General features: G+C 40.0%; 49 protein-coding genes (1 of these 49 running past the window's edge). 34 read left to right on the top strand and 15 right to left on the bottom strand.

Annotated elements, in window-relative coordinates:
- From nusA to BKL49_RS03945, 8 genes are all read left to right on the top strand, one after another.
- Positions 1 to 892, top strand: partial view of a transcription termination factor NusA gene (nusA, locus tag BKL49_RS03980; protein WP_077423331.1) — the 3' portion only. It extends 596 nt beyond the left edge of the window; 892 of the gene's 1,488 nt are visible here — the last part of the coding sequence; its start codon lies off the left edge, out of view; the stop codon is at positions 890 to 892.
- A 12-nt stretch (positions 893 to 904) separates the two neighbouring features.
- Complete coding sequence (gene infB / locus BKL49_RS03975; protein WP_077423330.1) at positions 905 to 3,415, top strand: translation initiation factor IF-2; 2,511 nt, start codon at positions 905 to 907, stop codon at positions 3,413 to 3,415.
- Between the two features lie 260 nt (positions 3,416 to 3,675).
- Complete coding sequence (locus BKL49_RS03970) at positions 3,676 to 5,157, top strand: nicotinate phosphoribosyltransferase (RefSeq protein WP_077423329.1); 1,482 nt, start codon at positions 3,676 to 3,678, stop codon at positions 5,155 to 5,157.
- Between the two features lie 286 nt (positions 5,158 to 5,443).
- Entirely contained in the window at positions 5,444 to 5,830 is a 387-nt protein-coding gene (gene rbfA, locus BKL49_RS03965) for a 30S ribosome-binding factor RbfA (RefSeq protein WP_077423328.1), read from the top strand.
- Complete coding sequence (gene truB, locus BKL49_RS03960) at positions 5,830 to 6,750, top strand: tRNA pseudouridine(55) synthase TruB (protein ID WP_143530802.1); 921 nt, start codon at positions 5,830 to 5,832, stop codon at positions 6,748 to 6,750. The genes rbfA and truB overlap by 1 nt, the downstream gene beginning before the upstream one ends.
- Positions 6,751 to 6,838: 88 nt before the next feature.
- Positions 6,839 to 7,963, top strand: coding sequence for a bifunctional chorismate mutase/prephenate dehydrogenase (gene tyrA / locus BKL49_RS03955; protein ID WP_077423327.1), 1,125 nt, complete (start codon positions 6,839 to 6,841; stop codon positions 7,961 to 7,963).
- A 439-nt stretch (positions 7,964 to 8,402) separates the two neighbouring features.
- Positions 8,403 to 8,879, top strand: a complete 477-nt coding sequence (locus BKL49_RS03950; RefSeq protein WP_244151948.1) for a S24 family peptidase — start codon at positions 8,403 to 8,405, stop codon at positions 8,877 to 8,879.
- Positions 8,880 to 9,141: 262 nt separating this feature from the next.
- On the top strand, positions 9,142 to 9,525 hold the full coding sequence (locus BKL49_RS03945; RefSeq protein WP_425271867.1) for a transposase: 384 nt from the start codon (positions 9,142 to 9,144) through the stop codon (positions 9,523 to 9,525).
- A 354-nt stretch (positions 9,526 to 9,879) separates the two neighbouring features.
- Here BKL49_RS03945 and can read toward each other — a convergent pair whose 3' ends face one another.
- Both can and asnS read right to left on the bottom strand, forming a co-directional pair.
- Positions 9,880 to 10,566: a carbonate dehydratase gene (can, locus tag BKL49_RS03940; RefSeq protein WP_077423325.1), complete on the bottom strand. Its 687-nt coding sequence runs from the start codon at positions 10,564 to 10,566 to the stop codon at positions 9,880 to 9,882.
- A 101-nt stretch (positions 10,567 to 10,667) separates the two neighbouring features.
- The gene (gene asnS, locus BKL49_RS03935; protein ID WP_077423324.1) at positions 10,668 to 12,071 is read right to left on the bottom strand and encodes an asparagine--tRNA ligase; all 1,404 of its coding nucleotides are present in this window, start codon (positions 12,069 to 12,071) and stop codon (positions 10,668 to 10,670) included.
- A 135-nt stretch (positions 12,072 to 12,206) separates the two neighbouring features.
- Here asnS and sohB point away from each other — a divergent pair, with 135 nt between their 5' ends.
- The 6 genes from sohB (at position 12,207) to BKL49_RS03905 (ending at position 19,184) form a co-directional block, all read left to right on the top strand.
- Positions 12,207 to 13,265: a protease SohB gene (sohB, locus tag BKL49_RS03930; protein WP_077423323.1), complete on the top strand. Its 1,059-nt coding sequence runs from the start codon at positions 12,207 to 12,209 to the stop codon at positions 13,263 to 13,265.
- A gap of 208 nt (positions 13,266 to 13,473) precedes the next feature.
- Positions 13,474 to 14,331, top strand: coding sequence for an OmpA family protein (locus tag BKL49_RS03925; RefSeq protein WP_077423322.1), 858 nt, complete (start codon positions 13,474 to 13,476; stop codon positions 14,329 to 14,331).
- A gap of 498 nt (positions 14,332 to 14,829) precedes the next feature.
- On the top strand, positions 14,830 to 15,819 hold the full coding sequence (gene pheS / locus BKL49_RS03920) for a phenylalanine--tRNA ligase subunit alpha (RefSeq protein WP_077423321.1): 990 nt from the start codon (positions 14,830 to 14,832) through the stop codon (positions 15,817 to 15,819).
- A 42-nt stretch (positions 15,820 to 15,861) separates the two neighbouring features.
- The gene (gene pheT / locus BKL49_RS03915; RefSeq protein ID WP_077423320.1) at positions 15,862 to 18,249 is read left to right on the top strand and encodes a phenylalanine--tRNA ligase subunit beta; all 2,388 of its coding nucleotides are present in this window, start codon (positions 15,862 to 15,864) and stop codon (positions 18,247 to 18,249) included.
- 4 nt (positions 18,250 to 18,253) lie between these two features.
- Entirely contained in the window at positions 18,254 to 18,553 is a 300-nt protein-coding gene (locus BKL49_RS03910; RefSeq protein ID WP_077423319.1) for an integration host factor subunit alpha, read from the top strand.
- A 139-nt stretch (positions 18,554 to 18,692) separates the two neighbouring features.
- A complete protein-coding gene (locus tag BKL49_RS03905) occupies positions 18,693 to 19,184 on the top strand; it encodes a C40 family peptidase (RefSeq protein ID WP_077423318.1) in 492 nt (163 codons plus the stop codon).
- 99 nt (positions 19,185 to 19,283) lie between these two features.
- Here BKL49_RS03905 and metF read toward each other — a convergent pair whose 3' ends face one another.
- Positions 19,284 to 20,168: a methylenetetrahydrofolate reductase gene (metF, locus tag BKL49_RS03900; protein ID WP_077423317.1), complete on the bottom strand. Its 885-nt coding sequence runs from the start codon at positions 20,166 to 20,168 to the stop codon at positions 19,284 to 19,286.
- 296 nt (positions 20,169 to 20,464) lie between these two features.
- Between metF and rplM the strand changes: the two genes are divergently transcribed.
- From rplM to BKL49_RS03880, 4 genes are all read left to right on the top strand, one after another.
- Positions 20,465 to 20,893, top strand: a complete 429-nt coding sequence (rplM, locus tag BKL49_RS03895; protein WP_005628896.1) for a 50S ribosomal protein L13 — start codon at positions 20,465 to 20,467, stop codon at positions 20,891 to 20,893.
- Positions 20,894 to 20,909: 16 nt separating this feature from the next.
- The gene (rpsI, locus tag BKL49_RS03890) at positions 20,910 to 21,302 is read left to right on the top strand and encodes a 30S ribosomal protein S9 (RefSeq protein WP_005631594.1); all 393 of its coding nucleotides are present in this window, start codon (positions 20,910 to 20,912) and stop codon (positions 21,300 to 21,302) included.
- A gap of 188 nt (positions 21,303 to 21,490) precedes the next feature.
- Complete coding sequence (gene sspA / locus BKL49_RS03885) at positions 21,491 to 22,129, top strand: stringent starvation protein SspA (protein ID WP_077423316.1); 639 nt, start codon at positions 21,491 to 21,493, stop codon at positions 22,127 to 22,129.
- Positions 22,129 to 22,578 carry a ClpXP protease specificity-enhancing factor gene (locus BKL49_RS03880; RefSeq protein WP_077423315.1) on the top strand — a complete coding sequence of 150 codons (450 nt, stop codon included), beginning with the start codon at positions 22,129 to 22,131 and terminating at the stop codon, positions 22,576 to 22,578. Before sspA ends, BKL49_RS03880 begins: the two co-directional genes overlap by 1 nt.
- A 96-nt stretch (positions 22,579 to 22,674) precedes the next feature.
- On the opposite strand, the gene iolG is transcribed toward BKL49_RS03880, so the two are convergent.
- The 3 genes from iolG to iolD are packed head-to-tail and all read right to left on the bottom strand — an operon-like array spanning position 22,675 to position 26,567.
- Entirely contained in the window at positions 22,675 to 23,697 is a 1,023-nt protein-coding gene (gene iolG, locus BKL49_RS03875; protein ID WP_077423314.1) for an inositol 2-dehydrogenase, read from the bottom strand.
- A gap of 1 nt (position 23,698) precedes the next feature.
- Positions 23,699 to 24,595 (bottom strand): myo-inosose-2 dehydratase, encoded by an 897-nt coding sequence (iolE, locus tag BKL49_RS03870; protein WP_077423313.1) that lies wholly within the window; start codon positions 24,593 to 24,595, stop codon positions 23,699 to 23,701.
- Positions 24,596 to 24,626: 31 nt separating this feature from the next.
- The gene (gene iolD, locus BKL49_RS03865; RefSeq protein WP_077423312.1) at positions 24,627 to 26,567 is read right to left on the bottom strand and encodes a 3D-(3,5/4)-trihydroxycyclohexane-1,2-dione acylhydrolase (decyclizing); all 1,941 of its coding nucleotides are present in this window, start codon (positions 26,565 to 26,567) and stop codon (positions 24,627 to 24,629) included.
- A gap of 267 nt (positions 26,568 to 26,834) precedes the next feature.
- On the opposite strand from iolD, the gene BKL49_RS03860 reads away from it, so the two are divergent.
- Together BKL49_RS03860 and BKL49_RS03855 are read left to right on the top strand one after the other, a co-directional pair.
- A complete protein-coding gene (locus BKL49_RS03860; protein ID WP_077423311.1) occupies positions 26,835 to 28,241 on the top strand; it encodes a sugar porter family MFS transporter in 1,407 nt (468 codons plus the stop codon).
- 28 nt (positions 28,242 to 28,269) lie between these two features.
- A complete protein-coding gene (locus BKL49_RS03855; protein WP_077423310.1) occupies positions 28,270 to 30,180 on the top strand; it encodes a bifunctional 5-dehydro-2-deoxygluconokinase/5-dehydro-2-deoxyphosphogluconate aldolase in 1,911 nt (636 codons plus the stop codon).
- 453 nt (positions 30,181 to 30,633) lie between these two features.
- Here the strand turns inward: BKL49_RS03855 and BKL49_RS03850 are convergent, their stop codons facing one another.
- The gene (locus BKL49_RS03850; protein WP_077423309.1) at positions 30,634 to 32,142 is read right to left on the bottom strand and encodes a CoA-acylating methylmalonate-semialdehyde dehydrogenase; all 1,509 of its coding nucleotides are present in this window, start codon (positions 32,140 to 32,142) and stop codon (positions 30,634 to 30,636) included.
- A gap of 208 nt (positions 32,143 to 32,350) precedes the next feature.
- Here BKL49_RS03850 and iolB point away from each other — a divergent pair, with 208 nt between their 5' ends.
- Together iolB and BKL49_RS03840 are read left to right on the top strand one after the other, a co-directional pair.
- Positions 32,351 to 33,178: a 5-deoxy-glucuronate isomerase gene (iolB, locus tag BKL49_RS03845; RefSeq protein ID WP_077423308.1), complete on the top strand. Its 828-nt coding sequence runs from the start codon at positions 32,351 to 32,353 to the stop codon at positions 33,176 to 33,178.
- A 105-nt stretch (positions 33,179 to 33,283) separates the two neighbouring features.
- Positions 33,284 to 34,117: a MurR/RpiR family transcriptional regulator gene (locus tag BKL49_RS03840; RefSeq protein ID WP_077423307.1), complete on the top strand. Its 834-nt coding sequence runs from the start codon at positions 33,284 to 33,286 to the stop codon at positions 34,115 to 34,117.
- 91 nt (positions 34,118 to 34,208) lie between these two features.
- On the opposite strand, the gene BKL49_RS03835 is transcribed toward BKL49_RS03840, so the two are convergent.
- Positions 34,209 to 35,654 carry a catalase gene (locus BKL49_RS03835; protein ID WP_077423306.1) on the bottom strand — a complete coding sequence of 482 codons (1,446 nt, stop codon included), beginning with the start codon at positions 35,652 to 35,654 and terminating at the stop codon, positions 34,209 to 34,211.
- Positions 35,655 to 35,946: 292 nt separating this feature from the next.
- Between BKL49_RS03835 and pstS the strand changes: the two genes are divergently transcribed.
- The 6 genes from pstS to phoR all read left to right on the top strand — a co-directional run bounded on the left by pstS (position 35,947) and on the right by phoR (position 41,673).
- Entirely contained in the window at positions 35,947 to 36,972 is a 1,026-nt protein-coding gene (gene pstS / locus BKL49_RS03830; RefSeq protein ID WP_208607797.1) for a phosphate ABC transporter substrate-binding protein PstS, read from the top strand.
- A gap of 53 nt (positions 36,973 to 37,025) precedes the next feature.
- Entirely contained in the window at positions 37,026 to 37,973 is a 948-nt protein-coding gene (gene pstC / locus BKL49_RS03825; RefSeq protein ID WP_077423304.1) for a phosphate ABC transporter permease subunit PstC, read from the top strand.
- A 2-nt stretch (positions 37,974 to 37,975) separates the two neighbouring features.
- Positions 37,976 to 38,815, top strand: a complete 840-nt coding sequence (pstA, locus tag BKL49_RS03820; RefSeq protein WP_077423303.1) for a phosphate ABC transporter permease PstA — start codon at positions 37,976 to 37,978, stop codon at positions 38,813 to 38,815.
- Positions 38,816 to 38,820: 5 nt separating this feature from the next.
- Positions 38,821 to 39,591: a phosphate ABC transporter ATP-binding protein PstB gene (pstB, locus tag BKL49_RS03815; protein ID WP_208607796.1), complete on the top strand. Its 771-nt coding sequence runs from the start codon at positions 38,821 to 38,823 to the stop codon at positions 39,589 to 39,591.
- 82 nt (positions 39,592 to 39,673) lie between these two features.
- The gene (gene phoB, locus BKL49_RS03810) at positions 39,674 to 40,366 is read left to right on the top strand and encodes a phosphate regulon transcriptional regulator PhoB (protein ID WP_077423301.1); all 693 of its coding nucleotides are present in this window, start codon (positions 39,674 to 39,676) and stop codon (positions 40,364 to 40,366) included.
- Positions 40,367 to 40,368: 2 nt separating this feature from the next.
- On the top strand, positions 40,369 to 41,673 hold the full coding sequence (gene phoR, locus BKL49_RS03805; RefSeq protein ID WP_077423300.1) for a phosphate regulon sensor histidine kinase PhoR: 1,305 nt from the start codon (positions 40,369 to 40,371) through the stop codon (positions 41,671 to 41,673).
- A gap of 38 nt (positions 41,674 to 41,711) precedes the next feature.
- Here phoR and phoU read toward each other — a convergent pair whose 3' ends face one another.
- The 6 genes from phoU to ttcA all read right to left on the bottom strand — a co-directional run bounded on the left by phoU (position 41,712) and on the right by ttcA (position 46,859).
- Positions 41,712 to 42,413 (bottom strand): phosphate signaling complex protein PhoU, encoded by a 702-nt coding sequence (gene phoU / locus BKL49_RS03800; RefSeq protein WP_077423299.1) that lies wholly within the window; start codon positions 42,411 to 42,413, stop codon positions 41,712 to 41,714.
- Between the two features lie 190 nt (positions 42,414 to 42,603).
- The gene (locus BKL49_RS03795) at positions 42,604 to 43,632 is read right to left on the bottom strand and encodes an ABC transporter substrate-binding protein (protein WP_077423298.1); all 1,029 of its coding nucleotides are present in this window, start codon (positions 43,630 to 43,632) and stop codon (positions 42,604 to 42,606) included.
- A complete protein-coding gene (locus tag BKL49_RS03790) occupies positions 43,614 to 44,429 on the bottom strand; it encodes an ABC transporter ATP-binding protein (RefSeq protein ID WP_077423297.1) in 816 nt (271 codons plus the stop codon). Before BKL49_RS03790 ends, BKL49_RS03795 begins: the two co-directional genes overlap by 19 nt.
- Positions 44,430 to 44,440: 11 nt before the next feature.
- Entirely contained in the window at positions 44,441 to 45,418 is a 978-nt protein-coding gene (locus tag BKL49_RS03785) for a FecCD family ABC transporter permease (RefSeq protein ID WP_077423296.1), read from the bottom strand.
- 180 nt (positions 45,419 to 45,598) lie between these two features.
- Complete coding sequence (locus BKL49_RS03780) at positions 45,599 to 45,928, bottom strand: TusE/DsrC/DsvC family sulfur relay protein (protein ID WP_077423295.1); 330 nt, start codon at positions 45,926 to 45,928, stop codon at positions 45,599 to 45,601.
- A 1-nt stretch (position 45,929) separates the two neighbouring features.
- The gene (gene ttcA / locus BKL49_RS03775) at positions 45,930 to 46,859 is read right to left on the bottom strand and encodes a tRNA 2-thiocytidine(32) synthetase TtcA (protein WP_167367114.1); all 930 of its coding nucleotides are present in this window, start codon (positions 46,857 to 46,859) and stop codon (positions 45,930 to 45,932) included.
- A gap of 148 nt (positions 46,860 to 47,007) precedes the next feature.
- On the opposite strand from ttcA, the gene mukF reads away from it, so the two are divergent.
- The 3 genes from mukF to mukB all read left to right on the top strand — a co-directional run bounded on the left by mukF (position 47,008) and on the right by mukB (position 53,665).
- Positions 47,008 to 48,342, top strand: coding sequence for a chromosome partition protein MukF (gene mukF, locus BKL49_RS03770; RefSeq protein ID WP_077423293.1), 1,335 nt, complete (start codon positions 47,008 to 47,010; stop codon positions 48,340 to 48,342).
- A gap of 80 nt (positions 48,343 to 48,422) precedes the next feature.
- Entirely contained in the window at positions 48,423 to 49,154 is a 732-nt protein-coding gene (gene mukE / locus BKL49_RS03765; RefSeq protein ID WP_167367111.1) for a chromosome partition protein MukE, read from the top strand.
- Entirely contained in the window at positions 49,154 to 53,665 is a 4,512-nt protein-coding gene (gene mukB, locus BKL49_RS03760) for a chromosome partition protein MukB (protein WP_077423292.1), read from the top strand. Before mukE ends, mukB begins: the two co-directional genes overlap by 1 nt.
- 61 nt (positions 53,666 to 53,726) lie before the next feature.
- Here the strand turns inward: mukB and BKL49_RS03755 are convergent, their stop codons facing one another.
- Entirely contained in the window at positions 53,727 to 54,179 is a 453-nt protein-coding gene (locus tag BKL49_RS03755) for a DUF302 domain-containing protein (protein ID WP_244151946.1), read from the bottom strand.
- A gap of 133 nt (positions 54,180 to 54,312) precedes the next feature.
- Here BKL49_RS03755 and BKL49_RS03750 point away from each other — a divergent pair, with 133 nt between their 5' ends.
- The 3 genes from BKL49_RS03750 (at position 54,313) to BKL49_RS03740 (ending at position 57,471) form a co-directional block, all read left to right on the top strand.
- Positions 54,313 to 55,188, top strand: a complete 876-nt coding sequence (locus BKL49_RS03750) for a hypothetical protein (RefSeq protein WP_077423495.1) — start codon at positions 54,313 to 54,315, stop codon at positions 55,186 to 55,188.
- An 11-nt stretch (positions 55,189 to 55,199) separates the two neighbouring features.
- Positions 55,200 to 56,624, top strand: coding sequence for an exodeoxyribonuclease I (sbcB, locus tag BKL49_RS03745; protein WP_077423290.1), 1,425 nt, complete (start codon positions 55,200 to 55,202; stop codon positions 56,622 to 56,624).
- A 556-nt stretch (positions 56,625 to 57,180) separates the two neighbouring features.
- A complete protein-coding gene (locus BKL49_RS03740; protein ID WP_077423289.1) occupies positions 57,181 to 57,471 on the top strand; it encodes a hypothetical protein in 291 nt (96 codons plus the stop codon).
- Positions 57,472 to 57,671 lie beyond the last annotated feature (200 nt).

The following is a 57,671-nucleotide window of genomic DNA, read 5'->3' as shown; positions in this document are numbered from 1 at the left end:
TGCAAAACCTGAAATGCTGATTGAATTATTCCGCATTGAAGTGCCGGAAATCGGTGAAGAAATGATTGAAATTCGTGGTGCAGCACGTGATCCGGGTTCACGTGCGAAAATTGCCGTGAAATCTAACGATAAACGTATCGATCCGGTGGGTGCTTGCGTGGGAATGCGTGGTGCGCGTGTTCAAGCCATTACCAATGAACTTGGCGGTGAACGTGTGGATATCGTACTTTGGGATGATAATCCGGCACAATTTGTGATTAATGCAATGGCACCGGCAGATGTGAGTTCTATCATCGTAGATGAAGATAATCATTCAATGGATATTGCGGTTGAAGCAGCGAATTTGGCTCAAGCGATTGGTCGTAACGGTCAAAATGTTCGTTTGGCAACCCAATTAACCGGTTGGTCATTGAATGTGATGACAACGGAAGAGCTTAACGCGAAACATCAAGAAGAAGACAACAAAGTCTTGAATTTATTTATCAATGCATTGGAAATTGATGAAGAATTTGCCCAAATTTTAGTGGAAGAAGGCTTTACCGGCTTGGAAGAAATTGCTTATGTGCCGGTGAGCGAATTAACGGCAATTGACGGATTAGAAGACGAAGATTTAGTCGAAGAACTTCAAACCCGTGCGAAAAATGCGATCACCGCTGCTGCAGTAGCAGAAGAAGAAGCCTTGAAAAAAGCGAATATTGAAGATCGTTTATTGAATTTGGAAGGAATGAATCGCCACGTTGCATTCAAATTGGCGGAAAAACAAATTACCACCCTTGAAGAGCTTGCAGAACAAGGTGTTGATGATTTAGCAGATATTGAAGAATTAACGGCAGAACAAGCCGCCGATTTAATTATGGCTGCACGTAATATCTGTTGGTTCAGTGAAGAATAAGGAGAATTAATAATGACTGATGAAGTAAAAAAAGCGGATGCGGAAGCACCGAAAAAATTAAGTATTCAACGCCGAACAAAAACAACAGTTAATGCCACCACAACGGCAGGTAAAAGCAAAACCGTTCAAGTGGAAGTGCGTAAAAAACGTACGGTAAAAACCGATGCGGCACAAAAAGCAGAAGAAGCGGCAAAATTAAAAGCCCAACAAGAAGCCGAAGCAAAATTAGCCGCAGAAAAGAAAGCGGCTGAAGAAAAGGCACGTGCAGAGGCGGCAAAAGTCGCTGCTGAAAAAGCGGCAGCAGAAAAAGCCAAAGCCGAAGCCAAACCTGCACAAAGTGCGGTCGATTCTAAGCCTAAAACGGTTGATCCTGAAAAAGAAAAACGCAAAGCGGAAGAAGCAGAACTTCGCCGTAAAGCGGATGAATTAGCCCGTCAAAAAGCGGAAGAACAAGCCCGTAAGGCGGCAGAAGAAGCAAAACGCTATGCCGAAGCCGATAACGTAAGCAATGAATCTTCCGAAGATTACACGGATTATAATTTAAGCTCAAAATATGCCCTTGAAGCGGAAGATGAAGAAAATCGCCGTAACGAAAATCGTGGTCGCGGTAAAAATAAAGTCGCCAAAGCGAAAAAAGGACGTGATGATGAAAACAGCAAAAACGGCAGAAATGAACGTGAATCTAACCGTAAGAAATTAAACAAAGGCAAAAACGGTAAGAAAGGCGGCGCATTACAACAAGCCTTTACCAAACCGGTTCAAGCGGTGAAAGCAGATGTTGTTATCGGAGAAACCATTACCGTTGCAGAGCTTGCCAATAAAATGGCGATCAAAGCCACAGAAATCATCAAAATGATGATGAAAATGGGTGAAATGGTAACAATTAACCAAGTGATCGACCAAGAAACCGCACAATTAGTGGCGGAAGAATTCGGTCATAAAGTGATCCTTCGTAACGAAAACGAGCTTGAAGAAGCCGTATTAGGCGATCGTGATGTGAATGCGGAAAAAGTAACTCGCGCACCGGTGGTAACCATTATGGGACACGTTGACCACGGTAAAACATCTTTACTTGATTACATTCGTAAAGCGAAAGTGGCAGCCGGCGAGGCGGGGGGGATTACCCAACACATTGGTGCATACCACGTAGAAATGGATGACGGCAAAATGATCACTTTCCTCGATACCCCAGGACACGCCGCCTTTACTTCTATGCGTGCGCGTGGTGCGAAGGCAACGGATATTGTGGTGCTTGTGGTTGCGGCGGATGACGGTGTGATGCCACAAACCATTGAAGCGATTCAACACGCCAAAGCGGCGGGTGCGCCTTTAGTGGTGGCGGTGAACAAAATTGATAAGCCTGAAGCCAATCCTGATCGTGTAGAACAAGAATTACTGCAATATGAAGTGATTTCAGAAAAATTTGGTGGTGATGTACAATTCGTTCCGGTTTCAGCGAAAAAAGGGCTGGGGATTGACGAATTATTAGATGCCATCCTACTTCAATCGGAAGTGCTTGAATTAACGGCTGTGAAAGACGGTATGGCAAGCGGAGTGGTGATTGAATCCTACCTCGATAAAGGCCGTGGCCCGGTTGCCACTGTTTTGGTTCAATCCGGTACTTTGCACAAAGGTGATATTGTTCTTTGTGGTTTTGAATACGGTCGCGTTCGTGCAATGCGTGATGAAAACGGCAAAGAAATTGAAGAAGCCGGCCCTTCCATTCCGGTGGAGGTGTTAGGGCTTTCCGGTGTGCCTGCTGCGGGTGATGAAGCAACCGTGGTTCGTGATGAGAAAAAAGCTCGTGAAGTGGCGTTATATCGTCAAGGTAAATTCCGTGAAGTGAAACTCGCCCGCCAGCAAAAAGCGAAACTTGAGAATATGTTTAGCAATATGGCGGAAGGCGATGTGGCAGAATTGAACGTGATTGTGAAAGCAGACGTTCAAGGCTCGGTGGAAGCGATTGTTCAAGCATTAAATGAACTTTCAACCGATGAAGTTAAAGTGAAAGTGGTGGGTTCAGGTGTAGGTGGAATCACCGAAACCGATGCGACCTTAGCGGCAGCGTCCAACGCTATCATTGTGGGCTTTAACGTTCGTGCCGATGCGTCTGCACGCCGTGTGATTGAGGCGGAAAATATTGATTTACGTTACTACTCAATCATCTATGAATTGCTGAATGAAATCAAAGCGGCAATGAGCGGTATGCTTGAGCCTGAATTCAAACAAGAAATCATTGGCTTGGCTGAAGTGCGTGATGTGTTCCGTCATCCAAAATTCGGTGCGATTGCAGGTTGTATGGTGACGGAAGGGATTGTTAAACGTAACAACCCAATCCGTGTATTACGTGACAACGTGGTTATTTTTGAAGGCGAACTTGAATCTTTACGCCGTTTCAAAGATGACGTTTCCGAAGTACGTAGCAATATGGAATGTGGTATTGGCGTGAAAAACTACAACGATGTAAAAGTCGGCGATCAGATTGAGGTATTTGAAGTAGTAGAGGTTAAACGTTCAATTTAATTATTAAGTCGTAATCTGTTGAAATGTTAGAAGTTGCGGTGAGATTCTCCGGCTATTTTAGAAAATGCGGAGAAATCTGACCGCACTTTATTTAGATCACTAAAATAACATTTATTACAAGACAAATATTCTGATAAATGTTGAACGCGGTTATATCCTGTGATAAGAGATAACCGATTTAATATTAATTTTAAACATTGTCCGGCTTGCATTTGGTATTAACAACAAATCTAACTTAGACCTTAATAAGGTAATAAATTATGGATAACTTATTAAATAATTATAGTCGTACCAGCGCTATACCATCATTATTATGTGATTTTTATAAAACCTCTCATCGAATAATGTATCCTAAAGGTTCACAAATTCTTTATAGTACATTTACGCCTCGTAGCAATAAACAGGCACCTTATTTAACAAGAGTTGTATCCTTTGGTTTCCAAGCATTTATTACTAAATATTTAATTCATTATTTTAACGACAACTTTTTTTCTCGGAATAAGGATGAAATTGTTTCTGAATATTCAGCCTTCATCAAAAAAACTTTGCAGCTAGATGATGCAGGTGAACATATTAAGCAGTTACACGAGCTTGGTTATTTACCCCTCCGAATTAAAGCTATTCCTGAAGGAAAAACCGTTGCAATTAAAGTTCCCATGATGACTATTGAGAATACCCATCCCGATTTCTTTTGGCTGACAAATTATTTAGAAACACTCATTAATGTATCCCTTTGGCAGTCAATGACTTCGGCTTCTATAGCTTTTGCTTATCGGACTGTATTGGTTAAGTTTGCGAAGGAAACCTGTGATAACCAAGATCATGTTCCATTTCAATCTCACGATTTTTCAATGCGTGGTATGAGTTCTTTGGAATCGGCGGAAACTTCCGGAGCCGGTCATTTAACTTCTTTTTTAGGTACGGATACGATTCCTGCGATCTCTTTCATTGAAGCCTATTACGGTTCAAACGGTTTAATTGGTACCTCAATACCGGCTTCAGAACACTCAGTGATGAGCTCACATGGTGTTAATGAATTACCGACATTTCGTTATTTAATGGCAAAATTTCCGAATAATATGTTGTCAATTGTATCGGATACAACAGATTTTTGGCATAACGTTACGATTAACTTACCTTTATTAAAGTCGGAAATTATGGCAAGAGCGGAAAATGCCCGCTTAGTTATTCGTCCCGATAGCGGTGATTTTTTTGCGATTATTTGTGGCGATCCTACGGCAGATACCGATCATGAACGTAAAGGTCTGATTGAGTGTTTATGGGATATTTTTGGCGGCACGGTTAATCAAAAAGGTTATAAAATTCTCGATCCCCATATCGGTGCTATTTATGGTGATGGTGTGACTTATGAAAAAATGGCTAAGATTTTAGAGGGGCTGAAAGCGAAGGGCTTTGCTTCCAGTAATATTGTATTTGGTGTCGGCGCGCAAACCTACCAGCGTAATACACGTGATACTTTGGGGTTTGCCATTAAAGCAACATCTATCACGATTAACGGTAAAGAAAAAGCGATTTTTAAAAACCCGAAAACCGACAATGGCTTAAAGAAATCTCAAAAAGGCCGTGTTAAAGTCCTTTCTTATGATACATATCTTGACGGTTTAACCTCAGAAGATGATTTCAGTGACGATTTATTAGAAATACTATTTGAAGACGGCAAACTATTACGCCGAACTGATTTTGATCAAATTAGACAAAATTTACTTGCCGCTTCCGGTTAGAAAGATTATCTCTATAGGATCACGAAAATAATTTTATTGCAGCTTAAAGATAAAAGAGCGGTCGGATTTTATCATGTTTTATAAGCTGAGCGCTTTTTAATCCTAGCTGTAAAAATAGCATTGTCTCACCACTGCAAAAATACTTAGCTCAATACAAGCTATCGCCGTTTATTGAGATAAACAATCTCAAAAATTCCGCCAAAACCAACCGCTCTTTTCGCTATTAGGGGATAAACTTTGCTATAATCCCTCGTTTTAAAAAGCATTTTGAAAATAGGAAAAGAAAATGGCTCGAGAATTTAAACGTAGCGACCGTGTCGCACAGGAAATTCAAAAAGAAATTGCGGTGATTTTGCAACGTGAAGTGAAAGATCCCCGCATTGGAATGGTGACAGTATCCGATGTTGAAGTGTCCCGAGATTTGGCTTATGCCAAAATTTTCGTCACCTTCCTTTTTGATCACGATGAAACGGCGATTGCACAAGGAATGAAAGGATTGGAAAAAGCCGCCCCTTATATTCGCACCTTGCTTGGCAAAGCGATGCGCTTACGCATTGTGCCGGAAATTCGCTTTATTTACGATCAATCCTTGGTTGAGGGAATGAGAATGTCAAATTTGGTGACAAATGTAGTGCGCGAAGATGAACGTAAGCATGTTGAGGAGAGCGAATAATGTCAAGACCGCGTAAACGTGGGCGTGATATTGACGGCGTGTTTTTGTTGGACAAACCGCAAGGTATGTCTTCCAACGATATTATGCAAAAAGTAAAGCGAATATTCCAAGCCAATAAGGCAGGGCATACCGGCGCTCTCGATCCGCTCGCCACGGGAATGTTGCCAATTTGTTTAGGGGAAGCCACAAAGTTTTCCCAATTTTTGTTGGAGGCGGATAAACGTTATTTGGTGACGGCAAAATTAGGCGAACGAACCGATACATCCGATGCGGAAGGACAGATAGTGGAAACCCGTGAGGTAAATGTGGAAATTTCACAAATTTTGACCGCACTTGAGCAATTTCGTGGTGATATTTTGCAGGTTCCCACAATGTTTTCCGCGTTAAAACACAAGGGGAAGCCCCTTTATAAATATGCCAGACAAGGTATTACGGTAGAACGTGAAGCCCGCCCCATCACTCTCTTTGAATTGACATTTATTGAATACCACGCCCCTTATTTGACGTTGGAAGTGCATTGTTCAAAAGGCACTTATATCCGCACCTTGGTGGACGATTTGGGGGAAGTTTTGGGCTGTGGCGCGCACGTTACAATGCTACGCCGAACCGCCGTTTCTGATTATCCTAGCGAAAAAATGATGACGTGGGACGAACTGCAAATTCTTGCCGAACAGCAAGATTTGGCACAACTTGATCATTATTTATTACCTGTGGATACGGCAGTCAGCAAATTACCGGCACTATATCTTAATGCTGAGCAGAGTAGAGCCGTTGGCTTTGGGCAGCGGGTAAAATTTAGCAATGAACAACAATTAGCCGGTCAAGTGCGGTTGTTTTCCGACAAGAATTTATTTTTGGGTGTTGCGTTGATTGACGGTCACCTTATTCGCCCTCAACGTTTAATCACACAATCGGCATAAATTCATTTGCCTTTCCATTAAAATTCCAGTAATCTCGCCTGTAATTTATTCATTACAATAAATGTAAACAAAAAGTTACAGGTGGATTATGGAAGCTCTTAAAGATTTACGTACCGATATTGATTCGCTTGATCGCGAACTCATCCAACTTTTCGCCAAACGTCTCGAACTGGTTTCTCAAGTAGGAAAAGTCAAACACCAACACGGTTTGCCGATTTATGCCCCTGAGCGTGAAGTGGCAATGCTACAAGCCCGCCGATTAGAAGCTGAAAAGGCAGGGATTTCTCCCGATCTTATTGAAGATGTGTTGCGCCGCTTTATGCGTGAATCTTATGCCAACGAAAATCAATTTGGTTTTAAAACGGTAAATCCGGCAATTAACAAAATTGTGATTGTGGGGGGGAACGGTAAATTAGGCGGCTTATTTGCCCGTTATTTACGTGCCTCCGGTTATCCTATTTCCGTGTTAGATCGTGATGATTGGGTAGTCGCCGATCGGATTCTTGCCAATGCCAATGTGGTGATTGTTTCTGTTCCTATTGCAAATACATTAGAAACCATTGAACGTTTACAACCTTATTTAACGGAAAATATGCTACTTGCTGATTTAACCTCCGTAAAACGTGAACCGCTTGCCAAAATGTTAGCGGTGCATAAAGGCGCGGTGTTGGGATTACACCCAATGTTTGGCCCAGATATTGGCAGTATGGCAAAACAGGTTGTGGTACGTTGTGACGGGCGTTTTCCCGAACGTTATGAATGGTTGGTGGAACAAATTCAAATTTGGGGAGCGAAAATCTATGAAACCGATGCCGCCGAACACGATCACAATATGACTTATGTGCAAGCATTACGCCATTTTTCCACATTTGCCAACGGTTTACATCTTTCCAAACAGCCAATTAACCTTGCCAATTTGTTGGCATTATCCTCGCCAATTTATCGTTTGGAACTGGCAATGATTGGGCGTTTATTCGCACAAGATGCGGAGCTTTATGCGGATATTATTTTTGATAAATCGGAAAATTTAGACGTCATTGAAAGCCTAAAACAAACCTATGATGAGGCATTGAAGCTCTTTGAAAATGGTGATCGTCAAGGATTTATTGACACATTCCATCAAGTGCGGGAATGGTTTGGTGAGTATTCCGAACAATTCTTAAAAGAAAGCCGTCAATTATTACAACAGGCACACGATTTGAAGCAGGGATAGACGAAAAGCGCGGCTAAATTTAACCGTAATGCAGATCAGTTAATCCTCTTGACTATCGAAACCAACCTATTGAAATATAAAAGTTTATACAAATCAAATGTAAATATTTAATTTTTTGAAAATATTTTAACTTTAACGTTTATGTTTTAAGAAAAATAAACGCTTGTATTTAATATTTACATAGGGTTAGAAACTTGATGAAAGGTAAAAGATGAGCAAGCCTAACATTTACGATAGTGAGTTCTCTGAGAGAATGATGAAAATTGCTGAATTAAAGTTTAATGATAATTTAAGTTTGTTTGCCAGAGCGGTAGGTGTTGTTCAGCCGTCATTAGCTTAATGGGTAAAAGGAGACGCAGATCCAACTAGAACAAATTTAATTAAAATAGCAGAAGCAGGCGGGGTAAGCCTTGACTGGTTAGCCCTTGGCGTTGGTGATATGGAAGGAAAGGTAACACCAACAACGCACCAAAATTCAAACTTTATCGCTAGCAATGATGAAACCTTTGTTGAAATTGAAGACTGCCGGGAAGTGCGCTTATCAGCGGGTACAGGTGCGTTCAATAGCGATTATGAAGAAATCAACACAACCAAAATAGAGCGAGCATGGTTACAGTCACGCCGCTTAAAAGCCAAAGACTGCGCTATATTCTTAGTAAGTGGTGAAAGCATGTACCCAACATTAAAAGACGGCGAAGAAATCATTGTAGACCGCTCAAAACGCGAATTAATCGAAGGGAAAATACTCGTATTAAATCACAACGGAGCAATGTTAGTGAAAAAAGTGCAGTTCACTTATAACGGCGTAGAGCTTATCAGCGACAATCCATCATATCGCCCATTAAAACTGGATGCTGAAGAAGCCAATAGCCTAATCATCATTGGACAAGTGGTGCGTGGCTATCGTAATTTTTAGCTATTACAGTGATTTAAAACTAATAAAAAAGGCTGGATAACCCAGCCTGCCATTCACAATTTAAAGCCCCTTAAAACACATTTTAAAAACTGTTTAAAAATCTCCGCCAAAACTGCACACAAGCTCTCAAAACAACTTTTCACCGTTCTTCACACTATATAACCTTCAACAAACTCAGCTCCTTCCTTGATGATGAATTACTCTCTTAAGCAGGACATATCGCAGACAAAGGCTTTATCCTCAAGTAAAAGTAGTTTGTCATATGGATTTAATGAACCATCAGCTCATTAACTCTATCGAACGAGTGAAATGCGGCTTGCAAAGGATTCTCGACAGTGTGCAAGAAAACAGTTTAACCTTATTTGATAAAGGCTTTTATTTCCTTGATTTGCTTTATCAATGGCAAACATCCTCAACACAAAGCCATTGGCTTATTCCCTTACGAAAAGGGGTAAAATGCGATGTCTTACGTGAATTAGGACTAGAAAAAACAGAAAAGGGTAAGCATTTTCAATATATTACTTCTCTTCTTAATAATACAACTTATCCGGCGAACGAAGTTGTTTCAGTTTATCGACATCGCCAGGAAATTGAATTGGGTTACCGAGAAGTTAAGCAATACCTATTGGACAAGCTTATGCATTAAGAAGTAAAAGCCGGGGGAGGGTCGAGTAAAAGATTTCCGGCGTATAATCTCATCCGAAAGGCAATGACTGAGGCGGCAAAGTGCAAAGGAATCCTCCCCCCCAAATAGTCTCAGCTTTACCGAGTGTAGTGCTTCTGTTATCGCTTACTTCATCGGCGTATCATTATTAAGCCCGGGAAATTCACCTAAGGCGTACCAATCACTTTTAGATGAGTTGGGGCATTGTGAACTTTCTAATAAGAAAAAGTGAAACTATCTGGGAGTCGTGAGAGAAAAAACGCTTAAATATCATATAAAAAGAGCCGGTCAATGGGTTAACTGACTGGCATTACGGTCAAATTTAACCGCACTTTTTTAATCATTGCTGTGTTCTTTCTTCAAAATATCTTCTTCATCCAGCGTTAATAGTCGGGCAATGGCATTGCGATAAGAAATTTCTAAGGTTTCTCGGCTGGTTGCCATAACACCTTGATCTACAAGAAAACCATCATTGACATCATACACCCAGCCGTGCAGCGAGAGTTTTTGTCCGCGCGCCCAAGCGGTTTTTACAATGGAAGATCGCCCAAGGTTGTAAACCTGTTCGGCAACGTTGATTTTTGTGAGCATATCAGCCCGTTTTTCCGGTGTGAGCTTGCCAAGTAAATGGCCGTGTTTAAACCAAATATCCCGAATATGAAGCAGCCAGTTATTGATTAATCCTAAGTCTTGATCTGCCATCGCCGCTTTTATTCCACCGCAGTTTGTATGGCCACAAATAATAATATGCTCAATATTGAGTACATCAACGGCATATTGTACCACCGACAGGCAGTTAAGATCGGTATGAATCACTTGGTTTGCCACATTACGGTGAACGAATAATTCACCGGGTTCTAAGTTTGTCAGCTTTTCTGCCGGCACACGGCTATCAGAACAGCCAATCCAAAGATAGTGAGGCGTTTGGTGATCGGCAAGTTCTTTGAAATAGGTTGAATTTTCCTCTTTCATTCGTTGCGCCCAGCTTAAATTATTTGCAAAAAGTTGCTCAATTTTTTTCATATTACTTTCCTTAAAATCTGCAAAAAATTTGACCGCACTTTAATGTGCGGTCACAAAATATTGCCTTTCTAACAGGTGATAAATAATAGGTTATTTATCCATTAGAAGTTTGCGTTTCTTGGTGCGCGTGGGAACGGGATAACATCACGAATATTTTGCACACCGGTTACATAAACGATTAAACGTTCAAAACCCAGACCAAAACCGGAATGTGGCACTGTGCCGTATTTGCGAAGATCGCGATACCACCAGTAATCTTCCGGATTTAAGCCCATTTCTTCCATTCGTTTATCTAATACTTCTAAGCGTTCTTCACGTTGTGAACCGCCGATAATTTCACCAATTCCCGGTGCTAAAACATCCATTGCGGCAACGGTTTTACCATCATCATTTAAACGCATATAGAAGGCTTTGATGTCTTTCGGGTAGTTTTTCACTACCACCGGTGATTTGAAGTATTCTTCCGTTAAATAGCGTTCGTGTTCGGAAGAAAGATCAATGCCCCAAGAAACCGGGAATTCAAATTTTTTGCCGGATTTTAATAACACTTCAATGGCATCGGTGTAATCAATTTGAGCAAAGTCAGAATTCACAAAGTTTTCCAAACGGGTAATAACCTCTTTATCAACGTGTTTTTCAAAGAATTTTAAGTCATCTTTGCGTTCTGTTAAAACCGCACGGAAAACATATTTCAGCATATCTTCTGCAAGTTTTGCATTGTCTGCTAATGTTGCAAAGGCGACTTCTGGTTCAACCATCCAGAATTCAGCCAAGTGGCGGGTTGTATTTGAGTTTTCGGCACGGAAAGTCGGCCCGAAGGTATAAATTTTGCTCAATGCACAAGCATAGGTTTCACCATTTAACTGACCGGATACGGTTAAGAAAGATTCTTTACCAAAAAAATCTTGGCTAAAATCGACCGCACCTTTGTCGTCACGCGGAAGATTTTCAAGATCTAAGGTAGATACACGAAACATTTCGCCCGCACCTTCGGTATCCGAGGCGGTGATAAGCGGTGTTGCAACCCAATAAAAACCTTGTTCGTGAAAGAAACGATGAATAGCTTGTGCCAAACAATGGCGAACGCGGGCAACCGCGCCGATAATATTCGTACGAGGGCGCAAGTGGGCGACTTCACGGAGATATTCGATAGAATGACGTTTGGCTGCCATTGGGTAAGTATCCGGATCTTCTACAAACCCTGTCACTTCTACTTTTTCTGCTTGTAATTCAACGGCTTGACCTTCTGCCGGTGATTCAACAACTTTACCGGTGACGATAACAGAGCAACCTGTTGTGAGACGTAAGACTTCACTTTCATAGTTTGCAATATCATTATTAATAATGGCTTGAATAGGATCAAAGCAAGAACCGTCATACACGCTCAAAAATGATAAACCGGCTTTTGAGTCACGACGGGTACGAACCCACCCCCGTACCGTAACAGTTTCGCCAATGGCAACTTTTCCTTGCAATACATCAACAATAGATGCAATTTTAGACATATAAACCTCTGAATAAAAATAGGCATAAAAAACGTGGCTAGTTTACCTTAAATCGTGAAATTTTCCATAAGAAAGTTAGGACTTCTTGTCGGAGTTGGGTAGAATGTGTCGTCCATTAGCAAAGGAGAACATTTTATGTGGTCGGATATTTTAACCGGATACGGTATTTTCATTTTAGAAATTTTAACTTTATTTGTTGTGATTGGCGCTATTGTCGCTTTTATTCTTTCTGCACGCCAAAATAAAAATGGTGTAGCGGGCGAACTGGTGATTACGGATTTATCCGAACATTTTGAAGAAACGGTAAAACATTTACGTGATTTTCATCTTTCTGATGAAGAACTAAAACAGCAAGCAAAAGCTGAAAAGAAAGTGGAAAAACAAAAAGCCAAAACATTGAAAGCGAAACGAAAGAAAGGCGGGATAATGGAGGAAACAAAGCCTTGTCTTTATGTTTTAGATTTTAAAGGTGATATTTCGGCTTCACAAACGACCGCACTTCGAGAAGAAATTTCAGCAATTATTAATGTGGCTCAACCACAGGATGAAGTTTTATTGCGTTTGGAAAGTCCCGGCGGTGTGGTACATGGTTACGGATTGGCGGCTTCACAATTAATGCGCCTAAAACAAAAAGGCATTAAACTTGTCGTGGCGGTAGATAAAGTCGCGGCAAGCGGTGGTTATATGATGGCGTGTGTGGCGGATAAAATCATTGCCGCCCCTTTTGCGATTATTGGATCTATTGGGGTAGTGGCTCAAGTTCCTAACATTCACCGTTTATTGAAAAAAAATGATGTTGATGTAGAAGTTATGACTGCCGGTGAATTTAAGCGTACAGTGACCATACTGGGTGAAAATACCGAAAAAGGGAAGCAAAAATTCCAACAAGAACTTGATGAAACACATCAATTATTCAAGCAATTTGTCACTCAAAATCGACCGCACTTGGATGTTGATAAAATCGCAACGGGAGAGCATTGGTTTGGCACGCAAGCCCTAGATTTACAACTGGTTGATGGGATTTCAACCAGTGATGATCTTTTACTTGAAGCGATGAAGAGCAAATCGGTTATTGGTGTGACGTATAAAGTGAAGAAACCACTGCTGCAAAAATTAGGTCATCATGCGGAAGAAAGTATGGCTGGGCTGATTCAACGTTATATGAATAAAAATCCGCAAGATTTTATTCGTTAAAATGGCTTAAATTTACATTGCTTTACAAAAAATCACTGCAAATTTAAGGCATTAGATGAGTTTCATATTTACAAAATTTGCTTTTGCGATTAGTATAAGCGGCCCGAAGCTTTTATAGTTTTCCGGCTAAGAATTTGTAAAGTTTAGTTGTGTTCTTTCTTCATTTTAGGAATGACACTTTTCACAATTAAGAGTAAAAGGTAACAATATGAAATTATCCCGTATTTTATTATCCGCGGTGGCGGTTGCAACCGTTGCAGCCTGTGGTAACTTAAGTAAAGTTACTGACGAAGGTATGCCTGAATATAAGAATGTTGACGGCGTTGAAGTTCCACAACTTGTATGGCCAAAAATTGACAGTGCCGCTTTCAACCACGATGGTAGCCAATTTGGTTCTTGGCCAAACTGGGATAATGTACGTATGATTGAACGCGGTATGAATAAAGATCAATTATATAATTTGATCGGTCGTCCGCATTTCGCCGAAGGTTTATATGGTGTTGAAGAATGGGATTACGCATTCAACTACCGTGAAAACGGCGTACACAAAATTTGTCAATATAAAATTTTATTTGATAAAAATCACAATGCACAAAGTTTCTTCTGGTATCCAAACGGATGTAACGGTAACGCGGCATTTACTTTAAGCGGTGATTTCTTATTTGACTTCGACAAAGATGTATTAACACCACGCGGTAAAGAAGTGGTTGATAATGTTGCAGCGCAATTAAAATCATCCGGTGCTAAAGATGTTAAAGTAGCAGGTTATACCGACCGTTTAGGTTCCGATGCTTATAATATGAACCTTTCTCAACGTCGTGCAAACCGTGTTAAAGCACGCTTGATTGAAGATGGTGTTGCAGCTCAAATCACTGCAGTGGGTTACGGTAAATATCCACAAGTTAAAGCTTGTGAGGGTTACCGTCACGCAAGCCAAGAAGAAAAAGATTGTTTACGTCCTAACCGTCGTGTCGAAATCACTTCTTCAGGATCTGTCTTGAAATTACAAGATGGTGGTCAGATTAATGGTGGTACCCAAGGACCTGCACCACTTTATCAAAGATAATTTTTGATTGAAGAAAATAGCATAACGATTTGTTATGCTATTTTTTTGTTTTTTAACTGGGAATAGCTGCCTTATTCTTTAGTAAGCATTATCATAGGGAGCCAATAGATTGAATTTTATTGATTTTAATGAGTTGATAACAATAAACTTCTTTTTCTAGTAACGAAACTTACAGATAGCCTGAACCTTCCAAAAAATATAGTCTTTTATAGGGTTAACACCTTTCTATATAAGGCGTTAACCCTATTTTGATCAATCATTTTGTTTACCATACTAAATTAGTCCCAAGATTTTTGGTTATAAAAAACATATCAATAAAGTGCGGTCATTTTTACAAAAATTTTGGGACGGATAATATGCTCTTTTTGATTATTTTGTTGATAATTCATCTGTGATTTCTTCTACGATGAAATACAAATTAAAACGTGATTTTTTAGTGCGTTGGTATTATCATTAGGCTCATTTTGAGCTACGTAATAGAAATAATCAGAGGATACTATGCAACATCTGAAAGATCTTGTTGAAAAAGCAAAATCGGCGATTGAATCAATCGAAAATAAGAGTTTGGCGACACTGGATGAAATTCGTGTCGAATATTTTGGTAAAAAGGGGCATTTTACCCAATTAATGCAAGAACTTCGCAATGTTGCGGCAGAAGAACGTCCTGCAATGGGGGCGAAAATTAATGAAGCCAAACAGGCTGCGCTTGAATTTTTAAATGCTAAAAAGGCTGAGTGGGAAAAAGCTGAGCTGAATGCAAAATTAGAACAAGAGCGCGTGGATGTGACTTTACCGGGTAAAAAAACAGAAAAAGGCGGTTTGCATCCGGTTACTATGACGATTAATCGTGTTACGCAGTTTTTTTCGGAACTTGGTTTTTCTGTTGAAAATGGGCCTGAAATTGAAAGTGATTATTACAATTTTGATGCATTAAATATTCCAAAACATCACCCGGCTCGGGCAGATCACGATACCTTCTGGTTTAATCCTGAATTGTTACTTCGTACCCAAACTTCAGGGGTACAAATTCGCACAATGGAAAAAATGCAACCGCCAATTCGCATTATGGCACCGGGACGGGTTTATCGTAACGACTACGATCAAACACATACACCGATGTTTCACCAAATTGAGCTGCTTTATGTCGATAAAAAAGCCAATTTTACCGAGTTAAAAGGTTTGCTTCACGATTTCTTACGTGCTTTTTTTGAAGAAGATTTACAGGTACGTTTCCGTCCGTCTTATTTTCCATTCACCGAACCTTCCGCAGAAGTGGATGTAATGGGGAAAAATGGTAAATGGCTTGAAGTGTTAGGCTGTGGTATGGTTCACCCTAATGTATTGCGTAATGTGGGAATCGATCCAAATGAATATTCCGGTTTTGCGGTGGGAATGGGGGTTGAACGCTTGACAATGTTACGCTACAACGTCACAGATTTGCGTTCATTTTTTGAAAACGATCTCCGTTTCTTAAAACAATTCAAGTAATAACTTTCGGCTATTTCTAACAAATTTAAAGGATAAAGAATAATGAAATTTAGTGAACAATGGGTAAGAGAATGGGTTAATCCAACAATTTCCACGGCACAGTTATGTGATCAAATTACGATGCTTGGTTTAGAAGTCGATGGCGTGGAAGATGTTGCCGGTGATTTTACCGGCGTTGTTGTAGGGGAAGTGATTGAATGTGCGCAACATCCGGATGCGGATAAATTGCGTGTAACAAAAGTGAATGTTGGTGGCGATAAATTATTGGATATCGTCTGCGGTGCGCCGAATTGCCGCCAAGGTTTAAAAGTAGCTTGTGCCATTGAAGGTGCGGTATTACCGGGCAATTTTAAAATTAAAAAAACAAAACTTCGTGGTCAGCCTTCTGAAGGAATGCTTTGTTCTTTTTCTGAATTAGGGATTGATGTTGAAGCCGATGGGATCATTGAATTGCCGGCTGATGCGCCACTTGGTATGAATTTGCGTGATTATTTGGGGTTAAATGATCAGGCTATCGAAATTAGTTTGACGCCAAATAGAGCAGACTGTTTAAGTATTGCCGGTATTGCCCGTGAAATTGCTGTGGTCAATAAACTTTCGGTAAATCAACCGCACTTTAAAGCCGTACCGGCAACTATTTCCGATAAAGTGGAAATTGAACTAAATGCACCGGATGCTTGTCCACGTTATTTGTTACGCGTAATTAAAAATGTGAATGTAAAAGCCGCATCACCTATTTGGATGCAGGAAAAATTACGCCGTTGTGGGATTCGTTCAATTGATCCGATTGTTGATATTACAAACTATATTTTGCTTGAATTAGGGCAACCTATGCACGCTTTTGATATGGCAAAAGTGGCACAACCCATTCAAGTGCGTTTGGCAAAAGCGGGTGAAGAACTTGTTTTATTAGATGGCTCAACGGCAAAATTACAAGAAAATACTTTGCTAATTGCCGATCAAAATGGCCCACTGGCAATGGCAGGCATTTTTGGCGGACAGGCAAGCGGTGTAACAGGTGAAACAAAAGATGTCATTTTAGAATCGGCATTTTTTGCACCATTAGCGATTGCCGGTCGAGCAAGACAATATGGCTTGCACACTGATGCCTCACATCGTTTTGAGCGTGGTGTTGATTTTGAATTGGCACGTAATGCGATGGAACGTGCTACGGCATTATTACTTGAAATTTGTGGTGGTGAAGCCGGTGAAATTAACGAAGTTGTCAGTGAAGAATTTTTACCAAAAGTAAAACACATTCAACTTCGCCGCGAAAAATTAGATGCGTTACTTGGTCATCATATTGAAACAGAAACCGTCACAGATATTTTTAATCGTCTTGGTTTTGAGGTGAAATATGAAAATGATGTTTGGACGGTCACCTCAACAAGTTGGCGTTTTGATATTGAAATCGAAGAAGATTTAATTGAAGAAGTTGCACGTATTTATGGTTATAACAGCATTCCAAATAATGCACCGTTAGCCCACTTGCGTATGAGAGATCACAAAGAATCGGATTTAGATTTAGCACGCATTAAGACCGCACTTGTGGATGCGGATTATCAAGAAGCCATTACTTATAGTTTCGTTGATCCAAAAGTGCAAGGTTTATTACATCCTAATCAAGATGCCTTAGTGTTACCAAATCCGATTTCAGTGGAAATGTCGGCTATGCGGGTATCGTTGTTAAGCGGATTGCTTGGTGCGGTGTTGTATAACCAAAATCGTCAGCAAAATCGCGTTCGTCTATTTGAAACCGGCTTGCGTTTTATTCCGGATACCAAAGCAGAATTTGGCGTACGTCAAGAGTTTGTATTGAGTGCCGTAATAAGTGGAACGGTTAAAAATGAAAGTTGGAACGCTAAAACAGAATCTGTTGACTTTTTCGATTTAAAAGGTGATTTAGAAAGTTTGCTTTCTTTAACCGGTGTAGGCAGCCAAGTGCGTTTTGTGGCAAAAACCTTTGACGCGTTACATCCGGGACAATCTGCTGCCATTGAATTAAATGGTAAAGAAATTGGTTTTATTGGTACGCTTCATCCATTAATTTCTCAAAAACTGGGGTTAAATGGAAAAGTTGTGGTATTTGAAATTCTGTGGGAAGCGATTGCAAATCGTAATGTCATTCAAGCGAAAGAAATTTCAAAATTCCCGGCTAACCGCCGTGATTTAGCCTTAGTGGTTGCCGATGAAATTCCTGCAGGTGATATTCTTGAAGCTTGTAAAAAAGCAGGTGGAACAAAAATTACTCAAGTAAATTTATTTGATGTATATAAAGGCATTGGTGTACCTAGTGGTGCGAAAAGCCTTGCTATCAGCCTAACCATTCAGGACAATGAAAAAACTTTGGAAGATAAGGAAATCAATGAAGTCATTTCAGCTGTTTTAGATGAAGTTAAGCAGCGTTTTAATGCTGAATTAAGAGATTAAACTTATGACAACACTAACCAAAAGTGATATTACCGAATTTTTAATTGAAAAATATCGGTTACAAAAATCAGAAGCCAAAAATTTGGTGGATAATTTTTTTGAAGAAATCCGCTTATCCCTTGAGTCAGGCAGTGACGTAAAATTATCCGGATTTGGTAATTTTGAGTTACGCGATAAATCATCCCGACCGGGACGTAATCCTAAAACGGGGGAAAGCGTACCTGTTTCTGCCCGTCGGGTTGTTGTATTTAAACCGGGACAGAAACTGCGTGCACGTGTTGAAAAAGTCAAACCAAATCAATAATCAGAAATAAAATGCGGGATTATGTAGGAAATACGCAAAATAAAAGCACTATTTTTATTTTATTCCTGCATATATCATCAATAGAATGAAAAAAGTGCGGTTATTTTGACCGCACTTTTATCCTTTTTAGGGCTATAAAATGAGGCGAATGAAAGCATTATTAGTTATTTCAAGCATAATGATGTTATTTGCTTGTTCTTCGGGAAAAATAAACCAAGAAGACTATGCAATTAATTATAAAGGACAAATTAATGATCCGATTATGGCAATCACGTTGTTAAGCGAGCAACAATACGAATGGGCCGGAACACCTTATGTATTAGGTGGGAAATCCCGTCAAGGCGTGGATTGTTCGGGGTTTGTTCAGAAAACTTTTTTTGACCGATTTAATATTGATTTACCTAGAACCACAAAGGATCAAGCAAAATATGGAAAATTAGTTCATAAAGAAGATATTCAAACCGGAGATTTAATTTTCTTTAAAACAGGGCGAGGGCCGAATGGTTATCACGTGGGAATTTATGTGAAAGATGATAAATTTCTTCACGCGTCCACAAAAGGTGGGGTGATTTATTCTTCAATGAATTCCCCCTTTTGGCGTAAAACCTTCTGGCAGGTAAGACGAATTTAGAAATCAAATCATTTCAATGGATTAATAATGGACGCTAAGCGTGATCAGCGTAGCGTCCTTAATTTTTAGCAATTATTCATTATGCAGTTCGCACATAACTTAGATTTTAGGGCGAACACCTAACATATGGCAAATAGCATAAGTGAGTTCACTACGGTTAAGCGTGTAAAAATGGAAATCCGTTACGCCCTCGCTAGATAAAATTTTCACCATATCCATAGCGACACTGGCTGCGACAAGGTTTCGTGTTGCAGGATCGTCATCCAACCCTTCATAGGCTTTTCCCAGCCAAGCAGGAATTTTCACATTAGTGAATGAGGCCATTTTTTGTAATTGTTTGAAATTGGTTACCGGTAGAATACCCGGCACAATTTCAGCTTCAATGCCAATAGAAGCACAGCGATCACGGAAACGTAGATAGCTATCAATATCAAAGAAAAATTGTGTAATGACGTGATTCGCACCCGCATCAATTTTTCTTTTCAAATTAATTAAGTCTGCTTGGGCGGATTTTGCTTCAGGGTGAACCTCCGGATAGGCAGCAACGGAAATATCAAAATCAGCCACAGAACGGAGTAGTTCAACAAGATCAGCGGCATAAAAAGGTTTTTTTTCATAACCTTTAGGTTCATCACCTCGTAATGCAACAATATGACGAATACCGTTATTCCAGTAATCTTGCGCAATTTGTTTTAATTCTTCCGGCGAGGCATCAATGCCCGTTAGATGTGGGGCTGCGACCAATCCGGTTTCTTGTTTAATGGCTTTTACAATGCTGTGGGTGCGATCGCGTTCACCGGAATTTGCGCCATAGGTGACAGAAACAAATTTCGGTTCTAATACTTTTAGGCGATGGATGGAGTCCCAAAGCATATTTTCCATTTTTTCATTTTTAGGCGGGAAAAATTCAAAAGAGACATTAATTTTTTTGTTAAAGTCGGCAATGTTTTGATTTAAATTATTAATTTCTTTTGCGTAGCTCATTGTTTGTTTCCTATATAGCGTGATTTGTCGCTCTAAAATAAAGTAACTTTATGGGCGAGTCAATTTGAATAAATTCATTGAAATCATTAATTCGACTAATACACACTTTATCAACTTTTTTGCATAAAAAGTTAGCATTTGTTAGAAAAATATGTATAATGCACCGACCCTGTAAATGCACGAATTCCCATCGTGCATTATTTTATCGAGATCGCACTCGAAGGGGTGAGGATTAAGATTAATGGTTGCGTTCATCAAGAACGCTGGGTATCAAACTAATTTTTGGTAATTAATTAATGAAAACTTTTGTAGCAAAACCGGAAACGGTTAAACGCGACTGGTACGTAGTAGATGCGACAGGTAAAACTTTAGGTCGTTTAGCGACTGAATTAGCACGTCGCCTTCGTGGTAAACACAAGGCTGAGTACACTCCACACGTAGATACAGGTGATTACATCATCGTTATCAATGCGGATAAAGTGGCGGTAACCGGTCGTAAAGAAACAGATAAACTTTATTACTGGCACACCGGCTATGTAGGTGGCATTAAACAAGCGACTTTCAAAGAGATGATCGCACGCCGTCCTGAAGCTGTGATTGAAATTGCGGTTAAAGGTATGTTGCCAAAAGGTCCATTAGGCCGTGCAATGTTCCGTAAATTAAAAGTATATGCAGGTGCTGAACATCAACACGCTGCACAACAACCACAAGTTTTAGATATTTAATCACGAGGTTTAGGATATGGCAGAGAATCAAAACTACGGCACAGGTCGCCGCAAAAGCTCTTCAGCTCGTGTATTTATCAAACCGGGCAGTGGTAAAATCACGATCAACCAACGTGAATTAGACGTTTACTTCGGTCGCGAAACTGCGCGTATGGTAGTGCGTCAACCTTTAGAATTGGTTGAATTGACTGATAAATTAGACCTATACATCACTGTTAAAGGTGGTGGTATTTCAGGTCAAGCGGGTGCAATCCGTCACGGTATCACCCGTGCATTGATGGAATACGATGAAACCTTACGTCCAGCACTTCGTGCTGCAGGCTTCGTTACACGTGATGCACGTCGCGTTGAACGTAAAAAAGTGGGTTTACACAAAGCACGTCGTCGTCCACAATATTCAAAACGTTAATTTTATTTTCGTTTCAAAAAAAGCAGAGAGAAATCTCTGCTTTTTTTGTGCCTTATCAACAGTAAAACTGTTCATAACCTACTGAATATAAAGCAAAAATAAGATTTCTTTGGCTTTTTAAAAGTTCTTTGTGGTAAAATAGTGAGCTTTTAAAATCTATCATCTAATTTGAATCTTCGGAGGAATCAATGTCTAACGCATCAAGTAAACGTTCTATCATGACACTTTTTTCAAATAAGGATGACATCTACTGCCACCAAGTGAAAATTGTTCTCGCGGAAAAGGGCGTAGCTTATGAAAATGAAGAAGTTGATCCGCACGCTTTATCGGAAGATTTAATGGAATTAAATCCTTACGGTACTCTCCCAACTTTAGTTGATCGTGATTTAGTTTTATTTAATTCACGCATTATTATGGAATATCTTGATGAGCGTTTTCCACACCCACCACTTATGCCTGTTTACCCAATTGCACGAGGTAAAACCCGCCTTTTAATGTTAAGAATCGAACAAGATTGGTATCCAACTTTATCAAAAGCAGAGAAAGGAAACCAAGCAGAGAGAGCAGCTGCCTTAAAACAATTAAAAGAAGAATTATTGGCTATTGCGCCTATTTTTCAACAAACACCTTATTTTATGAATGAAGAATTTAGCTTAGTCGATTGCTATATTGCCCCATTATTGTGGAAATTAAAACAATTTGGTGTAGAGTTTACCGGTGCAGGCAGTAAAGCATTAAAAGGTTATATGGATCGTGTGTTTAGCCGTGATTCATTCTTACAATCAGTGGGAGAGGCTGCCCCTAAAAATTTAATGGATGATAAATAATGGACTATAAATCTTCGCCAAAACGCCCTTATTTATTAAGAGCTTATCACGATTGGTTGATTGACAATGATTTCACGCCTTATCTTGTGGTGGATGCGACTTATTGGGGCGTGAATGTACCGACCGAATATGTAAGAGACGGGCAAATTGTTTTAAATCTTTCAGCAAATGCTACCGGCAACTTGCAATTAACCAATGATTTTATTCAATTTAACGCCCGTTTTAATGGTATATCTCGTGAAATTTATATCCCAATGGGGGCAGCACTTGCCATTTATGCCCGTGAAAATGGTGATGGTGTAATGTTTGAACCGGAAGGGATTTATGATGAATTAAATCGAGAACCCAATACGGATCAACCCAATGATTTCACTGAAGTGGTAGATAAACCAAAGACTCCGAAAAAGAAACCTTCCACATCGGCATCACATTTAAGAATTGTTGATTAGTTTATCCGTCTAAAAGTGCGGTTGATTTTAACAATGTTTTTTAGATTAATTTGAAAAATAAAATATCCCGTAAAAGTAAATTTTACGGGATATTTATTAGATTGAAAGGCTACCAATTTCACTTAACTTAACCGCTCGCCCTTCTTCTAGCGAGCGTTTTGCTGCTATTGCAATTAACACGGGTTGTAAGCCGTCATTACCATTAACCAGAGTTGGTGTGTCATTGACGATTGCATCAATAAAACATTGCATTTCATCGGCGAAAGATTGCATATAGCGTTCCAAGAAGAAGTATTTTGGTTTTTCTGCGATGACGCCACCTTCACAGGAATAAATCGCCGTCGAATCTGTATCATTGCGAGTTTGTACCGCACCTTTAGAACCAAACACTTCCGCACGTTGGTCGTAACCATAAACCGCTTTGCGGCTGTTATCAATCACGCCCAATGCCCCGTTTGCCAATTTTAACGTGATGACGGCGGTATCAATATCGCCAGCTTGACCAATCTCAGGATTCACCAACACGCCACCGCAGGCATACACTTCGGTAACTTCACTGCCAGAAAGATAGCGAATCATATCAAAATCGTGAATAGTCATATCAAAGAACATTCCGCCCGATACTTTAACATACTCAATCGGTGGGGCATCGGGATCTCTGGACGTTACCCGAATAATATGGGGTTCGCCGATATCGCCAGCTAACACCCGTGCTTTTATCGCTTTAAAGTTATGATCAAAACGGCGATTAAAGCCCACTTGAAATTTCACGCCAGCTTTTTCTACTTCGGCTAATACTTCCTTGATCCGACCAATATCCGAATCAATCGGCTTTTCGCAGAAAATATGTTTGCCCGCTCGTGCTGCTTCAATGGAAATCGGGGCGTGGGTATGGGTTGAGGAACACACCAACACCGCATCAATTTCAGGATCTTGCAAAATCTGTCGGTAGTCTGCATAAACTTGAGCAATCCCTTTTGACGCAGCCCAAGTTGTGAGTTCATCAGTAACATTCACATCAGAAATGGCTTTGATTTCTGCCCCTTTAACATATTTGGTGAGGCTTTCGGCGTGTACTCGCCCAATTCGGCCAGCACCAATAATTCCAATTTTAAGCATATTAGACTCCTGCGGTTTGTTTAATATATTGACGGCCTTTTAAGGCATATTCAAACGGATTGGCAATGGCGGGATCTTGCTCCGCTTCCACCACCATCCAGCCTTTATAATCATATTTTTCCAACAGATCAAAAATCGGCTTAAAGTCGATCACGCCATCCCCTGGAACGGTAAAAGTGCCTTTTTTCACTCCCTGTAAAAAGCTGAGATCATTCGCTTTCACTTCGGCAACAATGTTATCTCTCACATCTTTAAGATGAACGTGAATAATGCGATGAATATATTTTTCCAGCACGGCTAACATTGCTTGTTGAGAACCTTCGGAATAATAGAGATGACCAGAGTCAAACAATAAATACACATCATCATTCACCACTTCCATATAGCGATCTATTTCCGCTGGGGTTTGAATCCCTGTTCCCATATGGTGATGCAGGCAAACTTTCATTCCTTTTTCGGCGGCAAGTTTGGCGAGTTCGTTATAGCCTTCAGCGAGAAGTGTCCAGTCTTCATCATTAAAAACAGGCTTTTGTTTAAAGACCGATTTGGTTGTGCCTTGAATGCTGCGGCTCTGTTCCGAACAACCGATCACTTTTGCCCCCATTTCGGCGAGAAAATCCCGATGTTTAATAAATTCATCAATGGTTTGCTGCTTTTTGCCGTCCACAAAGAAGGTGCTAAACCACGCATTACAAATTTGGATATGACGCAGGGCTAAGTGTTTTTTGAGTAACGCAATATCTCGGGGATATTTATTTCCCACTTCGCAACCCACATAGCCTGCCAGTGCCATTTCACTAATGCACTGTTCAAAGCTGTTTTCGCTGCCTAATTCTGGCAAATCATCATTTGTCCAACCAATTGGGGCGATCCCCAATTTGATATTTTCCGCTTTCATTATTTTCTCCTTATTGTGGTGAAATTTTGCCTTAGTAACGTCTGGCTTTGTTACGTTGCTGCACGGTATTTTGATAAGCCTGTTGGATCGCTTGCCGATCAGAAACTTCGGCAACCCCAACGTGCCACCAACAGCCATAACCGTGTGCCATTGTTTTAGGCAGCACTTTAATCTCGATCAATGTAGAAATTTTGGCGCTGCGAACCGCTTGTAAAGCGCGGTGTAATTCTTCTTCGGTGCGAACTTTATAGGTTTCACAACCATAAGCAGCAGCATTCATTGCAAAATCTATCGGAATAAGTTCGCCGTCAAGCTGTTGGGTTTGCGGATTGCGGAAGCGAAACTCCGTGCCAAAACTATCCATTCCGTGCCCGATTTGCAGATTATTGATGCAGCCATTCGCCATATTGTCAAAAAGAATGACGTTGATTTTCTTATTTTCCTGAATAGACGTAACCAATTCCGAATGCGACATCATATAAGAGCCGTCCCCTAACAAGGCGTAAACTTCCCGTTGTGGTTCGGCAATTTTAACCCCCAATGCGGCATTGACTTCATAGCCCATACAGGAATAGCCGTATTCCAAATGATAGGTATTTTCCCCTTTGGTTTGCCAAGTGCGTTGTAAATCGCCTGGTAAACTGCCAGCCGCCGCCACGATAATATCCTGTTCGCCTAAATGTTCGTTGAGAATTGCCAGCGCACGACTTTGGGTTAAACAAGATTGGGTCAATGCCATAAATTCAGCGAAGACTTTTTGGTGATTGAGGTTGTCGTTAATTTCAGGAATAAAATGTTCGCCTTGATAGGTTATCTGCTGCAAGCGGTTTAATTCTTGTGAAAATTTGTATTTGGCGGCGGCAATTTGTTCGCCCCATTGTGCCTGATAATTTTGCTGTTGCAAAAGTGCGGTCAATTTTTCTAGGGTTTCTTTCGCATCGGCGACAACTTGTACACCGTCCAGTTTATAAGCATCAAAACGAGCAATATTGATATTGAGGAAAGCAACATCGGGATGTTGAAAAATCCATTTTGAGGAAGTCGTAAAATCGGTATAACGGGTGCCAATCCCAATAATCAAATCGGCTTCTTTGGCTAATATGTTAGCAGATAAACTGCCCGTTTCGCCAATTCCGCCCACATTAAAATGATGTGCAGAAATCACCGCACTTTTGCCCGCTTGCGTTTCACCAAAAGGGATGTGGAAGGTTTCTGCAAAGCGTTTGAGTTGTTCTGCAGCTTGTGAATACCGCACACCGCCCCCACAAATAATCAGCGGTTTTTTCTTTGAACAAATCAGTTGCAAGGCGGCTTGTAGCATTGCCTCTGTGGGTGGTGTTCGCTCAATACGATGAATGCGTTTTTGTAAAAAATAGTCTGGAAAATCATAGGCTTCTGCCTGCACATCTTGCGGTAAACAAAGGGTAACAGCCCCTGTTTCCGCAGGGTCAGTTAATACTCGCATTGCATTGATACAAGCGGTCATTAGTTGCTCTGGACGTTGAATCCGATCCCAATATTTGCTGACTGCCCGAAAAGCGTCATTGGTACTTACGCTGAGATCATAAGGTTGTTCAATCTGTTGCAAAACGGGATCAGGTTGGCGAGTGGCGAACACATCCCCTGGTAAAAGAAGTAACGGAATGCGATTAGCCGTAGCCGTGGCAGCGGCAGTAATCATATTTGCCGCCCCAGGCCCCACGGACGAGGTACAAGCATAAATTTGTTTACGTTGCTTTTGTTTGGCAAAACCGATGGCGGCGTGTGCCATACCTTGTTCGTTACGCCCTTGGCGTAAAACTAATTCACCTTGATATTGCGACAGAGCTTGCCCTAACCCCAACACATTGCCGTGTCCAAAAATGGCAAAGATTCCTTCTACAAATTTCGTGGTTTTACCGTCAAACTCAATATATTGGTTATCCAAAAACTTGACTAATGCTTGAGCAACGGTTAGCCGTATGGTTTTCATCGCGCCTCTCTCCTTATTTATTTTTGATAGAAACAGTACCGCAATATATTTTCATAATCAAATATTTTGAAATGAAAATTTCAGTTTTGAGATAAAGATCACATTTTACGCAATTAAATTTCTCCATTTCTCTACGATTTACACAGAATTTTTTACCCAACATCCTAAAAAACGTGATCAGCCTCTCAAAAATAAAATTCCATATTTGATTTATTTGAAATTTTTGTTTTAATAAAGCCAATTATTCAGACGTTTTAAGGAGGCTATATGAATAAGGGACGAAAACACAATTTAGGTTATATCATCCGAATCTGTGCCGTGGCTTCACTAGGTGGATTATTATTTGGCTATGATACCTCTGTGATTTCAGGGGCAATTGATGCGTTGAAAAGTTATTTTCAACTATCGCCAGCGGAAACAGGCTGGGCAGTGTCCAATGTGGTCATTGGCTGTGTGATAGGCTCAATTTTTTCGGGCGAAATCGCTCGCCGAATCGGGCGTAAAAAAACCTTAATTATTGCCGCCGTTTTATTTACCATCAGTGCCGTTGGCTCTGCGTTGGCGGATTCCTTTTTCTGGTTTATCGTCTATCGTATGATCGGTGGCTTAGCTGTCGGCATTGCCGCGGCGATTTCACCAATGTATATTGCAGAAGTTGCCCCAAAAGATTATCGGGGAACAGCATCAGCAATGAACAATTTTGCCTTAGTCTTCGGGCAAATCCTGATCTTTTATGTGAACTATAAAATCGCACAGGGAATGACGGAAGCGTGGTTGGCGGATGTGGGCTGGCGTTATATGTTAGGCTCTGAAGTGATTCCTTGCGTTCTTTTCTGTTTGGTGGTGGGCTTTATTCCTGAATCACCACGCTGGGATGTAATGCGTAACCGTGATGATCTCGCTCTTGTTACACTCTCTAAAATTTCCAATCCGCAACACGCTAAAAATTTACTGGCGGAAATTAAAGCCTCAATGACGGTAAACGGTCAATTACAACAACAAAAAATTGATTTTAAACGGCCAGGGGCATTGTTTATTATCTTTGTCGCCTGTGCATTAGCCACGTTCCAACAATTAAGCGGTGTGAATGTGATGATGTATTACGCCCCAACCGTGCTAAAAACCATTACTGGCGATATGGAATCGGCAATGTTCCAAACTATTTGGATCGGCATCGCGCAATTAGCAGGCATCGGTATTGGTGCGATTTTGTTTGATAAATTAGGACGCTTGCCCCTAATGAAAACGGGGGCGGTTGGTGCCGCACTTGGGCTGTTGATTACCGCCTATGCAATGTACACACAAAATCCTGGCTACTTGGCACTGTTTGGAATGATCTTCTTTATGATTTTCTATGCCTTTTCTTGGGGCGTGGGAATGTGGGTGTTAATCGGCGAGATTTTCCCTAATCATATGCGAGCGCAAGGGCTATCCATTGCGGTTTCTTTTAACTGGATTTTTAACTTTGTAGTGTCGCAAAGTTTCCCAATGATGAATGAAAATCCGTATCTGCTGGAAAAATTCCACGGTGCGTTTCCAATGTGGCTATTTGCCGCCTGCTGTATCGTCGGCTTTTTCTTCCTGATTCGTTATGTGCCAGAAACCAAAGGGGTTTCCTTGGAAAAAATGGAAAGTTTATTGTTAGCCAAACGCGATAACCTCATCCAAAAATGAGTGAAAATATTTAAATAGGGGATAAAAGATGAACAAAACACTGGATTTAATTTGCTTAGGGCGAGTTGCCGTTGATTTATATGCACAGCAAATCGGCGCCCGATTGGAAGATGTCTCTTCCTTTGCCAAATACCTAGGCGGCTCTTCGGGCAATGTCGCTTACGGGACGGCAGTACAAGGAATAAAATCCTCAATGCTGGCTCGGGTGGGCGATGAACATATGGGGCGTTTTTTAAGGGAAGAATTACAACGCGTTGGCGTAGATACCAGCCATTTAATTACCGATAAGACACGTTTAACCGCATTGGTCATACTGGGAATTAAAGACCAAGACACCTTCCCTCTGATTTTCTACCGAGATAATTGTGCCGATATGGCGATCACCGAAAAGGATTTTGACGAAGATTATATCGCTTCAGCAAAGGCATTAGCGATTACTGGCACGCATTTATCCCACCCCAACACACGACAAGCGGTGCTTACTGCTTTAAATTATGCAGGCCGCAACAATACTAAACGTTTATTGGATATTGACTATCGTCCTGTGTTATGGGGATTAACCACACTAGGTGATGGTGAAACTCGTTTTATTGATTCGCAAGCGGTAACGCAATCCTTACAAGAGGTGCTACATCATTTTGATGTAATTGTCGGCACGGAGGAAGAATTTCATATTGCTGGTGGCTCAACCGATACCCTAACCGCCTTAAAAAATGTACGCCGTTGCAGCCAAGCCACCTTGGTTTGCAAACGAGGGGCACAAGGCTGCTCGGTATTTGAAGGTAACATTCCTGATGACTTAGATGGCGGCTTAAATGTTTACGGTGTACGGGTGGAAGTGTTGAACGTACTAGGGGCAGGCGATGCCTTTATGTCGGGGTTATTACGGGGATATATCAACGGCGAAGGCTGGGAACAAGCCTGCCGTTACGCCAATGCGTGCGGTGCATTGGTGGTTTCTCGCCACGGTTGCGCACCTGCAATGCCAACCAAGGCAGAACTGGACGACTACCTCGCCCGTCAAAATGAGGTGCCAAGACCCGATCTAGACGAGGGGTTGAACCATTTACATCGGGTAACGACAAGAAAAGTGCGGTGGGAAAATCTCTGTATTTTCGCCTTTGATCACCGCAAACAACTTGTGGACATTGCCGAAAAATGTAGGGCGGACATCCAGCGTATTCCTAAACTCAAACAACTCTTGTTACAAGCAGCGGAGCAAACGGCACAAGCGGAAGGCATTCATCACGGGCAAGCAGGCATTTTAGCCGACACAACCTTTGGGCAGGCGGCACTCAATGAAATCACTGGCAAAGGCTGGTGGATTGGGCGACCGATTGAATTACCCTCATCTCGTCCACTACGTTTGGAACACGGTGATTTAGGCAGCCAACTCACCACTTGGCCACAGGAACACATCGTGAAATGCTTGGTATTCTATCACCCCTTGGATAAAATCTCGCTTAAAGCAGAGCAGGAAGAATCATTAAAACAGATTTATCAAACCTGTTGCCGCAGCGGACACGAATTACTGTTGGAAGTGATATTACCAGCAGATTTACCGCAAGATGAACGCTATTATGCCGAAATTATCGCCCATTTCTACCAACTCGGCTTAAAACCTGACTGGTGGAAACTGCCTGGGCTTTCACGTTCCTCTTGGCAACAAATTAGCGACATTATTCAACGCAATGACAACCATTGTCGAGGCATCTTGGTTTTAGGCTTAGACGCCCCAGAGGATTATTTTAAATCTGTCTTTAACCAAGCTGCTGGTATGCCATTGGTAAAAGGCTTTGCGGTCGGACGCACCATTTTTGCCGAACCCTCTGCGGCGTGGTTAGCCAATAAAATCACCGATCACGATCTCATCAAGGAAGTCTCAGAACGTTATCGGCATTTAATTCGGTTGTGGCAAAATAGGCAGTTAGCAGAATAAAAAGTGCGGTTTAAATAGAATTGATCTGTCTCTTACAAGTTGGCTGCAAAGCTAGCTAGGTTAAGGGACAGATTTTTTGTGGCTGAAAAATTCTATGAACTCCATATCTGAGAAATTATTCACATTAACCCACCCTATTTGAAGAACAAAAATGTTACTTAAATTACATAATGAAAACGCGCTTAACCCCATAAATAGGCTACCAGATTATAATTGTGTTGATCTTTTCCCGAACATTTCCCATTTGACCAAAGCACTACGAAGATCAAAATCTTGCATCAACCTCTAACAAAACCAACTAAATACTCATTATTAAGAATAAAAAAACCGCACTTTGTAGAGAAAGTGCAGTTGATTTTAATGAAATTTTTTATTAAAAACATCCTAAGAAGGAATTTTATATAAAATTAACCTCAGCAACGATGAAATGTCATTATTCTGCTGATGCCTTCATTATAACGTCGGCATACTAAAAGCGGCATTTTCTAAAGTGAATTTATTCGGCCAACGTGTTGTAACGGTTTTCATCTTGGTGTAGAAACGTACGCCATCTGTGCCGTACACATTTAATGCACCGTATGCGGAATGTTTCCAGCCGCCAAAGCAATGGAACGCCATTGGAACAGGAATTGGAACATTAACGCCGACCATACCCGCTTGTACATGATAAGCAAATTCGCGTGCAGCACCGCCATCAGCGGTAAAAATTGCTGTGCCATTACCAAAAGGATGTTCGTTAATTAATTTCATCGCATGTTCAAAGTTATTCGCCCGAACAATTCCTAAAACGGGACCAAAAATTTCTTCTTTATAAATAATCATATCAGGCGTAACGTGATCAAATAAAGTGCCGCCGATAAAATAGCCCTTTTCATATCCAATCGGTTTTTTACCACGCCCATCAACGACTAACGTCGCCCCTTCTTCAACCCCTTTATCAATATAATGGGTAACATTATTTAAATGTTGTTGAGTAATTAATGGCCCAAAATCCATTTCTTTTTCACCTTCAGGGGTTATTCCTGGGCCAAAGCGTAAATTTTCAACTTTAGGTTTAAGGGCGGCAACCAATTTGTCTGCGGTTTCATCATCAATCGTTACAATTAATGGTAAAGCCATACAACGTTCGCCAGCCGCACCAAATGCTGCCCCTAATATTGCATTGACTGTGCTATCTATATCGGCATCAGGCATCACCAATCCGTGATTTTTTGCAGCACCCAAGGCTTGAACTCGTTTTCCGTGTTCCGAACCGATTTTATGTACACTGGCGGCTGCGGTGGTTGAACCGACAAAACTGACGGCTTGCACTCTTGGATCTCGTAATAACATTTCATTATCTTGGCGATCGCCGTGAACCACATTAAATACACCGTCGGGTAACCCTGCTTCTTTTAGTAATTCAGCTAAACGAATGGATAAAGAAGGATCGGCTTTTGCGGGTTTTAAAATAAAGGTATTACCACAAGCTAAAGCAATTGGGAACATCCACATTGGTACCATCGCAGGAAAGTTAAAAGGGGTAATACCGATCGTTACCCCTAAAGGTTGCATACTTGAATGAATATCGATCCCTTTGCCCGCTTGCTCTGAAAATTCGCCTTTTAATAAATGAGGAATACCACAAGCAAATTCCACTACCTCTAATCCGCGTGTGAGTTCGCCACAAGAATCAGAATAGACTTTTCCATGTTCTTCGGTAATCAAGCGAGCTAGCTTATCCCAATCACGTTGCAACAGTTCTTTAAACTTAAATAAAATTCTTGCTCGTCTTAGTGGAGAAGTCGCTGCCCAAGCAGGAAAAGCCTTATAGGCAGCTTCTGTAGCCGCATTCACTTCTTCTGCCGTACTCATTCGGACTTGGCGAATTTGTTCACCCGTTGCTGGGTTAAAAATCGGCCAAATATTCTCGCCTTTACTCTCCACTTGCTTACCATTGATGAAATTATGTACTGTTTCCATTCTTTGCTCCTTAATTTTATGGCTTAGTGAAATAACTGCATTACCACAGCACAAAATAAAATATTTATTTCAAAAAATCAAGATTAACGCCACCCTATTTGAAATAAATATTTCATTTTGTGAACTAGATCTAATTTTTGAAAAAATTTCCTAGACCAATTTATTTAAAAGCGTATGATTTTAAATATTCAGCAATTAAGGAGGGAATATGAGTTATCTATTGTCAAAATCAAGAAAAAACACGCCCTTAGAAAATGGCGAAGTACAGAAAATCACGCCAGAAAGTGCTAAATGGGAATATGTAGGTTTTGAAATATATCATCTAAAACAACAACAGAATTTAGTTTTCAATACTGAAAATACCGAAGTTTGCTTAGTTATGGTAACAGGCAAAGCCAGTGTAACTGTTGGACAACAACGGTTTCACCAAATCGGTAATAGAATGACGCCGTTCGCTAAAATTCCGCCCTATGCCGTTTATGTTCCACACAATCAAGAGATTCATCTTATTGCGGACACTGATGCAGAAATCGCAGTATGTCGGGCTCCAAGCCAAGGTAATTTACCAGTACGTTTAATTACCCCTGAACAAATAAGTGTTGAGAAAAGAGGATATGGCAATAATCAACGTTTAGTCCATAATATCTTACCAGAAACAGAAGCAGCTGATGCATTATTGGTGGTTGAAGTGTTTACAGATGAAGGTTGTACCAGTTCTTTTCCGAGTCATAAGCACGATCAAAAAAATTCCACTCAAGAAACTTATTTGGAAGAAACCTATTATCATCGTTTTGATCCACCGCAAGGGTTTGCATTCCAACGGGTTTATACCGATGATCGCTCCCTAGACGAATGTATGGCGGTTTATGATGGTGATGTTGTTCAAGTTCCGAAGGGATATCATCCCGTTGCAACGGTTGCAGGATATAACAATTACTATCTCAATGTGATGGCAGGGCCAGTAAGACAATGGCGTTTCAGTTGGGAAAAAGATCATAGCTGGATAAATACCGCTGAATATGCCAAAAAAATTTGAAAAATAAGAACTGGACGGTGATTTAGCTAGAAAATCGCCGTTCTTTTTATTATAGTTACCCCAAATGACGGTTTTCCTTTTATTCAATCGGTTGCAAAGACAAATATGGAAGAAAATGCTCGGTTAAAAGACCTGCAAAATAAAATTAGATTGCGTTATGACGACTTAAGTAAACGCTTAAAACAAGTCGCTCAATATATTTTAGATAACAGCGATAGTATTGTTTTTGATACAGTAGCCGTTATTTCAGAAAAGGCGAATGTACCGCCTTCAACCCTTATTCGCTTTGCGGCGGAGTTTGGTTTTTCTGGTTTTAATGAAATGAAACAGGTTTTTCGCGAAAGTCTTATGGAAAAAACCACCAATTATACGGAGCGATTACAACTTTCCCATAAACTGAATAAACAACACAATAACTCCGTTGAGAATATTTTATCTATTTTTTCCCAAGCCAATAGTCATGCGCTTCAGCAGCTCGCAACAACGACGAATGCTCAACAGCTTCAATCAGCAGCAAAAATTTTAAATCAGGCTAATAATATTTTTGTTATTGGATTAAAACGCTCTTTTAGTGTTGCTTGTTATCTCAACTATGCATTACAACATTTAGATTGTCGTTCCTTTGTCATTGACGGGTTAGGTGGAATGTTTGATGAACAGCTTAATCAAATTAAAGAAGGCGACGTGATGGTAGTGATCAGTTTTTCCCCTTATGCCGATGAAACCTTGAATATTGCCAATATCGCTGCGCAGAAAGGAATAAAGCAAATTGCGATTACGGATAGTCAAATCAGCCCTTTACTGTCCTTTAGCGATATTTCGTTTATCATTAAAGAAGCACAAGTGCTGGGATTTCGTTCTCAATGCTCAACAATGGCGTTAGTGCAAACCTTGGCGATTAGCGTAGGATTAGAAAAAGAGTTAACCCAAATAGAATAAAAGTGAAATCAAATTTATATAAATTTAGCATAATTATGTTTTATCAATAAAAAAATGCCAAGATTTTGATTTCTTGGCATTTTAATTTTTATTATTTCGCTAATTTATTTCGAATTGCATTTGCTAATTCCATACTCACTTTTTCAAAGTGGGCTAATTGTTTTTCAACCACTTCTGGTGCGGTAACTTCAGAAAGGCTCGCCGCAAAGTTGCCTGCTAAACGATCTTTTTCTTCGCAAGTGAAAATATTGTACAACGCAGCCGGTTGAGAATAGTAGTCTTCATCGTATTCACGGAAATCAAAATGCGCCGCTTCACGTTCAATTTGTAATGGTACTTGATCGTGGGTTGGTACATAGGTTTCAAAACGATTAGGAGCATAGTTCGGATTGTTACCACCATTATTATCGATACGCATTGCACCATCACGATGTGTGGTGTGGTATGGACATTTTGGTGCATTTACCGGAATTTGGTGATGATTTACGCCTAAACGATAACGTTGTGCATCTTGGTATGAGAATAATCGACCTTGCAACATACGATCCGGCGAGAAACCGATTCCCGGTACGATATTGCTTGGTGCAAATGCCGCTTGTTCGACTTCAGCAAAGTAGTTTTGCGGATTGCGGTTTAATTCCAACACACCAACTTCAATCACAGGGTAGTCTGAATGTGGCCATACTTTTGTTAAATCAAAGCTGTAATTGTGTTTGTGTGCATCGGCTTCCGGCATAATTTGTACTTGCACCGTCCAACGTGGGAATTCACCACGTTCAATCGCTTCATATAAATCTTGTTGGCTGGATTCACGGTTCACACCAATCACTTTTGCCGCTTCTTCATTGGTATAGAATTTGTGACCTTGCTGAGTTTTAAAATGGAATTTCACCCAGAAACGCTCATTCGCTTCATTCACAAAGCTATAAGTGTGGCTACCATAACCATTCATATTACGTAAACTTTTTGGAATACCGCGATCAGAGAATAATGTCATAATTTGGTGCATTGATTCAGGGTGGCGAGACCAGAAATCCCACGCTGCAGTGGCATCACGTAAGTTGGTTTGTGGATTGCGTTTTTGGGTGTGAATAAAGTCAGGGAATTTTAATGGATCACGAATAAAGAATACCGGCGTATTGTTACCCACTAAATCCCAGTTACCTTGTGAGGTATAGAATTTCAATGAGAAACCGCGTACGTCACGCTCGGCATCTGCCGCACCACGTTCACCGGCAACGGTTGAGAAACGTACTAAAACTTCTGTTTGAGTACCCGGTTTGAATACGGCTGCTTTCGTGTATTTTGTAATATCGTTCGTTACAGTAAATGTACCGTAAGCTGCAGAACCTTTGGCGTGAACAACACGCTCAGGAATACGCTCACGGGCAAAGTGGGCGAGTTTTTCTTGAAACCATACATCTTGTAACATTAAAGGCCCACGTGGACCGGCTGACATTGTGTTGTCATTATCCACAACCGGCGCACCGGCTGCGTTCGTTAAGGTTTTATGATCAAAAGGACATTTTGCTGTCATAGTTGCTTCTCCAATTAGTTGAGGGGGAATAAATTTAAGGCGGATTATAGAGGTGGCCTAAAATTTCATCAAACTATTGATTTAATAAAATTAGACTATTGATATTTAATTATTGATAGGTGTTTTTTTGATAAGGAAACAAAAGAAAAATCAACCGCACTTAATGACTAGGGAAAGGGCAAAGTGCGGTTGATTTTTACAAAGTTTTTTAAATTGTGTCATATTTCTGAAATATTTTTTTGTTACCTTAATGCCTGTGATAATTCACTCATCTAAAACAGGAGACTATAGTATGAAAAAAATACGTCATATTGCACTTACCATATTGTCCGCTTTTGCGGTGAATCAAGCGGCTCAAGCTGAGACAACTGTTACAGGTGCAGGAGCATCTTTTCCTCAACCAATTTATGTTCAATGGGCAATGAACTATAAGACTGAAACCGGAAATCAAGTAAACTATCAATCGATAGGTTCTTCCGGCGGTGTTAAACAAATTATTTCTAGAACCGTTGATTTTGGTGCCTCCGACTCGCCAATGAAAGAAGATGATTTAATCAAGAATAATTTGATTCAATTTCCAACTGTTATTGGGGGAGTGGTTCCGGTTGTGAATATTGAAGGTATTAAACCAGGACAATTGAAATTAACCGGTGAAGTATTGGCTGATATTTATTTAGGTAAAATTACATATTGGAACGATGCAAAAATTCGTGTTTTAAATCCAGACTTAAATTTACCTGATGCTCGTATTACAACCGTATTTCGTGCCGATGGTTCGGGTACCAGTTTCATTTTTACAAACTATTTAAGTCAAGTCTCTACAGATTGGAAAGAAAAAGTAGGTGTTGCTAATACGGTAAAATGGCCAACGTCAGCTAATGGTGCAGCAGGAAAAGGAAATGAAGGTGTTTCAATCTATGTGAGGAGAGTTAAAAATTCTATTGGTTATGTAGAATATGCTTATGCTAAGCAGAACAAGATGTCTCACGTCCAGTTAAAAAATACTGCAGGTAATTTTGTTCAGCCTTCTCAAGAAAGTTTTGCGGCTGCCGCCAATGTTGATTGGGATAAAGCCAAAGGATTTAGTTTAGTATTGACCAATCAATCTGGAGAACAAGCCTGGCCATTAGCTGCTGCAACTTTTATTTTAGTTCCAAAAGAAGGAGCGGATAAACAAAAAATGGAAACCGTACTTAATTTCTTTGATTGGGCATACTCAAAAGGGAACGAGCAGGCTGCAAAATTAGATTATGTGCCACTACCTGATAAGGTGAAAGAGCTTGTACGTCAAGAATGGAAAAAAATGAATTTAAAATAAAATAGATTTTATCCCTTCCTTCATAGAAGGAAGGGTAGTTTAAAGGATGCATTATGACACTTTCTCAAAAACTCAGGCAGCAAGCCTTTATTGACTTGTTGTTTGTCAATACAACTCGTTTCTTTGCTTTGCTTGTATTAATCAGTCTTGGTGGTATTTTGTTTTCATTAGTAGTCGGTGCTTACCCGGCAATGCAACAATTCGGTTTGTTTTTTTTTACCTCAAGTGAATGGGATACCGTACAGGGCCAATATGGTGCGTTAGCACCGATTTATGGTACGTTGGTTACCTCGGTAATTGCATTAATTATTGCGGTCCCAGTTAGTTTTGGTATTGCAGTATTTTTGACTGAACTATGTCCTATCGTTCTTCGTCGTTCATTAAGTGTTGCTATTGAGTTATTAGCCGGTATTCCTTCAATTATTTATGGTATGTGGGGACTATTCGTTTTTGCACCTATTTTCTCTGATACCATTCAGCCTTTTATGATAGATCATTTTAGTGATATTCCATTAATTGGTATATTGTTTGATGGTATGCCGATGGGCATCGGATTATTTCCGGCCGGATTAATTCTTGCCATTATGATTATTCCCTATATTGCCTCTGTCATGAGAGATGTGTTTGAAGTAACGCCGGCAATGTTGAAAGAATCTGCCTATGGTCTGGGGTGCACTCGCTGGGAGGTAATTCGTTACATTGTTTTACCTTATACAAAAGTGGGTGTGATTGGTGGCATTATTCTTGGATTGGGGCGGGCTCTGGGAGAGACAATGGCGGTAACTTTTGTTATTGGAAATACATTTAATATGAGTGCTAGTCTAAATAATTCCGGTGTATCTATTACTTCAGCATTAGCCAATGAATTTGCAGAAGCCGTGGATCCAATACATCTCTCTTCTTTACTTTATCTAGGATTAATTTTATTTATCATTACTTTTATCGTATTGTGCTTATCAAAATTAATGTTATTAAGAATGACTCAATATGAGGGACACTAGCAATGAAATGTTCGTTATATAGACACCGCAGGTGGGTTAGCCATATTTATTTAACTTTAGCATGGGTGATGATGGGATTTGGTTTATTTTGGCTGGGGTGGATTTTTTATACATTATTAAGTTATGGTCTTGATGGATTTGGAATTCATCTTTTTAGAATTGATACTCTACCACCGGAAGCGGGTAGTGGTTTACGCAATGCTATTTGGGGAAGTTTGCTTATTACGTTATTTGGTTTGTTTATTGGTACGCCGATAGGGATTCTGACCGGTATATATTTAGCTGAATTTGGGCGTTATAGTAAAGTTGCCGCTACAACGAGATTTATGAACGATATTCTGCTTTCTGCGCCCTCAATTGTTATTGGTTTGTTTATTTATGGTATTTTTGTTGTCAAGCAAGGCCATTTTTCCGGTTGGGCTGGCTCGTTAGCATTATCACTGCTGGTTGTTCCCGTCGTTGTGCGTACAACAGAAAATATGTTGAAATTAGTTCCAAATAGTTTACGGGAAGCCGCTTATGCTTTAGGTGCGCCGAAATGGAAAATGGTATCAATGGTCACGTTAAAAGCCGCTAAAACCGGGGTATTGACGGGAATATTACTGGCATTTGCTCGAGTATCAGGCGAAACAGCACCATTGTTATTTACTGCATTAAATAACCAGTTTTTCAGCTCAGATATGAGTCAACCGATTGCAAATTTACCTAATGTTATTTATCAATTTGCAATGAGCCCTTATAAAGATTGGCAATCATTGGCTTGGGCCGGCGCATTATTGATCGCGTGTACGGTGCTATTTGCCAATATCGGTGCAAGAGTTTTAGGTCGTAAAAAATATTAAGGAAAATGAGGAATATGAATACAAAGACAAAAATTTCAGCTCAAAATTTAAATTTCTATTATGGACATTTTCATGCATTGAAAAATATTAATATGAATATTTTAGAAAAAAAAGTTACGGCCTTTATCGGACCTTCAGGTTGTGGTAAATCTACTTTGTTGAGGATATTTAATCGTATGTATGATCTCTATTCTAATATGCGTGCGGAAGGGGAACTACGATTGGATGGGAAAAATATTTTAGAATCAACGGTTGATGTTAATTTATTACGTGCGAAGGTTGGTATGGTATTTCAAAAACCGACACCTTTTCCAATGTCAATTTATGACAATGTAACTTTTGGAGTGAAGCTTTACGAAAAATTAAATAAAAGTGATTTGGATGAGCGAGTAGAATGGGCGTTACGTAAATCTGCATTATGGACGGAAGTAAAAGATAAATTAAAACAATCCGGCACTTCATTGTCCGGTGGGCAACAGCAGCGATTATGTATTGCTCGGGCTATTGCCTGTCAACCGGAAGTATTATTACTTGATGAGCCTACTTCTGCATTAGATCCGATTTCAACTGCCTATATTGAAGAATTGATTTCAGAGTTGAAAAAAGATTATACCATTGCGATTGTAACTCATAATATGCAACAAGCCGCTAGAGTTTCTGACATGACAGCCTATATGTATCTTGGTGAATTGATTGAAATGGGTGATACTAAACAAATCTTTACTAAACCAAATCGTAAAGAAACCGAGGACTATATTACAGGTAAATTTGGTTAAATAATCTTAAAATTGACCGCACTTTCATTTCGTTTTAATTAAATGGCAGTTGGTTTGGTAAATGTGTTTAGGAGAAAGTCATATGTCTAAAGCTAATATTCTTGTAATAGAAGATGAAACATCAATTATGACATTAATTCAATTTACTTTAGAACACGCAGGATTTGATGTGCGTTGTGCTGAAAATATACGGCAAGCAAGAAAATTAATAAATGAGCAGCTTCCAGAACTTATTTTACTGGATTGGATGTTACCCGACATTTCAGGTATAGAATTTATCAAAGAGTTGCGTGCAAATAATCGTACACAATATTTACCGATAATTTTACTTACTGCCCGTGCAGATGAAACGGATAAAGAGCAAGGGTTAAATATCGGTGCAGATGATTATGTAACCAAACCTTTTTCTCCTCGAGAATTAATTGCAAGAGTCAAGGCATTTTTACGCCGTCATCATCCGCATAAAACTGAGCAATTGATAGAAGTAAAAGGATTGAGTCTTGATCCGGTTAATAAGGTTGTGGTTGGTAATGGCATAACTCTTGGTTTAGGAGCGACAGAGTTTCGACTTCTTCATTTTTTTATTACACATCCTAATCGTTTGTATAGTCGTAGTCAGTTACTGGATTTTGTTTGGGGAGATCATATTTTTATGGAAGAACGAACAATTGATGTACATATTCGCCGATTACGCCAAGCGCTTGAACCGGCTAAATTAGAGGGATTATTGCAAACAATAAGAGGTTCGGGTTATCGGTTTAATGTGGAAAACTAGATATGGCAGTCTTTTTATCGGCATTGTTGCGTTTTATTTTTTTACTAGGCCTTGTCGCCGGTGTAAGCTATTTAGTGGCCGGATGGGAAATATTATGGATATCCATTTCTGTTGTATTATTATACTGGATTATCTATCAACTGATTTATTTAAAACGACTTATTTGTTGGCTTAATAATCAACAAAATGAACTACGTGGGAGCGGCGTTTGGAGGGATATTTTTGATAAAATTCTCACCATGCGTAAAGCCAGCCAAAAACGTAAAAAAGAACTTTTTACTTCAATAACGCGTTTTAATCAAGTAATTGATGTTATTCCAAACGGCATTATTATTTTAAATGATGGACGCATTGAATGGTTTAACTCACTAGCTTGTAAACATCTCAATCTTGATTATCAAAATGATCTAAATGGTATTTTAAAAAATCTTATTCGGTTACCTAAATTTCAACAGTTTTTACAACAAGATATTGATAATCAACCATTGAACCTAAAATTAAGTTTTCCTAATGGAGATTATTTTAAACGCATTATACAAATTAGTCGGCTACCGTTTGAAAAAGATAGCGAGTTATTGATTACTCAAGATATTACAAAAAAAGAGCAATTGGAGGAGACGCAAGTTACTTTTGTGGCTAATGTTTCCCACGAATTACGAACACCTCTCACTGCAATCACCGGATTTATTGAAACTTTATTGGACATACCCGATTTATCTTTTGAACAACGCCAACAATTTTTGTTGCTAATGAAAAAAGAAGGACAGAGAATGCTGAGTGTGTTGTCTGATCTGTTAACGCTCTCACGTTTAGAACGTGGTCAATCGACAGACCGTAAATATCAACGATTTAATTTGTCTGAAATGATAGAACAAGTAGTAGAAGCTACAAAAAATTTTTCCCAAGGACAACATCATTTTATTGTTGATATTACCCCTAATCTGTATTTTTCAGGTTTAGAAGCAGAACTATATAGTGCATTCAGCAATCTCACATTTAATGCTGTTCGCTATACTCCGGAACAAGGTTTGATTACAATCTGTCTCTGTGCTTTGGACGCAAGTAAAATCGAATTTTCAGTTACCGATACCGGAGTTGGTATTGCTGCCGAACATATTCCACGCCTAACCGAACGTTTTTATCGGATTGATGACGCCCGTTCCCGTCAAACCGGGGGAACGGGACTGGGCTTGGCTATAACCAAATTTGCTTTAGCAAAATATAATGCAAAATTAGATATTTATAGCGAAGTAGGTAAAGGAAGCTGTTTTAAGACCATTTTACCTAAGTCAACGACAGATAATTAGTGGGCACTTTAACTATAAATATCGTATTAAGGAAAGGATTATTTTAAATTTGACGCTATTTCATCAAGTGGCTTATGACGAATATCAACGCCTCTAACCAAGTAAACCACATGTTCAGCCATGTTTTTGGCATGATCGCCTATTCGTTCTACCGCTTTATTCATCATCATTACATCAATCCAGGTACTAATATTTTTAGGCTCTTCAAAAATATTAGTCATCAATAGACGTAATTGATTACGATAATCGATATCTAATTTTTCATCGGACAATCTTAACTCAATAGCCGCTGTTTCATCTAAACGGGCAAATGCATCTAGTGCGCGGCGGACCATTGTGAATGCCATATCTAAAATACGATGTGTATCATACAAACCGGAAGATGAGATTTTATTATTCATCAAGAGATAATTGGTATAATTTGCGATTTTCTTCAATTCATCGCCAATACGTTCCAAATCAACAATCATACGGGTAGTGGTTAATACGAAGCGAAGATCACCGGCGGCTGGTTGACGACGAGCAATGATTGTTTGACAATGGTCATCAATCAATTCTTCCATTTCATTGATTTTTTTCTCACTTTCTAATACTTCTTTTAGTCTTTGAGGATTAGCTTGACTAAGACTTTGTAAAATAATCTGAAGCTGCTGTTCAATAATTCCGCCCATCTGCATTACTTCGGTACGAACATCTTCTAACTCTTGATTGAAATGTGATGAGATATGTTGGTTTTTCATAGATATTCCTTCAAAAAATAAATTAATAGTTCGATTAGAGTATAGTCAATAAATGTGTCAAAAATGTGACAATTCTTAGAAAACTCATATTTTATAAGTAATTAGGCAATTTTAGTTGAAAACGTATAGTATTTTAAAAAACTCTGCCTTTTAACCATTCATTCGTAAAAAACGAAGAGGTTTTGACAAATTATTTCAAGGGAGGAAGACCGTTGAGAATTTGTTCGGCATTTTTTAAGCTTAAATCATAGTGGTAGTATTTTTTGTAAAAGTTTTGTGTTTTCTCCACCATATCAATGTCTTTAAATAAATTTGGGTGGAAGAGTTTTACTGCCCATAATACCTGTAATGCTTCTTCAGCACTATAACGATCCCAAGGGAAAGTACCGGTTGGATTGACGAAAACACGTTTATTTTTTACCGCACTTATGCTTTGCCAGTTTGGATCTTGTAAGATTTTGTCCACTCCGGCTTTAGCATCGGTACTGCCTACAATAATAATATCGGGATCGGCGTTTAATACATCTTCCATTCCGATTTCAACTAAATTTTTTTGCTTCAAAAAAACGTTACGACCGCCTGCTTTGCGTATCCAATCACCAATAATAGAGTTTCCCCCATCAATTTTTAATACGTTGTTTCCGCTGGAAATATGAAGCACGCTCGGCTTATTTTCTTCTTTTAGTGCGCTCGTGCGTGATTTTACAAAAGCAATATTACTTTCTAATTCTTGAATGTATTTCTGTGCGATTAGCAAGGCACTACCACCAAGCACATCAGCTGTGATTTTGATGTTTTTTTTCAAGCCCTCAAAATCTTGAAAATCAACTAAAACAACTTTCATTCCGGCTTGTTGAAGTTCTTCCGCCATTTTAGCATTAGAAAGTAACACGACTTGTGGATTACGTTGTAACAATTCTTCTATTTGTATAGTTTGACCATTGGTCAATGCCGGCACATTTTTGATGTTTGGATAGACTTCGCTAAACCAAGGATTCTTTTGGATTACATTGGTGGTAGCGACCAATTTATCGGCGCCTCCCAACAATAAGACGATTTGATTATTTGCGTGCCATAAATCTGCTAAACGGGTGATTTGATCGGGAATTTCAATTTGATTTCCCTTTGTATCCTGCACGATTTTGGCATCAACCGAGAGACCTAAACAGAGATTGAGGGAAAGCGCGATAAAACCTATTTTTAAGATTCTGTGTAACATAATTTCTCCTGAAGGTGAGTGATAGCACAAATTTGACGTTGTAATTCCGGTACGTTTATCACACGTAAATCCGTGTGATAAAGTGCGGTCAGATTTTCTTGTGTAAGAATATCAGGGGCTGAACCGCTTTGTAATTTACCTTGTTCGTTTAAAATTGCTACGCAGCTATGTGGCAGCGCATTATGTAAAAGCATAGGATAATCGGGATTATGCGTTGTCATCACAACGCTAAACCCCAACTGTGATAAGGATTTAATAAGTGTCAGTGTTTTAAATACGTTCGCATAATCAAGCATAGAAGTCGGTTCATCGAATAAGATTAATTTCGGCTGTTGTACTAAGATACGCGCCAAATTTACTAATTGTTTTTCACCACCGCTCATTTGCATATATACCTTATCGGCAAAATGGCTGATACCAAGTTTATCCAATGCCTGATCTACCAAGGCAAAATCTGTCTCATCGGGTTTGTCAAACACGCCTAAGTGGGCAGCACGTCCCAAAACTACGTAATCACGCACTTTATATTGATACGTTTGTGGGCTGTATTGCGACACATAGGCAATTTTTTGTGCGATCTGTTTTGACGTTAAATTATATAAAGGTTGATTTTCTAATAAAATTTGACCGCACTTTGGTGTGAGTAACCCTGCAATACAGTTGAGTAAAGTGGATTTTCCACAACCGTTTGCACCGAGAATTGTCAATAATTGCCCTTGTTGAAGTTGTAAATTAACACCGTTTATCAAAGGATGTTTCGGACTATACTCAAAATGTAAATTTTGTATCTGTAACATTTATTTGTTCCTTAGTGGGTAACATTTTGTTTAATGAGTACCCAAGCGAAAAACGGTGCACCAATAAAACCGGTAAGAATGCTAAGTGGGATTTCTTGAACATACAAATTGCGTGCCAGTGTATCTACAATCAGTAAAAAAATTGCACCAATTAAGGCGGCAATCGGAAGACTTTTCACGTTGTTATCGCCGATAAATAAACGGGCAGGGGGATAACTAATCCCAGCCAGCCGATAGCACCGCTTAAACATACGGCGGACGGTAAGAAGTGTCGCTGTGCATACCATAACTCCTCGTTCAAACCGAATGTTTGCACCAATTAATTTCGCTTCTCGTTCTCCCAAGGACAATACGTTAATACGCCAACGCATCGCAAACAAAGTGAGGATAGAAAAGAGAATAATGGGGGAAAGGGGCGCTAAATTAGCGTAGTTAGATTTGGTGAGACTGCCCAGTTGCCAATAGACAATATCGGCAAGTTGGGTTTCAGGATCGGCAAGATATTTAATTAATCCGAGTGTTGCCATCATAAAACCGGAAACAATGATGCCGGATAATACTAACATAATGTTTGAATCGCATTGAATTAAACGCGGTAAGTTCATCGCGATCAATACGGCAAACAATCCGCCGATAAAAGCAAAAACTTGTACACTGAGTGTATCGACACCGATTAAAATTGCCACGGCTGCACCTACGCAAGCCCCATTTGATACACCTAAAATGTCCGGAGATACTAAAGGATTACGAAAAATACCTTGATATGTCGTTCCAGCGATTGAAAGCGCGGCACCGATCAAAACCGCAGCCAGAATACGAGGAAGACGAAGATTAAAAATGATGTTGCAGTGAATATCGGTTTGGGGTTTACCAAGCAGTGTTTGAACCACATCAGAAAGTGTTATGGGGTAACGTCCCCAAGAAAGTGAGAGTAAGCAAAGCCCGATAAATAGTACGAGAAGAATTGAAAAATAATGTGAGCTTTTCATTATTTAGTAAGAAAGTGCAATCCAAAACATAGTAGTCCATTATATATAAGATCTACCCTTGTCTCACACTGCTATAAAAAGGCTGACCAAGAGAAAGAAATAAACACCATAAAAATAGATATGCACTTGTATTATCATGCAAAGTGCGGTCAATTTTCACGAAGTATTTTTAAAAGGAGGCTATAAACATTTTGCCGGCTTTGGTAAACCGGCTAATTTTGTGGCTTGTTTTGCCGGGCCTTCGGGAAATAAACGTTGCAAATAGCGACTGTTTCCTTTGTCTGCCCCTAATTTTTCAGCCATCGCTTTAACCAACATACGAATCGCAGGGGAAGTGTTGTATTCTTGATAGAAATCACGCACAAAGTGAATAACTTCCCAATGTGCTTCGGTTAATTCAAGATTCTCTTGTATTGCAATGGCACGGGCAACATCTTCATTCCATTGGGTGTGATCAAGCAAATAACCCGAATTATCTGTTTCTAATTCTATTCCGTTTACATTCAACATCTTAATTGACTTCTTTAAAGCTAATCATTTCATTATCAGAAAAATCTGTTTGATCTTCATCAAATTGCATTGGCGTAATATGTTCTTCACCAAAAGCGGTGTCGCCTTCAATGCCTTCTAAGGCTTGTCCGTGACGAATGCCTTTGAAATCGAACAGGTTAGGATCACACATATGTGACAACGTAATATTTTGCATTGCACTAAACATTGTTTCCAAACGTCCCGGATATTGGCGATCCCAAGTATTCAGCATTTCTTTTACTACTTGGCGTTGTAAGTTTGGTTGTGAGCCACATAGGTTGCAAGGAATAATCGGAAAGGCTTTTGTAATGGCGTATTTTTCAATATCTTTTTCTTTGCAGTAGGCAAGGGGGCGAATCACGATTTGCTGGCCATCGTCTGAAATTAATTTTGGCGGCATTGATTTCATTTTGCCTCCGTAGAACATATTCAAGAAAAGGGTTGCCAGCATATCATCACGGTGATGTCCCAGTGCGATTTTGGTTGCCCCTAATTCTGTTGCCGTACGGTATAAAATGCCACGGCGTAGGCGGGAGCAAAGGGAGCAGGTCGTTTTGCCTTCCGGAATTTTCTCTTTCACAATGCCATAAGTATTTTCTTGCACAATTTTATAATCTACACCAATACTTTCTAAATATTCCGGCAATACCTGTTCGGGAAAGCCCGGTTGTTTTTGATCGAGATTGACCGCCACAATATCAAATTTGATCGGCGCGCTTTGTTGCAAATTCAGCAAAATATCCAAAAGCGTATAACTGTCTTTTCCACCGGATAAACACACCATCACTTTATCGCCTTCTTCGATCATACCAAAATCGGCAATGGCATTACCGACATTACGGCGTAAGCGTTTTTGTAACTTATTGAAATTATAGGTTTGCTTTTTTTCTTGTTGGGTTAATTCGCGCATTTTCATTTTTTCGGTTTTTATGGAGGGGCGTATTATACGTGAAAATCGGAAAAAGTGCGGTCAATTCAAAAGAAGATTTTTAAGATCTATAAAAAATCCTGTATAATCGGCACAATTTTATGTTCAATTTTAACGCATTATCATTTCAATGATTGAAACATCACAAACTATTCCTGAACTCGTTTCTTGGGCGAAAGATCGCGAGTTTTCACTGAATTTACCGACCGAACGCTTAGTTTTTCTACTTGCGATTGCTATTTACAATAATGAACGTTTAGACGGCGAAATGTTGGAAGCCGATTTGGTGGATATTTTCCGCCATACGATGAATGCGTTTGAACAGTCTTCTGAGGCAATAGCAACCCGTGCGAATAATGCGATCAATGAATTGGTTAAACAACGGTTATTAAATCGATTCAGTAGTGAATTTACCGAAGGCTTGGCTATTTATCGTTTAACTCCGCTTGGTGTGGGCATTTCCGATTATTACATTCGTCAGCGTGAATTTTCCGCTTTGCGCCTTTCTGTGCAGCTTTCCATTGTGGCAGATGAAATTCAGCGTGCCTCCGATTCAGCCGAAGAAGGGGCAAAAAATAATGAAACCGAGCATTATTGGCGGCGCAATGTGTTTGCGCCATTAAAATATTCCGTTGCGGAAATTTTTGACAGTATTGATCTTTCGCAGCGAATTATGGATGAAAATCAGCAGAGTATTAAAGAAGAAATTGCCGAGTTGCTCACCAAAGATTGGCAGGCGGCAATTTCAAGCTGTGAACGTTTATTGGATGAAACCTCCGGCAATTTGCGTGAATTACAAGACACCTTAAATGCTGCCGGAGATAAATTACAATCCCAATTATTGCGTATCCAAGATTGTGTGATCGGGCGTGATGATTTGTATTTTATCGATCAATTAATTACCGATTTACAATCCAAACTCGACCGCATTATTAGCTGGGGACAGCAGGCGATTGATTTGTGGATTGGCTACGATCGCCACGTACATAAATTTATTCGTACCGCCATTGATATGGATAAAAATCGTGTCTTCTCGCAACGTTTACGCAATTCTATTCACCATTATTTTGATCACCCTTGGTTCTTATGGATCGCTCAGTCCGAACGTTTGGCCGATCTTCGTGATGAAGAAGCGGCACTGCGTGAAGAAGAGGCACTGGGCGAATTGCCGGAAGAATTAGAATATGAATCCCTTTCCGATTTACACGATCAGATTGTTGAGCAGATGCAAGGCTTGTTGATTGCTTACCGTGAAAACAATCGCCCAATTGATTTAAGTTTGGTACTCAAAGAACAGCTCGAAAACTATCCGCTTTCCCGTCATTTTGATGTGGCAAGAATTATTGTGGATCAAGCGGTACGATTGGGAATGGCGAATGATGATTTATCCGGTATTTATCCGAATTGGAAAGCCATTAACAAACAGGGTGCAGAAGTACAGGCGCACGTGATTGATAAGTATTAAAGTGCGGTCAATTTTTAAAGCGATTTTAAAATGTAGGTCGATATGATTCTTACAGAATATAAAGAACAAGAGAACAAAAAATGATAGACAATCTTCAAGATGTAATTTCCCCAAAACTTGCCACCGCCATTGCCAATCCATTATTTCCGGCGGTGGACAGTCTTTTGCGTTTTGGTCGCCATATTAGTACGGAGCATTTGGATTATCACGCCTTTTTAATGGATTTCCAAAATGAGTTGGACGGTTTTTATCGCCGCTATAACGTGGAACTTATTCGTGCGCCGGAAGGTTTTTTCTATCTTCGTCCCAAAGCAACCACACTCATTTCCCGTTCAACCCTTTCCGAGTTAGAAATGTTGGTGGGAAAAGTATTGTGTTATCTCTACCTAAGTCCGGAGCGGTTGGCACAGCAGGGGATTTTCAATACGCAAGAAGTCTATGATGAGCTATTGAATCTCGCCGATGAAAGCAAATTATTAAAAGCGGTGAATCAACGTTCCAGCGGTTCTGATTTAGATAAACAAAAACTGGCGGAAAAAGTGCGTTCGGCAATTAATCGTTTACGCCGTTTAGGAATGATTCAAGCGGTGGGCGAGCAGAATAGCGGTAAATTTACCATTTCTGAATCGGTTTTCCGTTTTGGTGCGGAAGTGCGTTCCGGCGATGATCCGTTAGAAGCACAAGCCCGCCTTATTCGTGATGGGGAAGCCGCCACGCCGGAATCGTTGGAATTGGAAAAATTGGCACAACGCAATGAAGAAATTGAAAGTGCGGATGAAATGGATGAAGAATTTGACGGAGAACAAGCATAATGTCTGATGTTTTAGAATTAGAAAATGCAACGGAATTAGAATATGAAAATGACGCCGAAACCTTGGATGTGATTGCGCCGCTTGCCGTTCAAAATGAAGTTGATCGTGGTAAATTTCGTTCTTTAACCTTAATTAACTGGAACGGTTTTTTCGCCCGCACTTTTGACTTGGATGAATTGGTTACCACACTTTCCGGTGGTAACGGTGCGGGGAAATCTACCACAATGGCAGGATTTGTCACCGCCTTGATTCCGGATTTAACCTTACTGCATTTCCGTAATACAACTGAAGCCGGTTCAACGGGCGGTTCACGCGATAAAGGCTTGCACGGTAAGCTACGTCCCGGCGTTTGTTATGCCGTATTGGATACCGTCAATTCCCGTCATCAACGTACTCTTGTTGGGGTGCGTTTGCAGCAGGTTGCCGGTCGTGATAAGAAAGTCGATTTAAAAACCTTCTCTATTCAGGGTGTGGAATTATCTCAAAATCCGACCGCACTTTTCACGGAAACCGTAGCCGAACGTCAAGCACGTGTACTGAATTTGAATGAACTCAAAGAGAAAATTGAAAATCTTGGCGCACAATTCAAACAATATCAATCCATCACCGATTATCACGGTATGATGTTCGATCTTGGTATTATTCCAAAACGTCTGCGTTCTGCCTCCGACCGTAGCAAATTCTATAAACTTATCGAAGCTTCCTTATACGGCGGTATTTCCAGTGCTATCACCCGTTCTTTACGCGATTATTTATTGCCGGAAAACTTAGGCGTGCGGAAAGCATTCCAAGATATGGAAAGTGCCTTGCGTGAAAACCGAATGACCTTGGAAGCCATTAAGGTAACACAATCCGATCGGGATTTATTCAAACACCTGATTACAGAAACCACCAACTATGTGGCATCGGATTATATGCGTAACGCCAATGAACGCCGTGGCAATATTGAAACGGCAATGGCATCCCGCCGTGAATGGTATAAAGCCAAAGCAGAACAGGATTTATCGCAACACCGTTTGGTGGATTTAAGCCGTGAGGCCGCCGAGCTTGCAGAAAGCGAACGCACCCTTGAAGTAGATCACCAAAGTGCGGTGGATCACTTAAATTTGGTGTTGAATGCTTTACGCCATCAAGAAAAAATCTCGCGTTATCAAGAAGATGTTGCCGAACTTTCCGAACGTTTGGAAGAACAAAAAATGGTAATGGAAACCGCTAATGAACAGTTGGAAGAAAGCCAAGCACAATTTGAACAAACGGAGATTGAAATTGATGAGGTTCGCGCACAGCTCGCGGATTATCAGCAAGCATTGGATGCACAACAAACCCGTGCATTACAATATCAACAAGCCATTGCCGCATTAGAAAAAGCCAAAACCCTTTGTGGGTTGGCAGAATTAAGCGTGAAAAATGTGGAAGATTATCACGCCGAATTTGCTGCTCACGCAGAAAGTTTAACGGAAACAGTGTTGGAACTGGAGCATAAAATGTCCATTTCCGAAGCGGCAAAATCTCAATTTGATAAGGCATATCAACTGGTTTGTAAAATTGCAGGCGAAGTGCCACGTTCTGCGGCGTGGGAAAGTGCGAAAGCATTGCTACGCGACTATCCAAGTCAAAAATTACAAGCCCAACAAACACCACAACTGCGCGCCAAATTGCACGAGCTTGAACAACGTTATACACAACAACAAAGTGCGGTCAAATTGCTCAATGATTTTAATCAACGTGCAAATTTAAATTTAGAAACAACAGAAGAATTAGAAGATTGTCACGCCGAGCAAGAAGCCTTGGTGGAAGATCTTTCCGCCGCGCTTTCCGAACAGGTAGAAACCCGTTCCACCCTTCGACAAAAACGTGAAAATTTAACCGCACTTTATGAAGAAAATGCCCGTAAAGCCCCGGCGTGGCTAACGGCTCAGGCGGCATTGGAGCGTTTGGAAGAACAAAGCGGCGAAACCTTTGAACACAGCCAAGATGTGATGAACTTTATGCAGGCTCAACTCGTAAAAGAACGCGAATTGACGATGCAACGGGATCAGCTTGAACATAAACGCCAACAGTTAGACGAACAAATTTCTCGTTTAAATCAACCGGACGGTTCTGAAGATGCCCGTTTAAATACCCTTGCCGAACGGTTTGGTGGCGTATTGCTTTCCGAACTTTATGACGATGTACCTATTGAAGACGCCCCTTATTTCTCCGCACTTTATGGGCCGGCAAGACACGCCATTGTGGTGCGCGATCTTAACGCAGTGCGTGAACAATTGGCGCAATTGGAAGATTGTCCGGATGATTTATACCTTATTGAAGGCGATCCAACCGCTTTTGATGACAGCGTATTATCCGCACAAGAGCTTGAACTGGGCGTGGTAGTGCAGGTTTCTGATCGTGAACTACGTTATTCAAAATTCCCTGAAATTCCTTTATTCGGCAGAGCGGCACGTGAAAAACACTTGGAAGCCTTAACCGTTCAGCGTGATGAAATTGCAGAAGATTATGCTCAAATTGCTTTTGATGTTCAAAAATGCCAGCGTTTACACGAACATTTCAGCCAGTTTGTCGGCTTGCATTTAGCCCTTGCATTCCAACCGAATCCGGAAGAATTGATGGCAGAAATTAACCGTGAACGCAATGAAATCGAGCGTGAATTAAATCAATTCAACAGCGGAGAACAGCAATTACGCATTCAATTAGATAATGCGAAAGAAAAAATGCAACTGCTGAATAAACTGATTCCACAGTTAAATGTGTTGGCAGATGAAGATTTGATTGATCGTATTGAAGAATGCCGCGAGCAGTTAGATCTTGCGGAGCAAGATGAATTATTTATTCGTCAATATGGCGTAACGTTGTCACAATTAGAACCGATTGCGAATAGCTTACAAAGTGATCCGGAAAATTACGAAGGATTAAAAACCGAATTAAACCAAGCCATTGAACGCCAAAAACAAGTACAACAACGTGTATTTGCCTTGGCGGAAGTGGTTCAACGTAAACATCATTTTGCTTATGAAGATGCAGGGCAGGCGGAAACCTCGGAATTAAATGAGCAATTACGTCAACGCCTTGAACAAATGCAACGTCAACGTGACACACAACGTGAACAACTTCGTCAAAAACAAAGTCAGTTCGCACAATATAATCAGGTATTTATCGGCTTGCAAAGCTCTTACGAAAGCAAAAATCAGTTATTAAAAGAACTGATTGATGAAATTGGAGAGTTGGGTGTGCGTGCTGATGAAGGGGCAGAGGAGCGTGCGCGTGTTCGCCGCGATGAGTTATACCAACAACTTTCAACAAGTCGCCAACGCCGTTCTTATGTGGAAAAACAACTGACACTTATTGAAAGCGAGGCAGAAAATCTCAATCGCCGTATTCGTAAAGCGGAACGCGATTATAAAACCCAACGTGAATTAGTGGTTGCGGCGAAAGTAAGCTGGTGTGTTGTGTTACGTTTATCACGCAATTCCGATGTGGAAAAACGTTTGAATCGCCGTGAATTGGCTTATTTATCCGCCGATGAATTGCGTTCTATGTCGGATAAAGCCTTGGGGGCATTACGCACCGCCGTAGCGGATAACGAATATTTGCGTGATAGTCTGCGTGCTTCGGAAGACAGCCGTAAACCGGAAAATAAAGTGCGGTTCTTTATTGCGGTATATCAACATTTGCGTGAACGTATCCGTCAAGACATTATTAAAACAGACGATCCAATCGATGCCATCGAGCAAATGGAAATTGAGCTTTCCCGCTTAACAGCGGAACTGACAGGCCGTGAGAAAAAATTGGCAATCAGCTCTGAAAGTGTGGCAAATATTATGCGTAAAACCATTCAACGTGAGCAAAATCGTATTCGTATGCTTAATCAAGGTTTGCAAAATATTGCCTTTGGACAAGTGAAATCGGTGCGTTTGGTGGTCAATATTCGTGATACCCACGCAATGTTGTTGGATGCGCTTTCCGGTCAGCAAAATGAATATCAAGACTTGTTCAGCGATAATCGCATGACATTCTCGGAAGCAATGGCAAAACTTTATCAACGCATTAACCCGCATATTGATATGGGACAGCGTACTGCTCAAACCATCGGCGAAGAATTGTTGGATTACCGCAATTATCTTGAACTTGAAGTGGAAGTTTTCCGTGGTGCAGACGGTTGGTTGCGTGCAGAGAGTGGTGCGCTTTCAACCGGTGAGGCGATTGGTACGGGGATGTCAATTCTCTTAATGGTTGTGCAAAGCTGGGAAGAGGAAAGTCGCCGTATTCGAGGAAAAGATATTGTGCCTTGCCGTTTGTTATTCCTTGATGAGGCCGCGCGTTTGGACGGCAAATCCATTTCTACTTTATTTGAGCTTTGCGAACGTTTGGATATGCAACTGCTCATTGCCGCACCGGAAAATATCAGTCCGGAAAAAGGTACAACCTATAAACTGGTGCGTAAAATCGCCGGCAACCAAGAACACGTACACGTGGTTGGATTGCGTGGATTTGGTGCGACAGAATTACAATAAATAAAAAAGTGCGGTCAATATTATTAGTGTTTTATTTGACCGCACTTTTATCAAAGAAAGCTTATTTTTTCATTACGCTATTCGGAATCAGTTTTTCCAGATTCTTGAGTTTGCCATAAACCTCTTCGCTTAAACCGTGTTTTTTGCCTAAGCTATCCGTATCATTCATCGTAACGAAGACTTCACCTTTTTGGTCTTCCCAAACTAACGCCTTCACGGGTAAATCAATTGCCAAAGTAGGGGCTTTCAGCATCATTGGTGTACCGGCTTTTGGACTACCAAAAATTACAACACTGGCAAAAGGCATATCAAGTCCTGCCTCTTTGGCAGCCGCCTGGTGATCGATCACAGTGAATAATTTCAAGTTGTTAGCGGCAACAATTTGCTTAATTTTATCTACGGTTTGCACCGCATCATATTCACTTTTGAAGGTTTTTAACGCAGAGGTATCCGCTTGTGCCAATGACGAAGTAAAAAAAGGCAAGGTAAAAAGTAAGATTTTTAAGAATTTCATTATAATCTCCATTTTGTGGTAAAAACCTTTTCATTCTAAAGGATTATCACTATTAAACAAGAAGGATTTTCAACGGTATTTTGTGAAGAAGAATGGTATAATCCGTTTCCCTATTTTTTCAATTAACTTACTTATGTTTAATCTTATTCTTGCAGTCATTTGTAGCGTAGCGGTTTCCGTATTATTAAAAATTGCCGGTAAAAAAAAGATTATCATCGCTCAGGCAATTGCTTTTAACTATGTTGTGGCAACAACGTTGTCTTATTTTGTTTTAACGCCAAATTTTAATGGGTTGAAATTTACCGATTATTTTACCCAAAGCGAAAGCACACCGATTTTCTTGGCATTAGGTTTATTGTTACCGAGCGTCTTTATTATTATGTCAAAAGCAGTGGAGTCTGCCGGTATCGTTCGCTCTGATGCGGCACAACGCCTTTCTTTATTCTTACCTATTCTTGCGGCATTTTTCCTTTTTAACGAAACATTGAGCCAATCTAAATTCATCGGCATTGTTTTAGCCTTTATAGGGTTGTTTTGTTTGTTAACCAAGCCCAATCAAGGGCAGAGTGCGGTCAATTTTAAAGGAATTTTAGGCTTGATTGGCGTGTGGTTTGGTTATGGCATTATTGATATTTTATTCAAGCAAGTAGCCAAAAGCGGGGGAGCGTTTCCGGCAACTTTATTCATATCCTTTTCCCTTGCCGGCTGTATAATGTTCATCTATCTCGTGCTGAAACGTACACAATGGACGGTACCAAGTGTATTCGGCGGCATTATTTTGGGTGTTCTCAATTTCTTTAATATCTTGTTTTATATTAAAGCACATCAAAGTTTTAGCGGTAATCCAACACTGGTATTTGCCGGTATGAATATTGGTGTCATCTGCTTAGGTACACTTACCGGTGCATTAGTATTTAAAGAAAAAATCAGCAAAATAAATTGGTTAGGTATTGCTTTTAGTTTAAGTGCGATTTTCTGTCTGTATTATTTAGACAAAATCATTGCGTAAAAGAGAGTAGTATGGTGAAAGAGTTCAGTTTCTTTATTTACGATTACGAAAGTTTTGGCATTAGTCCGGCAGAAGATCGTCCTGCTCAATTTGCAGGTATTAGAACCGATGCCGATTTTAATATCATTGGTGAGCCTGTAATGCTGTATTGCAAGCAAACAAATGATTATCTGCCTTCGCCGGAAGCGGTAATGGTAACCGGCATTACACCACAGGAATGTAATGAAAAGGGGATTCCCGAACCGGAATTTGCGGCAAAAATTTTGGCAGAATTTTCTCAACCTAATACTTGTGTGATGGGGTATAACAATATTCGTTATGACGATGAAATGACACGTTATACCTTCTATCGCAATTTTATTGATCCCTATGAATATAGTTGGAAAAATGGCAATTCCCGTTGGGATTTATTAGATCTTGTGCGGGCCTGTTATGCCCTTCGTCCGGCAGGAATTAATTGGGCGTATGATGATGAAGGTATGCCGAGTTTCAAATTGGAAAAACTTACCAAAGCCAACGGTATTGAGCATAAAAATGCGCACGATGCAATGGCGGATGTTTACGCCACTATTGCGATGGCAAAATTAATTAAAGAAAAACAACCCAAATTATTCCAATATTTCTTTGAAAATCGTGGCAAAAAAGAAGTTGAAAAACAGATTGATACGGCAGAAATGAAGCCTTTGGTTCACGTTTCCGGAATGTTAGGAAATTACCGGGGAAATTGTACGTGGGTAGCCCCCATTGCTTGGCATCCCAATAATCCAAATGCGGTGATTGTGTGTGATTTAACCGGTGATATTAATAATAATTTATTAGCAAAAAGTGCGGATGAATTACGTGCGGATTTATATACTAAAAAATCGGAATTGGAAGCTCGCGGCGTTTCTGCAGTTCCCTTAAAATTAGTACATATCAATAAATGCCCAATTCTCGCACCCGCCAAAACGTTGTTACCGGAAAATGCTGAAAGGTTAGGTATTGATCGTCAATTCTGTTTAGAAAATCTGGCTAAATTACGTCAATCTTTTGATGTTCGTGAGAAGGTAACGGATATTTTTTCAGAAGTGCGAACATTTGAGGCAAGTGATAATGTTGAAACCGAACTTTACAACGGCTTTTTTAGCAATGCCGATAAAAACAATATGGCGATTTTACGCGGTTTACCTTCAGACAAACTTGCCGAACACGGTTTAGCCTTTGAAGACAAGCGTATTCCTGAATTGCTGTTTCATTATCGGGCGCGTCATTTCTATAAAACCTTAACTCGAGCAGAACAAATAAAATGGCAAAAATACCGTCAACGTAAACTGGAAAGAAGTGCGGTTGATTTTGAGCAAAGTTTACAACGTCTCATCAATGAAAATGCAGATAATCCTGAAAATTTAGCGTTATTACAACAGGTGTATGAATATGGTGTGAAGTTGCTAGGCTAATTTGTGACAACATAACAAAATCTACTTTTATCAAAAAATAAGCACATTCATAAATGGATGTGCTTTTTTCATTTTTAAGGAAAAAATTACCTGCTATTAGTCCGGATTTCACGTAGCGCAATCAAAAAATAGAAGGGCAAACCGGATTTGCCCGTAAACCTTGCTCGATGTAATTTGAAAAATTGACTGAGTTGCGGTGCTGTCAGTTTTAAAAATCCCTGAATATTTACCGCACCTGCCGAAAAATAAAAATCTTAATTTCTCACCTAAAAAACTTTACAAAACCCTGACAATCAACGTCAACCACTCAATAAATAGTTCAAAAAACCCGTTACAACGTTCAAATATCACTTTATTTGTCTTGTTTAAGTAGTATCTGTGACTTGTGTATAAGTCTGTGATTTCCTTAATCCGTAGCTTTCACTTACCTGATAACTAATTTCGCATAATGATTTTTCGGATTATGTTGAATTCGAAGTGCGGTATAATTGGCGAAGCACCGCACGAGAATTTACACATAATCCGCCATTATGCGAAATTATAACTTATTGATTTTATGGCAAATATTACATTAAAGGACATAACACCAATTCATTTTTTGAATGCGGTTAGATTGTTGAAAGCCGATGATTATCGGGTTTATTGCACATTGGACACGATTGAGATCAGATTTGAGACAAAGCGGTTTTATACTAAGGAAGAATCGAATGCACGATTTGATCTTTGTGAACATTTAGCAGAATTCTTGGGTGAGTTGAAAAATTCAAGTGTGCCAATAGACAAGGAAGAGTTTATTAAGGCATTTAGTCCAACTGTGCCAAAATCTAAATTTTATAGACGAAAATAACCGGCAATTTGCCGGCTATTTTTGTTAAAATTCAGGTAAATTCTCTAAATTATCAGATTTTCTTTTATTTCCTGCTGTTGTGATGAATTCATCATTATAGAGAACTACATCATCCCCAGCAACCCATTTACCATTTCTTTTCGTACCAGTTTTGATTGATAATTTTTCTGTTTTCAGTAAGGATACTATTAATTTTCTAG

Origin of the sequence: Rodentibacter myodis (assembly GCF_001999305.1) — a bacterium.
Lineage (GTDB): Bacteria > Pseudomonadota > Gammaproteobacteria > Enterobacterales > Pasteurellaceae > Rodentibacter > Rodentibacter myodis.
This window is presented reverse-complemented; position numbering and strand designations above follow the sequence as displayed.

Excerpts from the sequence above, each read along its gene's own strand:
- infB (WP_077423330.1), top strand. The coding sequence starts at position 905 with ATGACTGATGAAGTAAAAAAAGCGGATGCGGAAGCACCGAAAAAATTA.
- BKL49_RS03970 (WP_077423329.1), top strand. The coding sequence starts at position 3,676 with ATGGATAACTTATTAAATAATTATAGTCGTACCAGCGCTATACCATCA.
- rbfA (WP_077423328.1), top strand. The coding sequence starts at position 5,444 with ATGGCTCGAGAATTTAAACGTAGCGACCGTGTCGCACAGGAAATTCAA.
- truB (WP_143530802.1), top strand. The coding sequence starts at position 5,830 with ATGTCAAGACCGCGTAAACGTGGGCGTGATATTGACGGCGTGTTTTTG.
- tyrA (WP_077423327.1), top strand. The coding sequence starts at position 6,839 with ATGGAAGCTCTTAAAGATTTACGTACCGATATTGATTCGCTTGATCGC.
- BKL49_RS03950 (WP_244151948.1), top strand. The coding sequence starts at position 8,403 with ATGGAAGGAAAGGTAACACCAACAACGCACCAAAATTCAAACTTTATC.
- BKL49_RS03945 (WP_425271867.1), top strand. The coding sequence starts at position 9,142 with ATGGATTTAATGAACCATCAGCTCATTAACTCTATCGAACGAGTGAAA.
- can (WP_077423325.1), bottom strand. The coding sequence starts at position 10,566 with ATGAAAAAAATTGAGCAACTTTTTGCAAATAATTTAAGCTGGGCGCAA.
- asnS (WP_077423324.1), bottom strand. The coding sequence starts at position 12,071 with ATGTCTAAAATTGCATCTATTGTTGATGTATTGCAAGGAAAAGTTGCC.
- sohB (WP_077423323.1), top strand. The coding sequence starts at position 12,207 with ATGTGGTCGGATATTTTAACCGGATACGGTATTTTCATTTTAGAAATT.
- BKL49_RS03925 (WP_077423322.1), top strand. The coding sequence starts at position 13,474 with ATGAAATTATCCCGTATTTTATTATCCGCGGTGGCGGTTGCAACCGTT.
- pheS (WP_077423321.1), top strand. The coding sequence starts at position 14,830 with ATGCAACATCTGAAAGATCTTGTTGAAAAAGCAAAATCGGCGATTGAA.
- pheT (WP_077423320.1), top strand. The coding sequence starts at position 15,862 with ATGAAATTTAGTGAACAATGGGTAAGAGAATGGGTTAATCCAACAATT.
- BKL49_RS03910 (WP_077423319.1), top strand. The coding sequence starts at position 18,254 with ATGACAACACTAACCAAAAGTGATATTACCGAATTTTTAATTGAAAAA.
- BKL49_RS03905 (WP_077423318.1), top strand. The coding sequence starts at position 18,693 with ATGAGGCGAATGAAAGCATTATTAGTTATTTCAAGCATAATGATGTTA.
- metF (WP_077423317.1), bottom strand. The coding sequence starts at position 20,168 with ATGAGCTACGCAAAAGAAATTAATAATTTAAATCAAAACATTGCCGAC.
- rplM (WP_005628896.1), top strand. The coding sequence starts at position 20,465 with ATGAAAACTTTTGTAGCAAAACCGGAAACGGTTAAACGCGACTGGTAC.
- rpsI (WP_005631594.1), top strand. The coding sequence starts at position 20,910 with ATGGCAGAGAATCAAAACTACGGCACAGGTCGCCGCAAAAGCTCTTCA.
- sspA (WP_077423316.1), top strand. The coding sequence starts at position 21,491 with ATGTCTAACGCATCAAGTAAACGTTCTATCATGACACTTTTTTCAAAT.
- BKL49_RS03880 (WP_077423315.1), top strand. The coding sequence starts at position 22,129 with ATGGACTATAAATCTTCGCCAAAACGCCCTTATTTATTAAGAGCTTAT.
- iolG (WP_077423314.1), bottom strand. The coding sequence starts at position 23,697 with ATGCTTAAAATTGGAATTATTGGTGCTGGCCGAATTGGGCGAGTACAC.
- iolE (WP_077423313.1), bottom strand. The coding sequence starts at position 24,595 with ATGAAAGCGGAAAATATCAAATTGGGGATCGCCCCAATTGGTTGGACA.
- iolD (WP_077423312.1), bottom strand. The coding sequence starts at position 26,567 with ATGAAAACCATACGGCTAACCGTTGCTCAAGCATTAGTCAAGTTTTTG.
- BKL49_RS03860 (WP_077423311.1), top strand. The coding sequence starts at position 26,835 with ATGAATAAGGGACGAAAACACAATTTAGGTTATATCATCCGAATCTGT.
- BKL49_RS03855 (WP_077423310.1), top strand. The coding sequence starts at position 28,270 with ATGAACAAAACACTGGATTTAATTTGCTTAGGGCGAGTTGCCGTTGAT.
- BKL49_RS03850 (WP_077423309.1), bottom strand. The coding sequence starts at position 32,142 with ATGGAAACAGTACATAATTTCATCAATGGTAAGCAAGTGGAGAGTAAA.
- iolB (WP_077423308.1), top strand. The coding sequence starts at position 32,351 with ATGAGTTATCTATTGTCAAAATCAAGAAAAAACACGCCCTTAGAAAAT.
- BKL49_RS03840 (WP_077423307.1), top strand. The coding sequence starts at position 33,284 with ATGGAAGAAAATGCTCGGTTAAAAGACCTGCAAAATAAAATTAGATTG.
- BKL49_RS03835 (WP_077423306.1), bottom strand. The coding sequence starts at position 35,654 with ATGACAGCAAAATGTCCTTTTGATCATAAAACCTTAACGAACGCAGCC.
- pstS (WP_208607797.1), top strand. The coding sequence starts at position 35,947 with ATGAAAAAAATACGTCATATTGCACTTACCATATTGTCCGCTTTTGCG.
- pstC (WP_077423304.1), top strand. The coding sequence starts at position 37,026 with ATGACACTTTCTCAAAAACTCAGGCAGCAAGCCTTTATTGACTTGTTG.
- pstA (WP_077423303.1), top strand. The coding sequence starts at position 37,976 with ATGAAATGTTCGTTATATAGACACCGCAGGTGGGTTAGCCATATTTAT.
- pstB (WP_208607796.1), top strand. The coding sequence starts at position 38,821 with ATGAGGAATATGAATACAAAGACAAAAATTTCAGCTCAAAATTTAAAT.
- phoB (WP_077423301.1), top strand. The coding sequence starts at position 39,674 with ATGTCTAAAGCTAATATTCTTGTAATAGAAGATGAAACATCAATTATG.
- phoR (WP_077423300.1), top strand. The coding sequence starts at position 40,369 with ATGGCAGTCTTTTTATCGGCATTGTTGCGTTTTATTTTTTTACTAGGC.
- phoU (WP_077423299.1), bottom strand. The coding sequence starts at position 42,413 with ATGAAAAACCAACATATCTCATCACATTTCAATCAAGAGTTAGAAGAT.
- BKL49_RS03795 (WP_077423298.1), bottom strand. The coding sequence starts at position 43,632 with ATGTTACACAGAATCTTAAAAATAGGTTTTATCGCGCTTTCCCTCAAT.
- BKL49_RS03790 (WP_077423297.1), bottom strand. The coding sequence starts at position 44,429 with ATGTTACAGATACAAAATTTACATTTTGAGTATAGTCCGAAACATCCT.
- BKL49_RS03785 (WP_077423296.1), bottom strand. The coding sequence starts at position 45,418 with ATGAAAAGCTCACATTATTTTTCAATTCTTCTCGTACTATTTATCGGG.
- BKL49_RS03780 (WP_077423295.1), bottom strand. The coding sequence starts at position 45,928 with ATGTTGAATGTAAACGGAATAGAATTAGAAACAGATAATTCGGGTTAT.
- ttcA (WP_167367114.1), bottom strand. The coding sequence starts at position 46,859 with ATGCGCGAATTAACCCAACAAGAAAAAAAGCAAACCTATAATTTCAAT.
- mukF (WP_077423293.1), top strand. The coding sequence starts at position 47,008 with ATGATTGAAACATCACAAACTATTCCTGAACTCGTTTCTTGGGCGAAA.
- mukE (WP_167367111.1), top strand. The coding sequence starts at position 48,423 with ATGATAGACAATCTTCAAGATGTAATTTCCCCAAAACTTGCCACCGCC.
- mukB (WP_077423292.1), top strand. The coding sequence starts at position 49,154 with ATGTCTGATGTTTTAGAATTAGAAAATGCAACGGAATTAGAATATGAA.
- BKL49_RS03755 (WP_244151946.1), bottom strand. The coding sequence starts at position 54,179 with ATGAAATTCTTAAAAATCTTACTTTTTACCTTGCCTTTTTTTACTTCG.
- BKL49_RS03750 (WP_077423495.1), top strand. The coding sequence starts at position 54,313 with ATGTTTAATCTTATTCTTGCAGTCATTTGTAGCGTAGCGGTTTCCGTA.
- sbcB (WP_077423290.1), top strand. The coding sequence starts at position 55,200 with ATGGTGAAAGAGTTCAGTTTCTTTATTTACGATTACGAAAGTTTTGGC.
- BKL49_RS03740 (WP_077423289.1), top strand. The coding sequence starts at position 57,181 with ATGGCAAATATTACATTAAAGGACATAACACCAATTCATTTTTTGAAT.